Below are 57,671 nucleotides of genomic sequence, written 5' to 3' on the forward strand. Positions count from 1 at the left end.
GTTTCAGTTTACCAATTTTGGCCTAAAAGACGTAAAAATCAAAAAAGGTGAAAAAATTGGACAAGGCATTTTTTTACCTTTTCTAAAAGCCGATCAAGATCAAAGTCTTGGGGAACGAATGGGTGGCTTTGGCTCATCTGATCAAGAATAGGAGGAGTAGCTTGTCAAAAAAAACAAAAACACAGTTTGAATGCCAACATTGTGGCTATATTTCGCCGCGTTACTTAGGAAAATGTCCAAATTGTAATAGTTGGAACTCACTCGTAGAAGAAAAAATCGAAAAAAAAGCGGATCGTCGTAGTCGGACGACCTTAACTGGACAAAAGATGCAGCCGATGAAGTTAAATGAGGTGGTTCCACGTAAAGAGCCTCGGGTGAAGACCAAGATGGAGGAACTAAACCGAGTGCTAGGTGGCGGAGTCGTGCCAGGATCCATGGTTTTACTAGGTGGCGATCCTGGAATTGGAAAGTCGACCTTACTCTTACAAGTTTCTCAACAATTGGCGGCCACTGGTGGCAAAGTGTTGTATGTTTCAGGAGAAGAAAGTGTCGAACAAATTAAAATGCGGGCAGAACGTCTTAGTGCAGCCGACGATTTCTATTTATATGGCGAAACAGACATGCACGATATTCGTCAAGCAATTGAGAGCATTGAGCCAAGTTATGTCATTATTGATTCGATTCAAACGATGACGCAACCCGATATTACGAGTGTCGCTGGAAGTGTCAGTCAAGTCCGAGAAACGACAGCAGAACTCTTAAAGATTGCCAAAACGAATGGCATCGCGATTTTTATTGTCGGACATGTCACTAAAGAAGGTTCGATTGCAGGGCCAAGAATGTTGGAACATATGGTGGATACCGTTCTTTATTTTGAGGGGGAACAACATCAAAATTTCCGTATTTTACGCGCAGTGAAGAATCGTTTTGGTTCAACCAATGAAATTGGGATTTTTGAAATGCGTGAAGGTGGATTGTACGAAGTGTCAAATCCATCGCAAGTCTTTTTAGAGGAACGCTTAGCTGGTGCGACTGGCTCGGCGATTGTGGTTGCGATGGAAGGAACTCGTCCGATTTTAGTTGAAATTCAAGCCTTAGTGACGCCAACGATGTTTGGTAATGCGAAGCGGACAACGACGGGGTTAGATTTCAATCGGGTTTCTTTAATTATGGCTGTTTTAGAAAAACGGGCAGGCTTATTATTACAAAACCAAGATGCGTATTTAAAAGCAGCGGGCGGAGTCAAATTAAATGAACCGGCGATTGACTTGGCAATTGCGATGAGTATCGCTTCCAGTTACAAGGAAAAAGGTACCTTAGCAACGGAGTGTTTTATCGGTGAAATTGGCTTAACTGGTGAAATTCGTCGAGTCACCTCCATTGAACAACGAGTCAAAGAAGTTCAAAAATTAGGCTTTAAAAAGGTTTATTTACCTAAAAATAATTTAACCAGTTGGAAACCACCAAAAGACATTGAAGTCGTTGGTGTCGCAACCTTGGAAGAAGCTTTGCGAAAAGTATTTCAATAATTGCTTATGATAGGAGTGGGGAAGAGAAGGAAGCAGTTTCACTAGTATTACCTTCTCTTTTCTGCTATCTTTGTAAAAAAAACAATAGGAGGTTTGAAGATGCAAAAACGTGTCATTCGCGCATTGCTTATTTTAGCAGGTGCTAGTTTAGGAATTTCATTGTTACCTGCCGCTTGGATTGCGTTAGGTTATGGAAAAAATGAATGGCTAAATAATACAGTAACGAATAGTCTCATCGGTGCACTTATTTCTTTTTTATTTTCATTATTAGTCGTAAACTCTATTACAGCCAGCATTAATAAAATGGAAAAAAAGCTCAGTGAGTTAAGTTTAACCTATTTACTTTTCGGGGCCATTGGTTCAATTATTGGCCTGATTTTAGGTGTGACGTTATCTATTCCTTTTTTTGCTTGGAAAGTGCCCTTTATTAATGGGGTCATTCCGGTTGTTTTAATGTTGCTTTTTGGTTATTTAGGTTTCCAAGTGGGGACGACCCGAATGGAAGAATGGCGAAAAATTTTTACTGCAAAAAATAAAAAGAATGAACAAGAAGCCAGTCAACAAATGTTAGACCGAAAAGTCGATGATCATTTTCATCAATATAAAATTTTGGATACCAGTGTCATTATTGATGGCCGTATTTATGATATTGCGAAGACGGGTTTTTTAGAAGGAACGATTTTGATTCCAAATTTCGTGCTTTATGAACTCCAATACATTGCGGATTCAGGGGATAATTTAAAACGTGTACGTGGTCGACGCGGACTTGATATTTTAAATGCCTTGCAAAAAGAAGAAGGCATCGCGGTTGAAATGTATGAAGGTGATTTTGAAGAAATTGCGGAAGTCGATAGTAAATTATTGAAGCTAGCGAAATTGCTAGATGGTGTGGTCGTGACCAATGATTACAATTTAAATAAGGTGGCGGAGTTTCAAAATGTCCCAGTACTCAATATCAACGCCTTAGCCAATGCGGTCAAACCTGTAGTCATTCCGGGAGAAACGATGGAAGTTGTGGTTGTCAAGGCGGGAACGGAACGCCAACAAGGGGTCGCTTATTTGGATGATGGAACGATGATTGTTGTTGAAGACGGGCAACATTACATGAATGAACAAATCCATGTAGTGGTGACGAGTGCGTTACAAACAGCAGCCGGTCGCATGATCTTTGCTCGCCCGGCTCATTCAAGACGTGGAATCACCGAGCAAGAAGCGACGAAATAGTGTGCGTTTCATAAACGCAAACAAACAATGTACGAAAAAGTCCCTGAAGCAGACGAAAAAATTCAGGGGCTTTTCTTTCGTGAGCCTTTACTAATGCAGCGATAAAATGTACAATTCAAGTCAGGTAGTGAACTTTTTTCCAGCTCACACAAATTGTTAGACAAAGGATGAAGAAGATGAAAAAAATTCGTGTACGCTATGCGCCAAGTCCAACGGGTCATCTACATATCGGTAACGCTCGGACAGCTCTATTTAACTATTTATTTGCTCGTCACCATGGTGGAGACTTTATTATTCGTATTGAGGATACTGATTTAAAACGTAACATTGAAGAAGGCGAAAAAAGCCAATTAGAAAACCTCGCATGGTTAGGGATTGACTGGGATGAATCACCTGATAAACCTGGGAAATATGCCCCTTATCGTCAATCGGAACGTAAGGAAATTTACCAACCACTAGTAGATCAACTATTAGCGAGTAATCTAGCTTACAAATGTTACTGTACTGAAGAAGAATTAGAAACCGAACGAGAAGCGCAACGTAGCCGAGGAGAGATTCCACGATATAGTGGGAACTGTAGCCATTTATCAGTGGAAGAACAAGCAGAAAAAGAGGCAGCAGGTATTCAACCAGTTGTACGCTTCCGCGTGCCAAGAAATACAGAATATCGTTTTCATGATTTAGTCAAAGGTGACATTGTCTTTGAATCCGATAATGTGGGTGGCGATTTTGTCATTTTGAAACGTGATGGCATGCCAACCTATAACTTTGCTGTGACTGTTGATGATCATGAAATGCAAATTACGCATGTTTTACGTGGCGATGACCATATTGCGAATACACCAAAACAAATGATGATTTATGAAGCGTTTGGTTGGGACTACCCACAATTTGGCCATATGACCTTAATTATCAATTCAGAGACAGGGAAGAAATTAAGTAAACGTGATGGCGGTATTTTACAATTTATTGAACAATATCGTGAACTTGGTTATTTACCAGAAGCGATGTTTAACTTTATTACCTTACTTGGTTGGTCACCTGTAGGCGAAGAGGAAATTTTTTCTCCAGAACAATTGATTGAAATGTTTGACGCCGATCGTTTAAGTAAGTCACCAGCTGCCTTTGATGCCAAAAAGCTCGAATGGATCAATAATCATTACATTAAGCAAATGGCGTTAGAGGAATTAACGGAAATGTCGATTCCTTACTTGGTAGCTGATGGTCGTTTAGAAGCAGAATTAACCCCAGAGCGCCTTGCTTGGGTTCAACGAATTGTCGCATTGTATCAACCACAAATGAGCTTTGCTGCAGAAATTGTTGAATTATCGAATTTATTCTTTACGGCACATCCCGTCTTAGATGAAGCAGCAAAAGAAGTACTAGCCGGAGAAACAGTTCCGACTGTTTTAGCAGCCTTTAAGACCCAATTAGAAACCATGGAAGTTGTAGATGCCCCTTCTGTAAAAGCTGCAATCAAGGCAGTTCAAAAAGAAACAGGCGTGAAAGGGAAAAATCTCTTTATGCCAATTCGTGTGGCTGTATCTGGTCAAACACACGGACCAGAGTTGCCAGATACGGTTGAATTGCTAGGTCGTCAAAAAGCATTGGAACATTTAAAGCAAGTCTTATAAGTAAACACCAAGAACAGATGAAGTATCTCGTCCTTTTTTTCAGGAAGATTGCGGTTGCTGGAAGCAATTAAAAAGGTGAGAGAAATGCCCCTGGGAGTGGCTTTGTCAAAGCAAAGACGGGAAATTGCACGTTACGCAAATCAAGGCAGAGGTCATTCTGCGAAAAAAAGTGGAACCACGCAAGCAAGCGTCTTTTAAATAAGGGAACTTATTTGAAAGGCGCTTTTTATTTGGAAAAAGAGAAAGGAAGTGGCGAAGATGATACGCATTTACAATACCTTTAGTCGTCAAAAAGAAGCATTTCATCCGATTGAAGCAGGAAAGGTCCGGATGTATGTCTGTGGGCCAACCGTTTATAATTATATTCATATTGGCAATGGCCGGAGCACAGTGGCCTTTGATACGATTCGTCGCTATTTAGAATATCGTGGGTATGAAGTTGACTATGTTTCAAATTTTACAGATGTGGATGATAAAATTATTCGCGTCGCCAAAGAGTTAGGAAAAACAGCCCCAGAGGTAGCAGAAAAATTTATTGCGGCGTTCAATGAAGATACAGCTGCCTTGCAAGTGAAACCGGCATGTGCACAACCGAGAGTGATGGATCATATTCCTGAAATTATCGCATTTATTCAAGTCTTAATCGAAAAAGGCTATGCTTATGCAGTCGCTGGCGATGTGTACTACCGGACTCGCAAATTTAAGGATTATGGGAAGTTAAGCGCACAATCGATTGATGAATTGGAGATTGGAGCGAGCCAGCGAACAGGCCAAGAGCAAGAAGTAAAAGAAGATCCCCTTGATTTTGCTTTATGGAAAGGGACAAACGATGGTGGCATTACTTGGGATTCTCCATGGGGCGCCGGTCGCCCGGGCTGGCATATCGAATGTTCTGTGATGGTCAATCAACATTTTGGTGATACGATTGATATCCATGGTGGTGGACAAGATTTGGAGTTTCCACATCACGAAAATGAAATTGCACAAAGTGAAGCAAAAACAGGAAAAACCTTTGCAAACTATTGGATGCACAATGGTTTTGTCACGATCGGTGAAATCGATGAAAAAATGAGCAAATCGTTGGGAAACTTTGTGACCGTTCATGAAATGGTACAAGCACATGATCCGCAAGTTCTACGCTTCTTTTTAGCCTCAACCCATTATCGCCGGCCCTTGCGTTTTAGCGAGACGACTTTCCAAGAGGCGGAAACCAATTTGGGACGTTTGCGGATTGCAGATGAGAACGCCACTTTTCGCTTAAAGGATGCGCAAGCTTCCTTAGCAGAGGATGCCGAACGTTTAGCAGATTGGCAAACACTCGTTACGGCTTTTATTCGTGAAATGGATGATGATTTTAACGCAGCAAATGGTATCACGGTCATTTATGAAATGGCAAAAAAAATCAATGTCTACAGCCAAGAAAAAATAGTTTCAAAAGCAGTTTTAGAGCAGATGCTAGCAGACTATCGAGAATTGCTTAGTATTTTTGGGATCTATTTCCAACAATCGCTCGTCGATACAGAAATTGAAGCCTTAATCGCTGAACGCAATCAAGCCAGAAAAGAGAAGAACTTTGCACGCAGTGATGAAATTCGTGATTTATTTAAAGAACAGGGGATTGTGTTAGAAGATACCCCACAAGGAACCCGATGGAGAAGAGAAAAATGAGAGATTATCGCCAATTAAATGGTCTAGCCCTAGCTTATGTAGGAGATGCAGTTTATGAGACATATATTCGTCAACATTTAGTCGCAACCGGTCAAACGCGACCAAGCCAACTGCATCGTTTAGCGACATATTATGTTTCGGCGAAAGCGCAAGCGATGCTCATTGAAAAAATGTTAGACGAAAAGATATTAAATGAAGAAGAAGAAAGTTTTTACCGCCGAGGACGAAATAGTAAAAGTCAAACGAGCGCCAAAAATACGGAAATAAAAACTTACCGCATGTCAACGGGTTTTGAAGCAGTGATGGGGTACTTGCACCTTACGCAGCAAGAAGACCGAGTCCAGACATTGGTTCAATGGTGCATCCAACAAGTAGAAGAAAAGAAAGAAGGGACCAGAGACGATGAATAATCGCAAAAAACAGCTGACTCCTAAAAAATCACGGTCATTTGAGAAGCAGGGGACTTTTAAGAAAAAAGAAAAACGATCGGAGCGTCAACGAGAATCTACCGCAGAAGAAGTCGCTGAAAATTTTGTTTTTGGCCATCATGGCGTGATTGAGGCGTTAAAAGGTGGACGTGGCAATAAGTTGTTTCTTTTAGAAGATGCTCGTGGAGAGAAGATTGAACAACTCAAAGATTTGGCTCAAACCTTTTCCGTGCCCGTCAAGTGGGTACCAAAACAAAAATTAGACACGATGACACAAAGTGCCGTCCATCAAGGCGTCGTCTTAGCAATTACCCCTTATGAATACGCGACTTTAAAAACATTGCTTGAAAAGAAAACGGAACAATCGTTTTATCTTATTTTAGATGGTCTAGAAGATCCTCATAATTTTGGTTCGATTTTACGAACGGCAGATGCCAGTGGGGTTGATGGGGTGATTATTCCGAAACATCGTTCAGTGGGGATCACGCCTGTCGTTGTTAAAACGTCGACAGGGGCTGTTGAACACATACCCGTTGCAAGAGTCACAAATCTAAGCCAAGCCATTGCAGAGCTAAAAGAAGCAGGTTTTTGGGTCTTTGGGACGGATATGCAAGGCACTTCCTACGATAAGTGGAATACGCAAGGTGCGGTGGCATTAATCATTGGAAATGAAGGACGCGGCATGAGTGAAGGTTTGAAAAAAGAAGTCGATGAAATGCTAACGATCCCGATGACTGGACACGTACAAAGCTTAAATGCTTCAGTTGCGGCAAGTCTATTAATGTATGAAGTTTTCCGTCAAAGAGGCTTCGGTGAACAATGAAAAAACAACTGCTGCTTGTCGATGGCTATAATATGATTGGCTTTTGGCCGGAATTAGTTCGCTTAAAAAATCAAGATCGTTTAGAAGATGCCAGGGATTTGCTACTCAAGCGCTTATCGAGTTATGCGAAATACGAAGGCGTTGAAGTGATTGTTGTCTTTGATGCCCAACTTGTTCCAGGAGTCACACAAAGCTATCGTCAGCACCATTTAGAAGTCATTTTTACAGAAGAAGGGACCACAGCAGACACCTATATTGAAAAAGTGGCAGGAGAACGCAATACACTCTTAACACAAGTGACAGTTGCGACCAGTGACTTAGCAGAGCAATGGGTCATCTTTTCGCAAGGAGCCTTGCGTACTTCTGCCAGAGAGCTCCACAAGCTACTTGAAAAAAATGATAAAAATATTGAAAATCATCAAAAAGAGTTGAAATTTACGAATTTTCGCCGCAATTCGCCTTGGGATACCGAGCAATTAGCGCAACTCAGTCAAAAATTAACGGAACTCAGTCAAAAAAAAGAACCTTAAAAAAACACCTTCAAAATGGCAGTGGGGTACGCGAAGTATCCGTACGATTTTGAGGGTGTTTTTGGCGAGAGCAATGATACGCGATACCACCATAACCAAAAAGTGACCGACTAAATGAGAAAAATTACACAAGAAACATGTTACCCTCTGTTTAAAATCAAACGAAAAGAGGCGTTCATCTTGCAAACAACCTTAATTTTAGCCGCGAAAAAAGGCGATGAGTGTGCATTGGAACAATTGTATCGTCAGTATCGACCACTGATTTATAGTTTACGCAAAAAATACTTCTTGCGTGATCTAGACGAACAGGACTGGTTTCAAGAAGGTTTTATTATTTTCTATGATTGCATTCAAGCCTATGAAATCAATTATGGTGTTTCCTTAGGTGCCTTGTTTAAGCGTTCCTTTGAAAATCGGATTCGGAGTTTAATTCGTCGGGAGTTCGCCTATAAGCGAAAAAGTAATGTTGGTGCGGTTTCTTTTGAACAAACAATTGCTGAAGGATTAGAAGATTTATGTCGCTATACCAGTCATACGGAAGACCCTTTGCAACAACTCTTATTAGAGGAGACATTGCTTGAAAGCCAAAGCCAACTTTCCCCACTAGAAATGAAAGCGTTGTATTTAGGCGTGTTAAAAATTGAGGGCGCTGTTTTTGAGGAAGACCCTTCAATGGTGAGTGCTTACAACCGTTCACGTCGAAAAATGACCAATTATTTTTATAATCAGACATAAAATGAAAAAAATATCATGAAATTCTAATTGTAATAGAAAAGATTTTGTGATAAACTTGTAATTTTCTAGAAAACGTGTTACAATAACACCTGTGAGGTGAAGGTAATGCCAACAACTTTAGCAACGATTAAGCAAGACTTAGAAGGTCGAATCGGAAGTCAGATTATGCTTGTGGCCCAAACGGGACGTAAGCGTCAGACCGAAAGACGTGGAATATTAACAGAAACTTATCCTTCGGTTTTCGTAGTGGATTTAGATCCAGAAGAAAACTCGTTTGAAAGAGTCTCTTACAGTTACTCAGACGTGTTAACAAAAACTGTCGAAATTGAGTTTGTCGGAGACGTTATTTAAGGATAAATAAAAAGCAGGAACGAAGGAGGCATCCTTCATTCTTGCTTTTTTATTTAGGTTGTTCTTTTAATAAATCACGAATTTCTTTGAGGTAATCTTCCGCAGTTGGTTCAGGTTCTTCTTCAATGACTGGTTTTTGAGTCAAACTTTTCGCATGGTTGATTGACTTCACGACAAGGAATAAAACAAATCCCGTAATTAAGAAAGTAATAATCGCACTAATAATGGCGCTGAAATCAAACGTGACACCGTTAACTTGCACTTTGAAAATTCGCAATGCATCGTCCATGCTTTCACCTTTTTTCATAAACAGTGAAATGAACAATTCGATGAGGGGGGTAATGAGATGATCAACAAGATTGGTAACAATCGCAGTAAATGCCCCACCGATGACTACTCCGATGGCGAGATCTAACGCATCGCCTTTTACAATAAATTCTTTAAATTCTTGACGAAACTTTTTCATTTGAACACTCCTTCCATTCTAATCTACCCTAATTATAACGAGTTATGAAAAAAAGCAAAAGAGAAAGCACTTGAATCGATGAACGGAGCGAAAAAAACATGGGGAGCAAGCTGTCAACGAAGGAATGGCTGACGGCAAGACAACCCTTTTAGAGGATGATTGAATGCTCTTTTTTTCGAATCGCAACGATCAAACCTTTGTTTTCAGAATGACATCTTACCAGACAGCTTCAAATTATCCTATGTTATAATACAAAGCAGTAGTATTTTATTTAAAATTAAAGGAGTCTTGTTCATGACGATAGCAATTCAACCGGGAATTTCACTAACCGTGATTCCAACCGAAAAATTTAAAACGATTCGTCTTTTTGTCCGATTTTCGACCAATCATACGCAGAAAAAGGCAACGAGTCGCACACTTTTAACGAGTTTACTTGAAACGAATAGTTTAAATTATCCAACGCAGACAGATTTAAGTGGAAAGCTCGCTGATTTATACGGTGCTAGTTTTGGCTTAAATGTAGGAAAACGAGGGGCTTTGCACCAGGTGAATCTTTCCATGACTGTTGTCAATGGAAAATACATCCAGCATGAGGAAGTTTTTGCTGAAGGCATTCAATTTTTAAAAGAAATTCTTTTTTATCCAAACATTCGGGATGGAAAATTTGATGAAGAAACTTTCCAACTAGAAAAGAATAACTTGATTGCCTACTTAGAAAGCATGGAAGAAGACAAACAAACCTTGGCTTCTTTAAAGTTACAAGAACTTTATTTTAAAGAAGGATCGGCACAGCAGACGCCAAGTTTTGGCGAGGTTTCGACTTTACGGACACTAAAATCCGAGGATTTAGTGGAAGCGTATCGAGAAATGATGGAGGAAGATCAAATTGATCTTTTTGTGGTTGGTGATATTTGTCAAGAAGTTGTTGAACAAGAAATCGCGAAATTACCTTTTGCTACGACCGAACGTCAGAAACCAGCGATTTTTTATCATCAACCCTTGACCCATGTTGTAAAAGAAGAGACGCGTTTGGAAGACGTGTTACAGGCAAAATTAAATTTAGCCTATGCGACCAATATTTATTATGATGATGACAAGCGCTATCCGTTGATGGTTTTCAATGGTTTGTTTGGTGGATTCCCTCATTCAAAATTGTTTATGAACGTTCGAGAAAAGGCGAGTCTGGCCTATTATGCTTCGAGTAGTGTCGATACGTTTCGAGGCATGCTGACCGTACAGACGGGAATTGATGGGAAGAATTATCAAGCGACCAAAACATTAATTGAAGAACAATTGGTTGCTTTATGCCGAGGAGAAATCAGTACTGAGGAATTAGAAAAAACCAAGGCGATGTTAAAAAACCAATTTTTATTATCTTTGGATCAACCGCAAGCGTTAATAGAAACCAAATACCTCGCTCACTGGCTGCCAAAAACGAAACAAAGTCGCGAGGCCTTTCTAGAGAAAATAATGAAAGTGACAAAAGAAGAAGTGCAAGCTGTTGCGCAACAGGTGATTTTAGAAGCCGTCTTCTTTTTAGATGGGGAACAAATACATGAATAAAAAAAGATATGAAGAAATTAATGAAACACTTTACGAAGAAGTATTACCGAATGGCTTAAAAGTTTACTTGCTGCCTAAAAAAGATTTCCATAAAACATATGGTTTATTTAGTACAAATTATGGCTCTATCGATCAGACCTTTGGTTACGCAGGCGAGGCGAAGCGTACGGTCCCTGATGGCATCGCGCATTTTTTAGAACACAAACTATTCGAAAAAGAAGCGGGCGATATTTTTCAAAAGTTTGGTGAACAAGGTGCGTCTGCGAATGCCTTTACGAGTTTTACGCGGACAAGTTATTTGTTTTCCGCTACCGATCGAATTCAAGAAAATCTGTTAACGTTACTTGATTTTGTTCAAGAGCCGTATTTTACCCCTGAGACGGTTGAAAAAGAAAAAGGGATTATTGGACAAGAAATTCAAATGTATCAAGATGATCCTAGTTGGCGTCAATTTTTTGGTATTTTGAATAACTTGTATCCAAAACATCCTTTACATATTGATATTGCAGGGACTGTCGAAAGTATCGATCAAATCACAGCGGACGATTTGTATCATTGCTACCAGACTTTTTACCACCCGAGTAATATGACTTTATTTGTCGTAGGTGACATGGATCCAGAACAAATGATGACTTGGATCAAAGACAATCAAGCAACGAAAAAATTTGAAGCCATCCGTGAGATTGAACGTGAATTTCCACATGAAACACTCGCAGAAATTGTCCCCTACGCAGCAATCCAAATGCCTGTGACCCGTCCAAAAGCAGTGTTAGGTCTACGAGGATTTCAAGGCAATTTACCCAAAACGCCAAAAGAACAATTGGTTTTTCGGACAGGGATACAATTCTTGTTACAGATGCTTTTAGGAAACACCAGTCAAAACTACTTAACTTTATACCAAGAAGGCGTGATTGATGATACTTTTGGCTTCGAGTTTGTGTTTGACCGTGGCTTCCACTTTGCGGATTTTTCGACTGATACAACGAATCCAACCCGCTTTATTGAGCGAATCAAAGCGATTCTCTTGAATTTTGAACAGGATTCTGAAGTCTCGCAAGCCAACTTTACGTTATTAAAGAAAAAAATGTTGGGTAAATATTTCCAATCGTTGAATTCCTTGGAATACATTGCCAATCAATTTACGCAAGATTTATTTGATGAGTACACGTTATTTGACTTGCCGCACCTTATTCAAACGCTGACTTTAGAAGATTGTTTCGCTGCAGGTCGCTTATTCATCCAAGAAGAGGCATTTAGTCGTTTTGATTTAGAGCCGCTCAAAAAAGAAAATTAAATTTTTGTGTTGGTTCAAGAAAAGCTCTTTATTAATGAGGGTTTTATGGTATTCTAAATAAAGTTAAATTTACGTAATAGACTGGAGAAGATAGACGAGTGGGCAACGAAATATTAATTGGCGATTACCTTCGACAAGCTCGATTAAACAAAAATATAAATCTAGATGAATTGCAACAAAAAACAAAAATTCAAAAACGTTATTTAGAAGCCATCGAAAAAGGTTCTTTTGATTTATTACCAGGTGATTATTATGTTCGAACCTTTATTCGTCAATATGCAACGGTTGTTGGGGTAGATGGCAATCGTCTAGTAGCCATTTATGATGGGGAGTCTTCTTTTGGTGCGCCATTACCCAAAAGAGAAAAACCTGTGAGTGTCGAAGGAAGTCGTGTGACAAGTACTGTAAAGAAGAAAAATTGGCTCGATTATTTACCGACCATTTTGATGGGCTTAATTGCAACGATGATTTTGGTCATCGTTGGTTATTTTACCTTACAAAATAAACCAGAAAATCCGATGATTGATGTGGCGTCGTCGATTGACGTGCATCAAAAATCAGAGACGCAACCAAGTACGACAAGTCAAGAAACATCAGCGACAACGACTTCCACAAGTGAAGCAACGAGTGCTTCAAGCCAAGAAGAAAAACCAATGGTCATGAAAACGACGCATTTAAATGCGCAAGATACAATCGTGGAAGTGACGGAAGCAAAAGAGCCATTAAAACTGGACTTTACAGCACTAGATGGCCGTTGTTGGGTCGGTGTCATGGTAAATGGTGCTTACTTATTGCAACAAACCTTAGAACCTGGAGACAAACAAAGCATCGCTTTACCAAAAGGAACGGAAGAAGTCGCAATTGTTTTAGGTGCGAGTGCCAATGTGGACCTGACGCTCAATGAAGAGTTGCTGCCATTTAAAGAAGGAGACATGCCTCTTTTACAGAAGAATATCACCTTAAAATTGGCTGCTGCAACAACAAACGAATGATACCTTTGATGGTGAGAAAAAGAGAGGAGAACGAAAATTGAATTTACCAAATCAATTAACGCTCTTGCGAATCTTAATGATTCCAATTTTTGTACTTATTTTAGTTTTACCCCTAGACTGGGGAACCTTGGCGATGGCTGATGTCCAACTGCCCGTGACACACTTAGTTGCAGCGCTACTTTTTGCGGTTGCAAGCGTGACGGATTGGTTGGACGGTTACATTGCGCGTGCGCAAAATCTCGTCACCAATTTTGGGAAGTTCGCGGATCCTTTAGCAGATAAAATGTTAGTGATGACAGCATTTGTTTTACTCGTAGATCTTGGAAAAGTACCGGGATGGCTCGTTGCGATTATTATTTGTCGTGAGCTAGCAGTGACGGGTCTGCGACTGTTGCTAGTCGAAGACGGTGAAGTGATGGCTGCGGCTTGGCCTGGAAAAGTGAAAACAGCAACCCAGATGTTAGCCATTATTTTGTTGTTTTTGCAGAACGTACCGTTTTCGTTGATCAGCTTACCGGTCGATCAAATCATGCTGTATGTCTGTCTCATTGCTACGGTGTATTCAGGTGTTGACTACTTTGTAAAAAACACCGCTGTTTTTAAAGGTTCAATGTAAATGATTGAAACAGGAAAAGTACGTCGTCGTATTTTTCCTGTTTTTGGCTTTCTAAAAAAAACAATCAGAAAAAGTAGTACTTTAAGATGAGGAGCGAACAGGATGAAGGCAGAAATTATTGCAGTAGGAACAGAAATTTTACTTGGTCAAATCGTCAATACAAATGCAGCATTTTTAGCTCGGGAGCTGGCTGATTTAGGGTTTGATGTTTACCATCAAAGTGTCGTCGGAGATAACGGCGGACGCCTAGCCGATGCCTTGCGACAAGGAGAGACGCGGAGTGATTTAATTGTTTTATGTGGCGGCTTGGGTCCAACACCGGATGACTTAACGAAGCAAGTCACAGCAGCTCATGTCGGCGCTACGCTAATTCAAGATGAAGCTGGGTATCAAAAGTTACAGTATTTTTTTTCAAAACGCCCCACACCCATGACCGAAAATAATTTATTACAAGTACAAACTTTTCAGCAAGGACAGACCTTACAAAATCCAACCGGTTTAGCCGTTGGTATTTTTTATACGGATCCAAGGACGCAAGTACATTATTTATTGTTACCTGGACCGCCGAAAGAATTGGCGCCCATGTTTCAACAAGTGGCGCGCCCCCTCCTACAAGCGCTCTTTCCGCCGAAAGAACGGCTTTACTCACGCGTATTGCGTTTTTATGGGATTGGCGAGTCCCGTTTAGTTACCGAACTTGCCGATTTGATTGAAGAACAAACCAATCCAACGATTGCCCCTTACGCAAAACCAAGCGAGGTTACTTTACGTTTAAGCGCGAAAGCAAGTGACGAAAGAAAAAGTCAGGAACTACTCGATCAACTAGAAGAAACCATCCAAGAACGAGTGGGCGCTTTCTTTTATGGCTATGGGGAAGAAAACGATTTGGCAACCGTGGTTGTGGAGCAGTTAAAAGCCCAAGGGAAGACATTGACTGCTGCCGAGAGTTTAACAGCTGGTCAATTTCAAAGTCAATTAGGTAAAATTCCTGGTGTATCCGCCGTTTTTCCTGGTGGTTTTGTCACCTACTCGCTGCAAACAAAACGTGATTTTTTACAAATTGATTCTTCTTTACTTGAAACGTATGGCACCGTCAGCCAAGAATGTGTGGAAGCGATGGCACGTCAAAGCTTAAAACTGGCGCAGACGGATTATAGTCTGGCCTTTACTGGTGTTGCTGGACCAGAGAGGCTCGAAGGTCAAGAAGTCGGAACGGTTTGGATTGCTCTAGCAACGAAGGGCGCGGGGGTTCAAAGTCAGTCTTATCACTTTGCAAATCATCGAGAAGCGATTCGTTATCATGCCGTTATGGCGGGTTTTGGGCTCCTTTATCAAAATTTAAAGAAATGATGCGAATGTTTGTTCGGTTTTTCTTGCTTTTTAAAAGTAAAACAGCTATGATGGAGGTAGAAAATAAAAGCTTTTGATCAGAGATTAAAGGAACCGTTCGTCACTTCACCGGACGGACATAAGGAGGATTCATTACGTGGCAGACGATCGTAAAGCAGCCTTAGATGCTGCACTTAAAAAAATAGAAAAAAACTTTGGGAAAGGCTCTATTATGAGACTAGGGGAAAAAGCAGACCAACGCATTTCCACGGTACCGAGTGGTTCGCTCGCACTAGACGTTGCTTTAGGCGTGGGCGGGTATCCTCGTGGTCGGATTGTGGAAGTCTACGGACCTGAGAGCTCGGGTAAGACAACGGTTGCACTTCATGCAGTGGCTGAAGTCCAAAAAAATGGCGGAACTGCTGCTTTCATTGATGCCGAGCATGCTCTTGATCCACAATATGCCGAAAAGTTAGGCGTGAATATTGATGAGTTACTGTTATCACAGCCAGATACAGGAGAGCAAGGGCTAGAAATTGCTGACGCACTTGTTTCTAGTGGTGCCGTGGACATTTTAGTTATCGACTCGGTTGCAGCCTTAGTACCACGAGCAGAGATTGATGGAGAAATGGGGGACGCCCATGTCGGCTTACAAGCTCGTCTTATGTCGCAAGCCTTAAGAAAACTTTCAGGAACGATTAACAAAACGAAAACCATTGCTTTGTTCATCAACCAAATTCGCGAAAAAGTAGGCGTGATGTTTGGTAACCCTGAGATTACTCCTGGTGGTCGCGCGTTGAAATTCTATGCGACGATTCGTTTAGAAGTACGCCGTGCAGAACAATTAAAATCAGGGACGGATATTATTGGTAACCGAACAAAAATTAAGATTGTTAAAAATAAAGTGGCGCCGCCATTTAAAATTGCTGAAGTGGATATCATGTATGGCGAAGGGATTTCCCAAGTGGGGGAACTCTTAGACATGGCAGCTGAAAAGGATATTATTGATAAAAGCGGTGCTTGGTATTCATATAAAGGCGATCGTATTGGGCAAGGACGTGAGAATGTGAAAAATCACATGCTAGCCCATCCAGAAATGATTGCAGAGGTCTTGACTCGCGTTCGGGATGCCTATGGAATTGGTACCGGTGAAACCCTAGAAGCAGAAGAATCGGTAGAAGAAATCGAGTTAGAGAAGAAAAAATAGTCATTTTGATGGCTGCCGGGCTGTTTGTTTACGAAGAACAGGTGGTAAACCTCATTGAGTACTCGCAAGTATATCAAACCAAAAGACTGGACTTTTGTTCCAGTCTTTTTTTTATCACTCAAAGTGAAGGATCATTGCTTTTCAAAAGAAGGTTGCTGCCAGCAAATCAAAAGAAAACCTTTTCAAAGTGTACAATCCTTAACGAAAAAAAGAGGAGAAACGAGACGTATCCAAGAAGAATCAGCTTTTTTAAGTTGACACTTCCTAGGATAAACATTAGAATAAAATTGTGTATTCGATACACAGATGCAAGTAGGCATCTTGATAATTGATTGATTTTGGTTTTTATCAAAAAACTACAAGAAGTTTAAAAATAAAAAAGATAGTATGGAGGTGATTCATCAATGATAATCAACATTCTCCTCGCTATCATCGGTTTAGTTGTCGGTCTTGGCTTAGGGTTAATGTACGCGAACAAAGAAAAAGCGCGTCGGGAACAAGAGTTATTAGTTGCGAATAAGACAGCAGAAGCAATTGTCGTGACCGCCGAACGAGATGCAGAAACCTTAAAAAAAGAAGCGTTACTAGAAGCTAAAGAAGAAAATCAGAAGTACCGTTCAGAAATTGAAAGCGAGTTGAAAGAAAGCAGACTAGAATTAAAATCACAAGAAAATCGCTTATTACAAAAAGAACAATTACTTGATCGTAAAGATGATTCTTTAGATAAACGTGAACAATCACTTGGTAGTAAAGAAACAAAATTGAGTGACCAGCAACAATTAATTGAAGAGCGAGAAAAGCAAGTCGAAGCACTCATTGAAGAACAAAAAGGCGAACTGGCCAAAATCGCCGCGTTATCAAAAGAAGAAGCAAAAGAAATAATTATGCAAGAAACAGAAAAAGAACTTAGCCATGAACTCACATTAATGGTGAAAGAATCCGAGCAAAAAGCAAAAGAAGAAGCTGATCGAAAAGCGAAAAACTTACTTTCGCTCGCGATTCAACGTAGTGCCGCCGATCAAGTTTCAGAGACGACGGTATCAGTCGTTACCTTACCAAACGATGAGATGAAAGGGCGCATTATCGGACGAGAAGGAAGAAACATCCGGACATTAGAAACCTTAACCGGAATTGACCTCATTATTGACGATACACCAGAAGCAGTCGTTTTATCTGGTTTTGACCCTATTCGTCGTGAAATTGCTCGAATGACGTTAGAAAAATTGATTCAAGATGGTCGAATCCATCCTGCGCGGATTGAAGAGATGGTTGAAAAATCACGAAAAGAAATGGACGAACGCATTCGTGAATATGGTGAACAAGCAGCCTTTGAAGTTGGCGCGCATACGCTACATCCAGATTTAATTAAAATCATTGGTCGTTTACGTTTCCGAACAAGTTATGGCCAAAACGTATTAAAACATTCAATCGAAGTGGCGAAATTAACAGGTGTCTTAGCTGCAGAGTTAGGTGAAGACGTTGCGCTCGCGAAACGAGCAGGTTTATTGCACGATATTGGAAAAGCGCTTGACCATGAAGTGGAAGGATCACATGTTCAAATCGGTGCAGAGCTAGCTGCGAAGTACAAGGAAAATAAAACAGTCATTAATGCGATCGCTTCTCACCACGGAGATACAGAAGCAACTTCTATCATCTCTGTTTTAGTTGCGGCTGCGGATGCATTGTCTGCTGCTAGACCAGGTGCTCGGAGTGAATCCTTGGAAAACTATATCAAACGACTTCAAAACTTAGAGAGTATCTCGAATAGTTTTGCTGGTGTCGATTACAGTTTTGCAGTTCAAGCCGGTCGAGAAGTACGAGTAATGGTGAAACCAACTGAAATTACTGATTTGGATGCGGTTCGCTTAGTTCGCGATATCCGTAAAAAAATCGAAGATGAACTTGATTATCCTGGAAATATTAAAGTAACAGTAATTCGTGAAACACGAGCAACGGATTACGCGAAATAAACCAGTCAAAAAGAGCTGCGACATTTTTGTCGTAGCTCTTTTTTTAACGCATGCTTATACTTTTTTTCGTCGAGCAAAATCGACAAATCGAAATTTGTCTAAGCGATGGATGGATTCGGTATATTCAAAGCAACGAGTATCAGCTAAAGAAACTAGGCTTCGAATGACGACGACGTGCGTATCGTTTGGTAGCAAATCCATTTGTTCTCGAACCTCTGGTGTCACAGGTTCGACCACGATTTCCTTTTGTGCATAGGCAATTTCAAGTCCAAGTATCTCCTCAAAGTAACGGTAGATGGACTGTTCGGCTTCCTTTTTCGGCAACTCAGGTATAATGCTAGTCAATAGAAAATCGGTATCCAAAATCACCACTTCGCCATCAATCTCTCGTTGGCGAACCAAGTGCCATACTTCCGCCTCAAGTGGCCACTCCGTTTGTTCATGTAACTTTTGAGAAACTTGTGTTTTCTCAAGTGTAACGACAGTCGTTTTGTTTGCAATTTTTTGCGTATCTTGGAGTTCTTTAAAGCTAGTCAAGCCGGAAATAGGCAAGTCAAAGCGATTAATGTCTAAAACAATGGAGCCTTTCCCTTGTTTTTTTTGGATATAACCGGCATTTTTTAATAAATTTAAGGCTTTACGAATCGTCTCTCGTGAAACGCCATAAATTTCGATTAATTGTTTTTCGCTAGGCAATAAAGTATGAGGTGGGTATTTTTTGGTCAAAATCTTTTGTTCAAGGTCTAAAAAAATTTCTTTAAATTTATTCATTTGAGGTCCCCTTCCTGGCATGTTGATTATATCAGAGGGAGAAAAGAGAATGCAAATGACTATAGCGCTAAGAGTTCGTCGATTGTCAGCTCATCTAAGCGCTGAACGAGTTGATCGGCTCCCAAGAGCGGTTCGCTAGACTGCACACCAATTGCATACATTCCCGCGGCCTTGATGCTCGTGATACCGGCTTGTGCGTCTTCAAAGCCAATTGCTTCTTCAGGCGCAATTTGTAATAATTCTGCTGCCTTTAAGAAAATTTCAGGGTCAGGTTTTCCTTTTTTCAATGTGGATGGGTCGACAATCACTTGAAAATCATTTATGACTTGAAGTTTTTCTAAAATAAAGGGTGCATTTTTCGAAGCGGAGGCGATGGCGCAAGGAATATTATGCGCGTGCGCTTTTGCTAAAAAAGGTTGGACTCCAGCGAATAAATCATTTGGTCCAAGGGATTGCAACCGAGCAACGTAGTTCGTGTTTTTTTTGTGTGCTAGGGCTACTTTTTCTTCGGTGGTAAAGGCTTTCTCCATCCCACCATAAGCTAAAATTCGTTCCAAAGAATCCATTCGACTAATGCCTTTTAATTGCTCATTAAAAGTTAAATCAATTTCAATACCAATCGAGTGGGCAATTTCTTTCCAGGCTTGATAATGAAAAATCGCAGTATCCGTAATGACGCCATCTAAATCAAAAATAAATCCCTTTTTCATCGAATCGCTTCCCCTTCATAGGTGATGGTTGTTGTAACGTTTTGTTGGAGGCTGATTTCTTGTTGGAAAACGCGACAAGAACAATCTTGACTACTTGTGATGCTTAACATTGTTGAAGTAACATGCACATGAAAATCAATTTTTCGCCAAGTAAATGAAAAAGTCAGCTCTTCCCAAAGTTTCGGTAAGTGGGGGCGAAAGATAGGCTTTTCTTGCCGTAAGTCTAAGCCAGCAAAAGTACTGAAAGTCGTTGCCAAAGTCGCAGCCATTACGCCGGCATGAATGCCTTCCGCTGTTGTTCCACCTTGGATGTCACGATAGTCTGAATAGAGGGCTTCTTGATAGAGCTGCCAAGCCAGTTCTTCTTTTCCAACTATGGCCGCTAGCTGGGCATGAACGATGCGTGAAAGAGTTGAGCCGTGAGTGGTTCGTGCCAAGTAGTAGTTAAGATTTTTCTCGACGTAGTTTTCTGGCATAGGGTAATTCAAATCATACAAAATTTGATCGACTTGCTCTTTGGCAAAATTATAGAAAATCATCAGCGTATCTGCCTGTTTTGCAACTTGATAATCGTCTGCATTTAGTCCCTCAGCATTTAAAATTCGATCCATTCGATAAATATTGCCATATTTTTCCCGGTAAGCAGCCCAATCTAATTCTTTTAAAGAAAAATAACCCGCATGCTGTGCAATGATCCCCTCGTCATTTATTTCTAAATACAATTGGTGTTTCATTTGGCCAATGTCTTGAAGGAAGGTTTCTGGGACTTTTATTTTAGTCAAAATCGTTTGAAAACTTTGGGAATCGAAAGTTGTTTGCAAATTCGCAATTGCTTCAAAGAGCCAAACGACCATCATATTGGTATAAGCGTTATCTTTGAGGCCGCCCGTTGTCTGATTCGGGTCGTTTTCATGGAACTCGTCTGGCCCCATGACACCTTCAATCGAATAGCGTCCATCTGCTGGGCGATAAGTTGCCGCGCTTTGCCAAAAATGAGCAATTTCAAGGAGCATTTCCAAGCCGTAGTCATTCATAAATGCTAAATCTTGGGTTTGTTGCCAATATTGCCAAACATTGTAAGCAATCGCTAAAGAGACGTGACGTTGCAACTGACTGTGGTCCGCTTTCCATTGGCCGCTTACCGGATTGAGATGGATTTTTTGTGATTGTTCGGAACCATCGAGACCAGATTGCCAAGGAAACATGGCACCTGCATAGCCTGCTGCTCGGGCATTGCGCTTGGCTTGTGGTAGCCGGCGATAACGATAAAGGAGCAATTCTCTGGCTGTTTCAGGAAAATGAGCCAGATAAAAGGGAAGAATGAAGAGTTCGTCCCAAAAAATATGACCACGATAAGCTTCTCCATGGAGTCCACGTGCCGTGACACTGGCGTCGAGTCCTCGATTGCCATTAGGGGAGGCAGAGACAAGCAAGTGATAGGTATGCAGGTTTAACAGTTTCTGCGACATGAGGTCTCCTTGAATACGAATGCCTGCTTGATGCCATAATTTTTTCCATTCTTTCACAGAAGCCTGATAGGCCGTCTCGAATGAAGGGTAGTCTGTTTTCCAAGTAAAAGGTGGTATGGTGGTTTCCTCTCGATATTGAGTAATCTCCACAACTTTTTCAAAGGAGTAACTCTGGTTTTGTTCAACTGTAAGTGGCAGCCGTTGTTGGATGGCAGTCGCTGTTTGGTTGATTTTTAAGTTGTCGAGCGAAAGCGTCGGACTTCGTAACACACCTTGTTGTTGAATGGTAATTTTTGATGCCTTGGTTCGCGTCGTTAAGGCAAAAGCGTTTTGCTTTGTATCAAGCATTAAGAGATCTAAGTGTCGATTCGTTAATGCCCGGTAACGTGCCACATTGTAGTTGTATACTTCACTTGTCATTTCAGAAAGAACTTGAATATCACCCGAAAAATTTAAGGGAGTAATCGTATAACGTAGATGAACTTGATTGACCTCCTTCATACTGACAAAACGCTGCGTATGAAGTGCTAGTTGCTTGCCTGACTTGAGTTGGACAGTCGCCCAACTTTGAAAAAGACCGGTTCGTAAATCAAGTGTGCGTGTCAGCTCAACTACTTGTTTTTTCGTCATCGTGATTTTTTCACCGTCGACGAAAAGCGTCATTGTTTGTAAGTTGGGTAAATTGACCAAGTCTTCATTGGTTACGATTTCGCCACTAATTTTTGATTCCGCTGTATTGTACAGGCTTGCGCTATACGTTCCAGGATAATGGTCGTCTCCAATTTCCATTTCTGGCGTCGTTCCTCGGACACCTAAAAAACCATTTCCAACGGTTAATAACGATTCAATCGCATATTCATCTTTTCCCGGGAGATAGCCTTCATAGGTGAGTTTCCAAGGAATTTCTTGACTTTTTTTCTCCCAGTCGGCTGCTGTACCAATGATAAAGGGGCGATTGAGTGTTTCCGTTAAATATTGGTCAAGTAAAAAAATGTTTTCCTCTTTTTCAAAAGTGATTTTTTCAGTCAAACATCCTCCAGCTAATTGTTGGCTTTCAAGCCAAGCAACGAGCGAATCAATCGCATCAATCTCGAATGCCTTTTTTGTCCCGTCTGTTAAGCGAATCTGCCAATGAGTCTGTGTAGGGGTGAGTAGCATCAGCGTCATTTTATCCTCTCCTTTAACTTGTCTATACATGTATAGTAAGTGAAAAAACATAAAAAGACAAGTAAAGTTATCCCTTGAAATAAAACGCTTGCAAAAAATTAAGAAAGCGTTTATGATGAAAATGTAGCAAACATGTATATACAATTAAGGAGGAGAAGAACATGGGAAAATACCAAGCAGATGTGGAACGGTTATTAGCATATGTTGGTGGTAAGGATAACATTGCAGCAGTCACCCATTGTGCCACGCGTATGCGCTTTGTTTTAAACGATCCATCAAAGGCTGATGAAAAGGCCATCGAGGATTTGGCGAGCGTAAAGGGGATGTTTACCAATGCGGGTCAATTTCAAGTGATTATCGGCAATGATGTTTCAACTTTTTACAATGAATTCACAGCATTTTCAGGTATCGAAGGTGTCTCGAAAGAACAAGGGAAAGTTTTAGCTAAACAAAATCAAAATCCCTTACAACGAGCAATCGCTGTTTTAGCAGAAATTTTTACTCCGATTATTCCAGCCATTATTGTAGGAGGACTTATTCTAGGTTTTCGAAATATTTTAGGTGAAATTGATTTTGGTGGAGCAACGATTGTATCTCGTTCCGTCTTTTGGCATGGGGTTAATGAATTTCTATGGTTGCCAGGAGAAGCCATTTTCCACTTTCTCCCTGTAGGGATTACTTGGAGTATCACGCGTAAGATGGGGACAACGCAAATTTTAGGGATTGTTTTAGGTCTGACCCTTGTTTCACCACAATTACTGAATGCGTATGCGGTGGGTGGTACCGCTGCTGGCGATATTCCATTTTGGGATTTTGGTTTGTTCCAACTCGACAAAATCGGTTACCAAGCACAGGTTATCCCGGCAATGCTGGCCGGTTTCTTACTTGCTTATTTAGAAATTTATTTTAGAAAGCGGATACCAGAAGCGGTTTCGATGATTTTTGTACCACTCTTTTCTTTATTACCGACCATTATTGTTGCTCACGCAGTTTTAGGACCGATTGGTTGGTGGTTAGGCGATCTCATTTCAACTGTTGTAAACGCAGGATTAACGTCTTCTGTAAGTTGGTTATTTAGTTTTATTTTTGGAATGTTGTATTCGCCACTTGTGATTACTGGTTTGCACCATATGACGAATGCCATTGATATTCAATTAAGTGCTACTTATGGGACAACGAACCTCTGGCCAATGATTGCTTTATCGAATATTGCTCAAGGTTCCGCAGTACTTGCTGTGATTTTGTTACACCGTGGCAATACAAAAGAAGAGCAAGTTTCCATCCCTTCGATGATTTCAGCGTATTTAGGCGTTACCGAGCCAGCAATGTTTGGGATTAACTTAAAGTACGTTTATCCGTTTGTGGCCGCAATGATTGGCTCTGGTTTTGCGAGTATGTTTAGTAACTTAATGGGGGTGCGCGCCAATTCAATTGGTGTCGGTGGCTTACCAGGAATTTTAGCAATTAATCCAAAAGAAGGCGGCGGTTGGATTGCCTTTATTGTTGCAATGGCGATTGCCGTAGCGATTCCGTTTATCCTAACGATTATTTTCCAAAAGCAAGGGATTTTTAATAAAAATGATTTAGGTGAAATGGCAGTTGCAACGACTGCTGGCGTGGTTGTTCCTGAGAAGACTGTCGAAGAAATGGCCATAAGTACAGAAAAAGAAATTCGTAAAGAACTGTTATTTGCACCAAGTAATGGCAGTGTTGTGCCGATTGAGGAGGTCGCAGATCCAGTCTTCTCACAAAAAATAATGGGTGATGGTTTTGCACTTCGACCAACGACAGGGGCCGTCTATGCTCCGGTTAAGGGAAAAGTGTTGAGTATTTTTGAAACGAAACATGCCATTGGACTACTGACTCCGAGTGGTGCTGAAATTTTAGTTCATATGGGTCTAGATACCGTTGATTTAAAAGGTGGCCCTTTTAATGTTCAGGTAACAGTCGGTCAAGAAGTTACCCCCGAAACCTTGCTTGCAGAAATGGATTTAGCAAAAGTCCTCGCTGCTGGAAAGGCAACGGATATCATTGTGGCCATGACAAATAGCGAAAAAATGGACCATCTAATTTTGACTAAGGCAGGGGATGTTCAAGCGCAGCAGCCAATTGGCGAGGTTTTTGTATATCAAAATTAAGGCATGAGTGAAATGGCTATCCCACCCAAGGAGCCCTCGATACACAGACTGGTGTATTCGTCGAGGGCACAAAGGAGATTCCAATAGATTTGTATAGAAAAAAGGGCGATGTGCAGTGAGGCAAGCCCTTTTTTTCTGTTCTCTTTTCGACCATATTAAGAATTCCCATAATTGAAGGAACTATACAGTTTTTTTCTACTATGATAGAATGAACCAAATGATTTGAAGTGATAGGTGATGAAATGGAGATTATAGAAAAGGCACCAGCGAAAATCAACTTAGGTCTAGATGTTTTATACAAACGGGAAAGTGATGGCTATCATCAACTCGAAATGGTGATGTCTAGTGTCGATTTAGCCGATCGCTTAACATTGGAAGAAATTCCAGAAGATAAAATTTTAATCGAAACCAATAAAGCTTTTCTTCCCATTGATAAACGTAATAATGTTTATCAAGCGGCTGCAATTTTAAAGGAACGGTATGGTATTACTCAAGGATTGAAAATCGTCATTGAGAAAAAAATTCCTGTGGCAGCGGGCTTAGGTGGCGGTAGTTCGGATTGTGCTGCTGCTTTACGTGGGATGAATCGCTTGTGGAACCTGAACCTTTCAATGGAGGAATTGATCACCATTGGGGTTGAAATAGGAACGGATGTCCCCTATTGTCTCCACGGAACGACCGCCTTTATTACTGGTAAAGGAGAAATTGTTCAGCCGTTAGTGCCAATGCCCCAATGTTGGGTGGTTTTGGTTAAACCAAGAATTAGTGTGTCTACGCGCAAAATTTTCCAACAAGTAAAAGAGGTGGAGGCTTTAACCCATCCCGATATGACTCGTTTATCGCAAGCGATTCTTGCGCAAGATTATGAAGAGATGTTACGTTATATGGGCAATAGTTTAGAAGGCGTAACCATCCCTAAATATCCGGTCGTTCAACAAATCAAAGATCGCATGATGAAGTATGGTGCAGATATCGCTTTGATGAGTGGGAGCGGGCCAACGGTCTTTGCCCTATGCAAACAGCATTCGCGCGCGCAACGAATTTATAACGGCTTAAAAGGTTTTTGTGACGAAGTATATTTAGTCCGAACACTCAAATAATCTTCCCGTGAAGAAAAGAAAGAATGCGAAGCAAGAAAAAGCATTCTTTTTTTCTTGACGAATTTTTCTTTTTTTGGTAAATTAGTTTTCACGTGGTAATCGGAATCATTCCGATTTACGAATAAGAAAGAAAACGAGGACCAAAATGAAAAAGAAAATCATTTGGTTGAGTCTTGGGTTAAGCCTCTTCTTTTTGGCGAGTTGTGGACAAGTCAAACAAAAAGAAGCCGGAAAAATTCAAGTACTTGCCACTTTTTATCCGATGTACGAATTTACAAAAGCGGTCGTTGGCGACGTAGGTGACGTGGAGTGGTTAATTCCGGCGGGTACAGAACCGCATGATTATGAGCCCAGTGCGAAAGATCTTGCAAAGATGAGTGAAGCCGATGCAATTGTTTATAATAGTGATGTTTTTGAAACCTGGATGTCAAATGTGACGCCTCAATTGGATTTAGAACAAACAACAGTTATCGAGGCGAGCCAAGCGATTGAATTGCTACCGGTTGACGAGGAAGATGGGCATGGTCATGTAGACTCAGACCATCAACACAGTCAAGACCCGCATGTTTGGTTGGATCCAGTATTAGCCATGGCACAAGTGGAGCAAATTCAAACCGCACTTAGCGCACGTTACCCGGAACATGCAGCGACCTTTCTTGCACAAAGTCAAGCATATATAGATCAGTTACAAGCACTGGATCAAGCGTATCAAGCAGCTTTTCAAACAGCCAAAAACCGATCCTTTGTCACACAACACGGTGCATTTGCTTACTTGGCGAAACGCTATCACTTAACGCAAGAAGCGATTGCAGGACTTTCAGCAGAAGAAGAACCTTCTCCCCGCCGTTTAGCGGAACTAAAAGCGTATGTCATAGACAATCAGATTCAAGTGATTTACTTTGAAGAAAATGCGTCAGGTAAAGTGGCACAGACACTCGCAAAAGAAACTGGAGTGGAACTGGCTGAACTCTCAGTGATTGAAAGTTTAACGAAAGAGCAGCTGACCGCTGATGTGAGCTATCTTTCTTTGATGGAAGAAAACCTCATTGCATTGCAACGAAGTATTCGTTAGGAGGAAAATCATGCGTTACATTGACGTCAAACAATTGACATTTTATTATGACGAAGAACCCGTATTGATGGATGTGAACTACCACGTCGACGAAGGTGAATTTGTCATTTTAACAGGGGAAAATGGGGCGGCCAAGTCAACTTTGGTTCGTTCAACACTCGGTTTATTAAAACCAGCTAAGGGTGAAATTACTTTAGCCAAAAAAAATGGACAAGGCGAGCGCTTGAGCATTGGCTATATACCACAACAAATTGCTTCTTTTAATGCAGGATTTCCAAGTACAGTCTTGGAACTTGTACGCTCCGGGCGCTATCCTCGTGATCGTTGGTTTAAAAAATTAACACATCGTGACCAAGAACATGTGAAAAAGGCGCTTGAATCGGTGGGGATGTGGGAAATGCGTCATAAGCGGATTGGTGAATTGTCTGGTGGTCAAAAACAACGGATTAGCCTAGCGCGAATGTTTGCTTCAGACCCAGATTTGCTCGTCTTAGATGAACCAACGACGGGGATGGATGAACAATCTCGACGTGAATTTTATCGATTACTACGCCACAGTGCACATCAACACCACAAGGCAATTTTGATGATTACACACGATCATGAAGATATAAAAGAGTTTGCCGATCGACAAATTCGTCTTGTACGAAAGGAGGATACCCCATGGCGTTGCTTTCATATGAGTTCATGAGAAGAGCCTTTATGGCAGCCATTTTAATTGCCGGTATTGCACCCATTCTCGGTGTCTTCTTAGTCATTCGTCGCCAATCTTTAATGGCGGATACCCTTTCGCACGTCTCATTGGCAGGCGTGGCTTTAGGTTTTTTCTTACAGTTAAATCCAACGGTTACGACGATGTTGATTGTTATCGTTGCGGCAATTATTTTAGAATATTTACGGAGTGTTTATAAAAGTTATTCTGAAATTTCGATTGCCATCTTAATGTCAGGTGGCTTGGCCCTTGCTTTAATTTTAATGAAATTAAGTGAAGGATCTTCAGCGATGAGCATGCAAGCCTATTTATTTGGTTCCATCGTGACCATTACTCAAGGTCAGGTATATTTGCTTGCAGGATTATTTTTCGTGACCTTATTGGCTTTGCTTTTATTTAAACGTCCTATGTATGTCCTAACCTTTGATGAAGAAACTGCTCACGTGGATGGCTTGCCAGTCCGCACGATGTCGATTGTATTTAATGTTTTAACTGGTGTAGCGATTGCGGTGATGATTCCAATTGCAGGCGCGTTGTTAATTTCAGCAATCATGGTTTTACCAGCTGCGATTAGTATGCGTTTAGGTAAAAGTTTTCATTTGGTGTTATTGCTAAGTGTTGCGACGGGGTTGATTGGGATGTTAAGTGGGTTAACGACCTCCTTTTATCTAGATACGCCTCCGGGTGCAACCATTACGTTAATTTTTATTCTTTTATTTTTATTGACGAATCTTTTTAGACGTGGCCTTTCTTTTTATCGACGAAAAAAAAGAGCCTAAAGGAAGAATCAACTTGAAAAACGAAGGTTTTCAAGTTGATTCTTCTTGTTGTTCAGTAATTACGAACAATATTTTTAAAAAGTAGGGAAAATACTCGAAAAAAAGAAAGAAAAACGATATAATAGACAAGAAGAAAACATAGAGGAGTTGAATTTTGTGAAAATTCGTCGTAGTGAACGATTAATTGATATGACCCATTACTTATTGGACAATCCCCATAAATTAATTTCGTTAACTTATTTTGCCAACCGTTACGCATCGGCTAAGTCGTCTATTAGTGAAGATTTAGCGATTGTTAAAAAGACGTTTCAATCAAGAGGAACGGGAGAATTAAATACGATTCCAGGTGCTGCAGGAGGCGTGATTTTTACACCAATGATGTTAGAGGCAGATGCGAGAGCCTATATTGCCGAATTAGCTGAACGCTTATCGGAGCAAGACCGCCTATTACCAGGAGGCTATGTGTATTTGTCAGATTTACTTGGAGATCCCAGTTTGTTGCGTCAAATTGGCCGAATTATTGCTTCAAAATACATCGGAAAAGAAATTGACGCCGTTATGACCGTTGCAACAAAAGGTGTACCCATCGCACAGGCAGTTTCGTATTACTTAAACGTGCCGTTTGTGATCGTGCGTCGTGATTCAAAAATCACGGAAGGATCAACGGTTAGTGTGAATTATGTTTCAGGGTCGTCTGAACGCATTGAAAAGATGGAATTATCGAAACGTAGCTTAAAACGTGGTTCACGCGTCTTAGTGGTCGACGATTTCATGAAAGGCGGCGGTACCATTAACGGAATGCAAAGTCTAATTGAAGAATTTGAGGCGGAATTGGTTGGAGTGACCGTTTTAGCAGAAGGAAACTTTAAAGGGAAGCGCGCAATCGCTGATTATAACTCCTTGCTTTTTGTGGAATCTGTTGATACCCAAACGAAAACGATCAAAGTCGTACCAGGAAATTACTTTGACGATGTAGCTAAAGCATAATATAATGAAAAGAAGTTGTGTGCCAAGTGCCGCAACTTCTTTTTTAAATGAAGGAGTCAAAAATCCGCATTAGAAAACCTGCAGACTTTTTAATGAAAGGGTTTTACTGACGGGCTTCAAGCATTTTGGATGGGGGAATTTGTATGGAGAAAACTTTTGTTATGATTAAGCCAGATGGTGTACGTCGTCAGTTAGTTGGAAAAATTCTTCAACGATTTGAAGAAAAAGGATTACAATTGCTTGATTTGAAAATGACAACGCTTTCGAAAGCGCAACTAGAAAGGCATTATGAGCATCTGGTGGCGCGTTCCTTTTTCCCAGAGTTGCTCGAATACATGATGTCTGGTCCCGTTGTGCAATTTGTTTTAGTGGGTCCAGATGCCGTTCAAGTCGTGCGTCAGATGGTTGGGGCGACCAATCCATTGGAGGCAGACAGTGGTTCCATTCGTGGTTGCTATGGTTTGAGCCATACGGAAAATGTGATTCATGCCTCGGATTCACTTGCGGCAGGCAGGCTTGAAATTGCTCGTTTTTTCTAAATAAATAGAGTAGCCGGAAAAATTACAATTGAATCTATGATTGAAAATGAATGAAACATAGGCTACACTAAAAAAAGCAAATAGAGGAAATGGAGTGGTTCTCGTGGAAACACGTTACGCAATTATTTTGGCTGCTGGCAAAGGAACACGGATGAAGTCAAAGTTATATAAAGTCTTACATCCTGTTTGTGGACAACCAATGGTCGAACACATTTTACAGAAAGTGACAGCGACACATCCAGCGGAGACGGTGGCCATCGTTGGGCATGGCGCAGATAAAGTCAAAGAACAACTAGGTGAACGTTGCGTCTATGCCTTGCAAGAAGCACAATTAGGCACGGGGCATGCGGTCATGCAAGCGGCGAAATTCTTAGAAGGAAAAAAAGGCACAACGCTTGTCATTAGTGGCGATACACCCTTATTGACGAGCCAAACGCTCAATCACTTGTTTGAGTATCACCAAGGGAAAAATGCTTCTGCAACAATTTTAACCGCTCAAGCAGAAGATCCAACCGGTTATGGTCGAATTATTCGTGACCATGTTGGCATTGTCGATCGGATTGTCGAACAAAAAGATGCAACTATTGAAGAAGCACGAGTGAAAGAAATCAATACAGGAACCTACTGTTTTGATAATGAATTGCTTTTTTCGGCTTTGGCCAATTTAAATACGGACAATGCGCAAGGTGAATACTATTTAACTGATATTATTGAGATTTTAAAGAGCCAAGGGCATAGTGTAGCGGCTTATCAAACCGATGATTTTAATGAATCGTTAGGAGTGAACGATCGCGTTGCTTTAGCTTATGCGAATCAAATCATGCGTGAGCGAATCAATCATCAACACATGTTAAATGGTGTTTCCTTGATTGACCCAGCAACGACATTTATTGATTCTGCGGTCGTTATTGGTAGTGACACGGTGATTGAAGGCAATGTGACGATTAAGGGGAATACCGTGATTGGTGAAGATTGTGTCATTACAAACGGCTCTCAGATTGTCGATAGTCAACTTGGAGACCAAGTGGTTATTAAGGCTTCAGTGGTTGAAGCGAGTGTGGTTCATCAAGCGGCAGATGTTGGTCCTTATGCACATCTACGTCCGCAAACTGAAATTGGTGAAAAAGCCCATATTGGGAACTATGTAGAAATTAAAAATGCTACAATTGGTGCGGAAACGAAAGTCGGTCATTTAACTTATATTGGGGATGCAACGCTAGGAAAAGACATTAATGTCGGCTGTGGCGTGGTCTTTGTGAACTATGACGGCAAGGATAAATTCCGTACGACAGTTGGCGACCGCAGTTTTATTGGTTCCAATGCCAACCTGGTGGCACCTTTGAAAATCGCGGAACACACTTTTATTGCGGCAGGTTCGACGATTACCAAAGATGTTCCTGAGTATGCGATGGGAATTGCCCGAGCGAATCAAGTCAACAAAAAAGAATTTGCTAAGAAATTACCATATTTCCAGTAATATTACTTGATTTATTAGAATAAAATGACTACTATTTATGTTGAAGATGATTCAAAACACATAAGTAGTAGTCATTTTTTTTAGTGGAAGGGAAAAGAAAGTGGAGGTTCTCATGTCAAATCATTATTTCGATCCAAGATTAAAGATTTTCGCGTTAAACTCAAATCGTCCGTTAGCAGAAAAAATTGCGGCAGCAGTTGGCGTCGAATTAGGAGAGTGCACCGTTAAACAATTTAGCGATGGCGAAATTCAAGTGAATATTGAAGAAAGTATTCGTGGAGCACACGTGTATATTATTCAATCAACCAGTAGCCCAGTCAATGATAATTTAATGGAATTATTAATTATGATTGATGCATTAAAGCGGGCAAGTGCCAAAACAATTAACGTCGTAATGCCTTATTATGGTTACGCGCGTCAAGACCGTAAAGCACGTTCACGTGAGCCAATCACAGCCAAATTAGTGGCAAATATGATTGAAAAAGCCGGAGCAGATCGTATGGTCACACTCGATTTACATGCGGCTCAAATCCAAGGATTCTTTGACATTCCAGTCGATCATTTAATGGGAGCCCCGTTAATTGCTAACTATTTCTTAGAAAATGGCATCGCAGGCGATGATGTTGTCGTTGTTTCGCCAGACCACGGTGGTGTTACTCGTGCGCGTAAATTAGCGCAATTTCTAAAAACACCGATTGCCATTATCGATAAGCGTCGTCCGAAAGCGAACGTTGCAGAAGTAATGAATATTATCGGACATGTGGAAGGAAAAACATGCGTCTTGATTGATGATATGATCGATACAGCTGGAACCATTACCTTAGCGGCAAATGCTTTAAAAGAAGCTGGTGCAAAAGCAGTCTATGCTTCATGTACGCATCCTGTATTATCTGGACCTGCCCTACAACGTATCCAAGATTCAGCAATTGAACGTTTAGTTGTGACAGACTCAATCAACTTACCTGAAGATCGTCGAATTGAAAAAATCTACGAAATTAGTGTTGGGAACTTGATGGGTGAGGCAATTAAACGGATTCATGAGAACAAACCTGTGAGTCCATTATTTGAAACAATTGCTAAAATTGAACAATAAATAAAAAAAGGCTGCGACAATTGTCGTAGCCTTTTTTACTTGCATGTCGTTTTTTTGGTGCGTGACTAAGGGTATGACGATCAAGGATTGTTCCATTTATAAGCGAGCGTACTTCCTCCGTATACGCTTAAATTTTTGATACAAGGTTCCTCTTGTTGAGAAAAATGATCGAACAAGGGGCATGTTTCGCACAAATAAAAAGGCCGACGAACGCCTCTTCGCAAGAGAGGGCGCTCGTCGGCCTTTTTGGGAGGGATTTAATCGAGTTCCAATTGACCTGTTGCCAATTGATAATAGGTCCCCTTTTTGGCTAGGAGTGTGTCGTGGTCTCCTCGTTCAATAATTTCTCCTTGATCTAAAACGATGATGACGTCGGAGTTTTGGATTGTGGACAGGCGATGCGCAATGACAAAGACCGTCCGTCCCTTCATCAAAGCATCCATGCCGTCTTGAACAATCCGTTCTGTTCGAGTATCGATACTTGAAGTTGCCTCATCTAAAACCATGACTGGCGGGTCAACGATGGCAGCGCGAGCAATGGAAAGTAATTGGCGTTGTCCTTGTGACAGGCCTTCACCATCGCCAGTAATAACCGTCTCATAACCTTGAGGCAGGTGAGAAATAAAGTAATGGGCATTCGCTAATTTCGCAGCGTTCTCGACTTCTTCGTCCGTTGCATCAAGTTTGCTGTAACGAATGTTCTCCCGAATTGTTCCGGTAAAAAGGTGGGTTTCTTGTAAAACGATGCCAAGCGAGCGACGCAAAGATTCTTTTTTTATGTCTTGGATATTAATTCCATCATACAAGATTTCACCGTCACTAATGTCATAGAAACGATTAATCAGGTTAATAATCGTTGTTTTCCCTGCTCCAGTCGCACCAACAAAAGCAATCTTTTGTCCGGGTTTTGCAAAAAGAGAGATTTCTTTTAGAATGCGTTTTTCTGGCGTATAAGAAAAATCGACTTGATTGAAGCGGACATCGCCTGTTAAAGGCACGTATTGGAAGGTCCCATCCGTTTGAGGTTTTTTCCAAGCCCATTGATTGGTCTGTTCTTGACATTCTTCCAAACGACCATCGAGATATGTCACATTCACAAGCGTCACGGTGCCATGATCAACCTCAGAGGGCTCATCCATCAAAGTAAAAATCCGTTCCGAACCAGCAAGTGCCATAATAATAAAATTGATCTGTTGCGAGATTTGGCTGACCGGCATATTTAATGACCGACTAAGTTGTAAGAAGGCAGCGATTCCCCCGATGGTTAAAGCTCCCACACCATTAATACTCAGAAGGCCACCAACAATTGCAATGAGTACGTATTGAATATTTAATAAATTCATCATCACAGGCATTAAGATATTTGCATAGCGGTTGGCCTTGGTGGTATTTTCAGCTAAAGTATCATTTAGAGCAGTAAATTCTTCAATCGCTACTTGCTCGTGATTAAAGACCTTTATGACCTTTTGTCCATGCATCATCTCTTCGATAAAACCATTCACGGCCCCCAATGATTCTTGTTGACCTTTAAAATAGCGTCCACTTAAGCCAGTTAATGTGCGAATGGTGAGGCCCATTAAGCTGACCGAAACGAGGACAAAGAGCGTAAGCGGCAAGCTAACGGAGAGCATCGCAACAAAGACACTGGTTAAAGTGACAATGGCTTGCAGCAGTTGTGGTGCACTTTGTGAAAGCATCTGGCGCAAAGTGTCAATGTCATTTGTATAATGGCTCATGACATCGCCTTTTGTGTGGGTATCAAAATACGCTAAAGGTAAAGTTTCCATGTGCGCAAAAAGTTCATCACGAATTTTCTTTTGCGCTCCTTGGGAAATCGTCACCATTAATTGGTTAAATATAATTGAAGTCAAAACACCAAGTAAATAAATCAAGGCCATGGTTAAAACGGCTTTGAACAGACCAGAAAAGTCAGGAGCACCTGCACTTGCGAGCATCGGTGTGACATGGTCATCAATGACAATTTGTAAAAATAAAGAACCTTGAACCGTTGCAAAAGCGGTGATAAATATACAAATGGCGACAATCAGCAATTGCCAAGGATAATCTTTAATCAGGTAGCTGAGCAAACGAGTCAATGTTTTTAATTGCTTTGTTTTTTTGTTGGATGTTTTATTCATTGGCAATCCCAAATCCTTTCTGTTGTGATTGGTAAACTTCTTGGTAGATTTGATTCGTCGCAAGCATTTCTGCTGGCGTCCCGACGCCGTTAATTTTTCCTTCATCCATGACGATGACAAGGTCTGCTTTTTCGACAGAAGAGATTCTTTGAGCAACAATAATTTTGGTTGTATTGGGAATCGTTTCGTAAAAAGCTTTTTGAATTAAAGCATCTGTTTTCGTATCCACAGCACTTGTTGAATCATCGAGAATTAAAATTTTGGGTTGTTTCAATAATGCACGAGCGATGGTTAGTCGTTGTTTTTGACCACCAGAGACGTTTGTTCCGCCTTGTTCGATATAAGTATCATAACCATCTGGAAAACGTTGAATAAAATCATCGGCTTGCGCGAGACGACAGGCTTCAATCAATTCTTGATCACTAGCTGTCTCATTTCCCCAACGCAAATTTTCTTTAATTGTTCCCGAGAACAAGACATTGTTTTGTAAAACCACGGCAACGCCATCCCGTAATGTTTTTAAAGAGTAGTCTTTCACGTTTTTGCCGCCAACAATCACTTGGCCATTGGTTGTATCGTAAAGACGTGGAATCAGTTGAATCAGACTTGTCTTTCCGCTTCCTGTTCCGCCGATAATACCAACAGTTTGACCGGATTGAATTTGGAAATCGGCTTGTTTTAAAATGAGTTTCTTTTCATCGTTGGTATAGCTAAAATCGACTTGCGAAAAGGTTACGGACCCATCCGCCAAAGTCAGTACGGGTTCTTCGGGGTCAGTCAGATCACTTTTTTCATCGAGAACTTCAATGATGCGTTCTGCTGAGGGGCGTGAAATAATCAAAATAACGAAGACCATCGACATCATATTTAAAGCAACGAGAATTTGCATGACATACATAAACATACTCATGAGTTCGCCGGTTGTTAATGAACCTGCAACAATTAAGTGCGCACCAATCCAGGAAATCAAAAGTAAACAAGTATAGATGGAAATTTGCATCACTGGTTGGTTGAAAGCGACAATACGTTCTGCCTTTGAAAATGCGCGGTAAATTGTTCCAGAAACTTGTGTAAATTTATCGACTTCATGTGCTTCTGTCACAAAAGATTTGACAATTCGAATGCCTTGTAAGTTTTCTTGTACCACTTGGTTTAAACGGTCATAGATTTTAAAAACATGTTTAAAAGCTGGGTGAGCAAATTTAATGATTAAAAATAAACCAAGCGCCAAAAAAGGGACAATCAATAGAAAAGTCATCGCTAATTGATTATTTAAACGAAAAGCCATAATGATTGAAAAGGAAAAAAGTAAGGGGCTACGAACCAGTATGCGAATCGTCATTTGAAAGGCGTTTTGAATGTTCGTCACGTCGGTTGTCAGACGAGTGACGAGGCTGGGAGTTGAAAAGCGATCGATATTGGAAAATGAGAATTCTTGAATGTTTTCAAAGATTTTTTGCCGGACGTTTTTGGCAAAACCAGCAGACGCAGTGGCGGCGTAGCGCGCGGAAAGCATACCGAAAACGAGTGCTAAAACTGCACAGACTAGCAATGCAGCGCCAATCCAAAGAATATCCTCTTTGCTTCGCCCACTGATCCCTCGATCGACGATCATGGCCATGAGGAGAGGGATGACTACGTCAAGAATGACTTCGAGTGTGACAAAAAAGGGGGTGAGTAACGTCTCTTTTTTGTACTCTCCAACATATTTGAGTAAACTTTTTATCATAAATAAGAGCTCCTTTAATTCGATTGATTGTCGCTAACAACGATATTTTCTCCTTCGCTGCTAGCTAGACCTATCCTTTATTGTCGTAAAAATGAGTAAGAATGTCAATGAAATGACTTGGTTTTACTTGGAATAAGGTTAAAAAAACGAGAAAGCATTTTTCTGGTCATTTGAAAAAACTATGCTATGATGATTCTGTAACAAAAAATAAAATAGAATCTGATCACAAAGGGGAGCCAATGCGCTGAGAATGAGTCTGACTCTAAACCCTTCGAACCTGTTTCGGTTATGCGAACGTAGGAATTGTGTCGAGTTGAAGTATAGAACCTATGCTTCTCCTTTGTGAATTGTGATGATTCGAAAAGGAGGAGTTTTTTTATGCACGGAAAAACAAGAGTAATGGTGGAAGGAACGATTATTGCTGCATTGGCAATTGTCTTATCCTTTTTACCAACCAATATCGGTTCCAGTTTTACCATTTCTTTAGGGCAGATTCCCTTAACCCTTTACGCGCTTCGTCGAGGGTTAAAACCCGGACTCATGGCAGGTTTTATTTGGGGAATCCTTCATTTTCCAATTGGAAACGTTGCTTTTTTAAGCGTGCCACAAGTGTTAATCGAGTATTTATTGGCTTTTTTATTTGCTGGGTTTGCAGGGATTTATGCGCCAAAACTTTATCAAGCAATGCGTGAAGGACGTCAAGGGCTAGCGATTCGGCTGATTGTTTCCGCGAGTTTGCTCGGTGTTTTTACTCGTTTTTTCTGGCACTTTGTTGCAGGGTGGGTATTTTGGGGCGAATACGCGATGTGGGGCATGTCGCCAGCTCTTTTCTCTCTTGTCATGAATGGGGTCAGCGCTTTGGCTACTGGGCTTGCAACGAGCATTGCCTTAGTATTGTTGTATCAAGTGATGCCAAATTTATTTTCGGTTGATGAGGCCTTGCCTTTGCAATCAAAAAATTAAAACATCCCATCAAATACGTGTGGGGTTCACTTATTTGGTGGAAAGAAGAAAATCGTTAGCATAAAAGAAAAGGACTTGCGTGTGGATTCGCAAGTCCTTTTGTCTATCAATGATTGATACGGCCTTTGTTTAGAAAGACGTGTCTGTTTTGGTCGAGATGCCAAGAAATTCATCTTCCGCATCGAGCGTCCAAGTTTTCAAGTCTTGATGGTAGATTAAATAACCCAGTTGCTGTTCTTTGATGCGAGTGAGTACTTTTGAGGTGAACGGCGGGACTTCTTCAACCAAAAAAAGTGGAATTCGAAACTCTTGATTGATTAATACCGCTTTTTCAAAAGAAAAGAAAAGCCCTTCTTTCATCGCCTCTTTCAGTGCTTTTAACAACTCACTGTTGATATCGTTCACCAGTTGCGGCTTACGGAAGAAAGTGCGACGTTCATTTAGTTTTTCTAAAGTGAGTTGCGTTAATTTGACAGCTAAAATGCGGTAAAATTCATCAAGATAACGGTAATAGGTGCGATTTAAGCCGCCATCTAAGTCAAAATAAACAAAATTATTTTGAAGCTTATAAAAAAAAGCAGAATAAAGATGGGTCTTCATATGGCCAAAGTAGAGCAATTCTGAAATCTCTAGCGGCGTTAGTTCCTTTAACATGGCTAAATCGGTAAAATCAATCCATTTATTTTCAAGAACTACGCGGTTTTGAGCAAGTGTTTGAAAAAACTGATCAATGGCTGCTTGACCGCGAATCATTTTCATAGATGTATGACTTTCGAACTCACCTAAGTCGGTACTAGGATTTAATAGCAAAATGTTTTTTGGCTGGTGAACAATCCCTCGCTGAAAATCCCCAGCGGTAATTCCCTGCGTCAAGACAGTATTACTCGTTGTGTCAAGATGGATATAAATCGATGAAGTCATGCTCCCCCTCCTTTTTCTAATCTATCGTTCTGTTATGTTCTATTTTACCGTATCCTCTCGAAAAAAGCTTATTTCTTTTCTATTAAGAACAGGTTACAAGAATCGCATCGGAAGCGCTTTAATGTTAATATAAGCAAAGTGTTGTCGTTTTTCCAGCCTGCTTTTTCCATTTTGTGGTATGATAAAAAAAACGAGAGGATTCAACCGATGAAAAAGAAGCGAAAATTTAAAGAAATCGTCATCAATTTATGCTTAATTTTGGTGTTATTGCTTGGGGTAGCTTTGATTTTTAACCGTCAAATTAAGAATCTTTTAATGGCTCGAACGAGTGAAACCTATCAAGTTGCGAAAGTCAGTCGTCGTGAAATTGAAAAAAACTTAGAAGAAGAAGTGACGTTTGATTTTGAACAAGTACAATCGGCTAATTTAGAAGCAGTCTTAAAGGCACAATTAAGCGGAAAAGTGTTACCAGTTATTGGTGGCGTCGCAGTGCCAAGCGCCGAAATTCAAATTCCAATCTTTAAAGGATTAGGCAATGAGGCGTTGCTTTTTGGTGCAGGCACGTTTGATCCCGAGCAAAAAATGGGTGAGGGCAATTACGCTTTAGCAAGCCATCGAATTGAAGAAACAACGATTTTATTTACGCGCCTAGACGAAGTTCAATTGGGAGATGTCGTTTATTTAACCGACTTAGAAACAATTTATACTTATGAAGTCTATGAATCAAAACGCATTGAACCAACAGAAGTTGAAGTGTTGGATGTGGTAGAAGATAAAAAAATTGTGACCCTAATTACGTGTGGGGAAGCAGCCGGCGTGACACGGTGGCTCGTCCAAGGAGAACTCACAGAAGTGACGCCAGCGAAAACAGCGACGCCAGAAATGTTGGCAGCTTTTTCAATGGAACAACAAACGTTTTAGTGGTTTAATTTTTATTTGAAAAATGAGGTGAAGACAATGTCAAAAGCGTTTTCTTATGAAATTCTAGAAGAAATCGGCGTACTATCAGAAAATAGTCGTGGCTGGCGTAAGGAATTGAATTTAGTCAGTTGGAATGGGAATCCCGCGAAATTTGATTTACGTGATTGGGGTCCCGAACATGAAAAGATGGGTAAAGGTGTGACATTAAGCAACGAGGAATTTGAAGCTTTAAAAAAAATCATGCTGTCAATGTAAGGAGTGATTCGGATGAAAAGTATGACTGGTTTTGGAAAAGCCATTCGAATGACCGCGAACGAACAAATTGAAGTAGAAGTCAAAAGTGTAAACCATCGATTTTTAGATATTCAAGTCCGAACAACGCGCCAATTGCATGCATTTGAAAACCAAATTCGACAAATGGTCAAACGGCGGCTTCATCGAGGACGAATCGAAGTTTATGTGACGCTCACCCAAAGTACCAGTCAAAGCAAAACGATTCAAATCGATTGGGATTTAATTGAACAAGTGGTGCAATCGGTGGAAACAGAAACCAAGCATCGTTTTCAAACAGCGGTTCCGTTAGGTAGTTTAGTTGAACGTTTGCTTGAAAAAGAAGCGTTTTTCCAAATTCAAGAAGTTCCACTGGCAATCGAAACGGTCGAAGGAGCTTTGCTTGAAGCACTGGCTGAAGCGACAGAAAAAAATGAAGCGAGTCGCCAAGTGGAAGGCGCGGGGATTTTGGCGGTCTTGCTTGAAAATCAAGCGCTCTTGCAGACCCACGTCGCAGACCTATTTGCTTGTACAGCGCTTTTTGAAACAGAGTATCGTAGTCGATTTGAAAAGAAATTAGAAGCCTATTTAGGAAGTACCATCGACCAAGAACGCTTGTTAACAGAATTAGTCCTTTTGTTAGAGCGTAGTGATATTCGTGAAGAGTTAGATCGGATGCAGATTCATCTTGCTTCTTTTAATGAATTAGTGATGCGGACGCAACCGGTTGGCCGTGAGCTGGATTTTTTAATTCAGGAGATGAATCGTGAAGTGAATACGATTGGTTCCAAATCAACAGCGATTGAAATCAAGCATCATGTGGTTCAAATGAAGACCATCATTGAGAAAATTCGCGAACAAGTCCAAAATATTGAATAAATCCATGAGAAATCCGCTTGAAAAGTGGATTTTTTATGGGATTTTTGGTATATTATAAGAATTACTGTACGTCAAAAGAAAAAGGTACAAGCAAAAAGAGAAGAATATCTTTAGAAACGAAAGGACATGGACATGACAGAGCGTGGATTATTAATAGTATTATCTGGTCCTTCAGGTGTAGGGAAGGGAACCGTTCGTAAAGCAATTTTTGATAGCGAAGAGAATGATTTTGAATACTCAATTTCAATGACTACTCGAAAAAAACGAATCGGAGAAGTAGAAGGCGTTGACTACTACTTCCGAGAGCGAGAAGAGTTCGAACAACTAATTGCATCAGGAGAAATGTTGGAGTATGCAGAATATGTAGGTAATTACTATGGTACGCCCCTTTCTTATGTTCAAAAAACGTTAAATGAAGGAAAAGATGTCTTCTTGGAAATTGAAGTACAAGGTGCAAGACAAGTCAAAAAACAAGTCCCAGATGGCGTGTTTATCTTTTTAACGCCACCGGATCTCGTTGAGTTACGTTCAAGAATAACTGGTCGCGGCACAGATGCACCGGAAGTGATTGATGAACGAATGCGGATTGCACGAGAAGAAATCGAGATGATGGCCTTGTATGACTATGCAGTTGTTAATGATGAAGTGCCTTTAGCCGTCAAACGGATTAAAGAAATAATTGCCAGTGAGCATTTCCGCGTGGAGCGGGTCATTGGAAAATATAGAAAAATGTTAGAGGAGTTGTAAAAAACTATGATGTTAAAACCATCGATTGATACGTTACTTGAACGTGTGAATTCCAAATATTCCTTAGTTATTTTAGCGAGTAAACGGGCACATGAGTTAGAAGCTGGTGCAGAAGCAACCCTTGATACTTTTGAATCAGTGAAAAGAGTCGGTCAAGCACTAGAAGAAATTGAAGCAGAAACAGTGATTAATGATCCGCATCCAGAGATTAAGCGAGCACGTTTAAAATTAGAAGAAGAAGAGCGCCAATCTCGTAAAGAGCAAGAGCAAAAAGAACTAGAATCACGTCTTCGCCAAGATTAATAAAGAAAAAAGTGAAAAAAAGTCTGGAGAGGAAATTCCAGACTTTTTCTTTTGCGCTTTCCAGACAAAAAGAACGAAATTTAGTAAAATGAGAAAGAGGTGATAATGTCATGTCGCAATATGCAGAAGTGATTGTTGACGTTCCAACGATGCAAACGGATCAACCGTATACGTATTTGGTTCCTGAAGCGTGGCAAGCAGTCATTGAATTAGGAATGCGCGTGGAAGTGCCTTTTGGTGAGGGCAATCGCCATATCCAAGGATTTGTTACGGGTCTTTCCAAACAAGGACCGCAGACGACCATTCCCTTAAAAGAAATTGTTCGAGTGATCGATTTGGCTCCCGTTGTGAACACGGAACTGCTGCAGTTGGCAGACTATATGAAAGAGGTGACTTTTTCATTTAAAATCACTTGTTTACAAACGATGTTGCCCGCAGCGATGAAGGCAGCCTATCAAAAGAAATTTCGTTTACTTGATCTTGAACACGAAGTCCGTGAAAAGTATTTTCACCAACAAACAGAAATCGATTGGGAAGTTGTGGAAGCGGCAGGTGCCTTAACCTTGTTTAAAAAATTGCGAGAGCAAAAAGTCGTTGAATTACGCTATTTGGTAAAAGAAAAAGTGGCTAAAAAAATGGTACGCTATGTGAAAAGCCACATTACCCTAGAGAACTATTCAGAAATAAAAGCCTGTTTGCGAGCCAATGCTTTACGTCAACACCAATTGTTAGAAACATTAAAAACCAGACCAAAAGAAACGGTCGCTTTTTATCGTGAGCAAGGATTGTCCACTACTCATTTGAACCAAGGAGAAAAACAGGGCTGGTTGACTTTTGAGGACGTGGAAAGTTATCGTGATCCATTTGAAAATCAATCGTTTCCGGCGACACAACCTTGGAAGCTAAATACAGAACAAGAAGCGGCAGTGACGCGTATTTTAGCTGCACAAGCACGAAAGCAAGCGACGACGTTCTTATTAGAAGGCATTACCGGTAGTGGAAAAACAGAAGTTTACCTGCAAGTCATTGCGGAAGTCCTCACGAAAGGGCAAACAGCGATGATGTTGGTTCCAGAAATTGCGTTAACGCCTCAGATGGTGCAACGTTTTAAAAGTCGTTTTGGTGATGCGGTCGCAGTCTTACATAGCGGATTATCACAAGGGGAAAAATACGACGAGTGGCGCAAAATCGAGCGTGGTGAAGCACAAGTAGTCGTTGGTGCGCGTTCTGCCGTCTTTGCGCCTTTAAAGCAGATTGGCGTCATCATCATTGATGAAGAGCATGAAGCCACGTATAAACAAGACGAGACCCCGCGTTACCATGCGCGCGACCTCGCCATTTGGCGGAGTCAGTATCATCACTGTCCGGTGGTTTTAGGCAGTGCAACGCCTTCGTTGGAATCACGGGCTCGTGCGCAAAAAAAACGTTATGAATTGTTAGTCTTAACGAAACGAGCACACGAAACAGCCCAATTACCGCCAGTAACGATTGTCGATCTAAAAGAAGAATTTGCTAAAAAAAACACCAGTACGTTTTCAACCCTATTGCAAGAAAAAATAACCGATCGCTTGATGAAAAAAGAACAAATCGTCTTATTATTGAATCGCCGTGGGTATTCTTCTTTTATGATGTGTCGCGATTGTGGGTATGTCTTGCCTTGTCCCAATTGTGATATTTCGCTGACCTTGCATATGGATATCAAGAAAATGTGTTGTCACTATTGCGGGCATCAAGAAAACATTCCACGACGTTGTCCAGATTGTCAAAAAGACAAGATTCGTTACTACGGAACAGGGACGCAAAAAGTAGAAGAAGAATTGCAGGCGCGTTTTCCGAACGCACGTATTTTGCGGATGGACGTCGATACAACCAGAAGAAAAGGGGCACATGAACGTTTGTTAAAGGCCTTTGAAGCACAAGAAGCCGATATTCTACTAGGAACACAAATGATTGCCAAGGGACTTGATTTTCCGAATATTACGTTAGTTGGTGTCTTAAATGCAGACACGGCGTTGAATTTACCAGATTTTCGTTCAAGCGAGCGCACCTTTCAATTACTCACACAAGTAAGCGGGCGCGCAGGACGAGGAGAAAAACCCGGAGAAGTCATCGTCCAAACCTTTAATCCGGAACATCATAGTATCGTTTTGGCACAGTCCCAAGATTATGAAGCTTTTTATCGGCAAGAAATGGTTTTTCGTCACCAAAGTGGCTATCCGCCTTTTTTCTTTACGGTTAAAATTTCAGCCAGTCACCCTTCTGAAGAAGTTGCGGCGAAAAAAATGTATCAAATTGCAGAACAATTAAAGCAAGGCTTAAGTGAGGAATGTCGGATTTTAGGTCCGATTCCTAGCGGGGTGTCGCGGATTAAAAACCGCTATCACTACCAAGTCCTTTTAAAATATAAACAAGAACCACAATTGCAGGCGATTTTACGCCAGATTTTAGAAACCAGTCAAAAAGACCAACGAAACAATCTGTCGGTGGCGATTGATTATGAACCGTTAAATTTTATCTAGAGAAAAGGAGCAAACGACCATGCGTTATCCAATCATCATTCATCCTAATAACAAATTACGCCACTCGTCAGTGAAGGTCACGGAAATTACGGATGAGTTATTAAAATTGTTGGATGATTTAAGAGAAACAATGATTGCCCATGATGGCATCGGGATTGCAGCACCCCAAGTTGGAAAAAATATTCAAGTGGCGCTGGTGGAAGTAGACGAGGGAGATTTGTTTGAATTGATTAATCCTGAAATTATTTCAGCCAAAGGCGAAGACATTGATGTCGAGGGGTGTCTTAGTATCCCGCACACCTTTGGTACCGTTAAACGAGCCGATGAAATTGTCGTTCGCTACTATGATCGTGAAGGCGATGAAATGGAAGTAGAGGCGTATGGTTATTTGGCACGAGCCTTCCAACATGAAATCGACCACTTAAATGGCCGATTATTTATTGACCAAATGATTGAACAAATTCCAGAAGCAGCATTAGAAAAATATATGGAGGAACGTAATCATGACTAAAATTGTTTTTATGGGCACCCCCCAATTTTCTGTTCCCATTTTAGAAGCTTTGGTAGCAGAAAAATATGAAGTTGTCGCTGTTGTCACTCAACCAGATCGTCCCGTGGGGCGAAAACGTGTGATTACTCCGACACCCGTGAAGGAAGCAGCGATTCGTCTCGGTCTCCCCGTTTTACAACCTGAAAAAATAACGAACTCACCTGAAATGGCAACCATTATTGATTTAGAGCCAGACATCATCGTCACGGTGGCTTTTGGGCAATTTTTACCTGAAAAACTCTTACAGGCACCGAAAAAGGGCGCAATCAATGTCCATGCTTCGTTGTTGCCAAAATATCGTGGGGGCGCTCCGGTTCATTATGCGCTCATTCAAGGAGAAAAAGAGACTGGCGTTACCATTATGGAAATGATTAAAAAAATGGATGCAGGTGGCATTTATTCGCAAAAAGCCATCCCGATTACCAAACAAGATGATGTCGGCCTTTTATTTGATAAACTTAGTCTACTTGGACGTGACTTACTCATCGAAAGCTTACCAAAAATTCTTTCAGGCGAGCTCACGCCGACACCGCAAGATGAAAGTCAAGTTTCGTTCTCACCAAATATTACACGAGAAGAAGAAATCATTGATTGGCAAAAAACGGCAGAAATGATTGATTGCCAAGTCCGAGGGATGCGTCCATGGCCAATTGCGTATACAAGCTATGCAGGAGAGCGCTGGAAGATTCTCGCTGTGACACCTTTAGCAGAAAGCACGGATCAAGAACCTGGTACCATTATTCTTAAAGAGAAGGCAACCTTAAAAATTGCTTGCGGACAAGGCACGGTCTTGTCTATCGACCAATTGCAACCTGCTGGTAAAGGAGTCCAAACGATTGCCGCTTTCTTAAATGGGAGTGGACAAAAAGTTGCAGTGAATCAAAGGGTGGGAAAAAATGACTAGTAAGCAGACGAAACGAACCGTTCGCTATGTCGCACTGGAAGCACTAGAACGTGTCACAAAAGGGGGCGCGTATTCGAATTTACTTTTAAGAGAGCTGATGAATAAAGGGCGTTTAAATGAAAAAGATGGGCGTTTATTAACGGAACTAGTCTATGGTACGATTGCCCGTCAACAATTGTTGGACTATTATTTAACCCCTTTTACGCAAAAGGCAAAAAAGGTCGAAGGTTGGGTACAAAATTTGTTACGTTTATCTTTATACCAAATGTTGTATTTGGATAAGGTTCCTAGCCATGCAATTGTCAATGAAGCAGTGGAAATTGCCAAAACACGTGGTAATATAGGAGTAAGTAAATTCGTAAATGGAGTTTTAAGAAATGTTCAACGTCAAGGAGTTCCTGATGTATCTGACATTCAAGATCCCGTGGAACGCCTGAGTACAGAAATTAGTATGCCCTCTTGGTTGGTTGAGAAGTTTATCGAACAAATTGGTTTAGAAGAAACACGTCAATTAGGCCTTTCTTTATTTGAGCCCAGCCACATGAGCGGGCGAGTTAATACCCAAGCACTGTCTTTAGAAGCGGCGTTAGCGACTTTAAGAATGGAAGGTTTTGAAGTGGAAGCCAGCCAAGTGAGTCCATCGGGAGTTGTCGGACAAAAAGGCTTTTTAGCGGGGAGTCGTTTATTTGCTGACGGTTGGTTAACGATTCAGGATGAAAGTTCCATGCTCGTTGCTCCAGCTCTGCAAGTGGCGCCTCATCATAAAGTATTAGATGCTTGTGCGGCACCTGGTGGCAAGACGACCCACTTGGCGACTTACTTAAAAGCAGCCGAAGGTGGACAAGTCACTGCCTTGGATATCCACGCCCATAAAGTCCGCCTAATTGAAGAAAATGCGGCGCGATTGCACGTTTCAGATGTGGTACAAACGAAAGTGCTCGATGCTCGCTTGGTAAAAGAAACGTTTGCAGCGGAAAGTTTTGATCGCATCTTAGTGGATGCGCCTTGCTCCGGTTTAGGTTTAATGCGACGCAAACCCGACATTAAATATAGTAAACAAGCACGTGATTTTGACAATTTACCGGAGATTCAACATGCCATCTTAGACAGCGTGGCACCCACTTTAAAACCTGGCGGCTTGCTTGTCTATAGTACCTGTACGATTTTGCCAGAAGAAAATCAACAAGTTGTTGCAGCTTTTTTAGAACGTCATCCAGAATTTGAATTGCTGCCATTAACTGTGGCGCCTGTCTTAGAAAAAAGCCTGCAAGCTGGGATGCTCACTTTATATCCCCAAACATTTAGGACAGATGGCTTCTTTATCAGTTGTTTACGTAAAAAGTAATGAGGTGAAGAAAGAATGGAAGTGTATTTCCAAAGTGATCAGGGAAAAAGAAGAAATAGTAACCAAGATTATACGGCCACTTTTATTAATCAAAAAGGCAAGCTGTTAGCTTTGTTAGCTGATGGCATGGGCGGACACCAAGCGGGTGATATTGCAAGTCGTCAAGCGGTTCAAGCGATTGGTGACCAGTGGGAGAACAGTGACATTGAAAGTAGTGAAAAAGCCATTCAATGGTTTATTCAACAAATCCAAGAGGCCAATCAAGCGATTTTTGAAAAAGGACAGTCTGACCAAACCTTAAGTGGCATGGGAACGACTTTTGAAGCGGTGACCGTTTTAGAGAATCAAGTCGCATTGGCGCATGTTGGAGATAGCCGAATTTACCTAGCAAGAGGCAAGCAATTGTTGCCACTAACAGAAGATCATTCGCTAGTGAATGAGTTATTAAAATCAGGAGAAATTACGAAAGAAATGGCCGTCAACCATCCGAGAAAAAATATTATTACGCGTTCTTTAGGGATGCCAGGGAATTTGGAAATTGATGTTTCAATCCATGATGTCGCAGCTGGTGACCGCTTATTGATTTGTTCGGATGGCCTAACGAATATGGTGCCAGAAGAAAGAATTAGTCAAATTTTAGCACAAGCGACTTCTTTACAAGCGGCGAGTCAACGGTTGATTGATGAAGCGAATCTGCAAGGCGGCCTTGATAACATTACCGTCTTATTAATGGATTTGGGAGGGGAAGTCAATGATTGAACTAGGTAGAAAATTAAATGGTCGTTATTTGATTCTAGGGACAATTGGTAGCGGCGGAATGGCAAATGTTTTTTTGGCAAAAGATTTGATTTTAGACCGAGAAGTGGCCGTGAAAGTATTGCGTTTTGACTTCCAAAATGACCAAACAGCAATTCGTCGTTTTCAACGTGAAGCGATGGCTGCGACGGAACTGGTTCATCCAAATATCGTTTCCGTCTATGATGTTGGTGAAGAAGATGGCATGCAGTATTTAGTGATGGAGTATGTTAAGGGAATGGATTTGAAACGTTACATCCAGACTCACTACCCAATTCCTTATCGGACAATTGTTGACATTATGGAGCAAATTTTATCGGCCATTGCGCTCGCGCATCACCATCGGATCATTCATCGGGACTTGAAGCCGCAAAATATTTTAATGGATGAGCATGGCACGGTGAAAATAGCAGATTTTGGGATTGCGATTGCCTTATCTGAAACATCGATTACCCAAACCAACTCCATGCTAGGCTCCGTCCACTACCTCTCGCCCGAACAGGCAAGAGGAAGTATGGCAACCAACCAATCGGATATCTATGCCCTTGGGATTATTTTTTATGAGATGTTAACCGGGCAAGTACCCTTTGATGGCGAATCTGCCGTTACGATTGCTTTAAAACATTTCCAAGAAGAAGTTCCCTCTTTAAGGCTGTATGATCAAAACATTCCTCAGTCTTTAGAAAATGTCGTTTTAAAGGCGACGGCTAAAGAAGTTGCCGACCGCTATCAAAGCGCCGATGACATGTTACGAGATTTAGAAACCGTCTTATCTCCAGATCGTTTAAATGAGCCTCGTTGGCAAGAAAAAGCACTTTTAGCTGAGACGATGGTGGTCACTCCAATTACACCAGACAGTCCAATGCCAGAAGCCTTTAAGGAAATGCCAACTCCGCAAGAAGAAGCACCAGAAACCCCGGTAGAACCGCCGAAGAAAAAGAAAAAATGGTGGCTCTGGCTACTCTTGCTCGTAGGGATGGCTTTCCTGGTCGGAGGATTCTTTTATATGAATAGTGGCAAGTCAATCACCGTTCCCGATGTAGTCGATCAAACGGAAGCACAAGCGAGAGAGCGGCTTGAAGAAGCGGGCTTAAGGGTGGCTGACGATGTGAAAGAAATGCCAAGCGATGTTATCGAAGCCGGTCGTGTGATTAAAACCAATCCGGCAACTGCGGCGAAAGTCAAAAAAAATCGTGAAGTTATCCTGTATCTGAGTACGGGAGAAAATCAAATTAAAATGGTCGACTATAGCGGCATGCGCCTCGTTGATGCCAAGCGTGAATTACGCAATTTAGATTTTCAAGAAAAAAACATCACCTCAAAAGAAGAATACGACGATAAGATTGCCGAAGGAGAAATCATCACGCATACGCCTGAACCTGGCGAGAAAGTGAATCCGAAAGAAACAAAAGTTGAATTAATCGTAAGCAAAGGACCAAAACCAATCGTCATGATTAGTTTATTAGGGAATTCAAAATCCGATGCGGAAGCAAATCTGGCAAGTGTCGGACTAGGAGAAAACACCGTAGATTATCAAGAAGCCTTTAGCTCACAGCCGGAAGGAACGGTTGTTGGACAAGACCCGGAAGTTGGCGAGGAAGTGTTCCCCGAAAAAACACGAATTACCTTAACGATTAGTAAAGGGGAAGAGAAAGTAAAAATCCCTAAAATTGTCGGGAAATCACTGAGTGAAGCCGAGAAACTTCTGAGTGAAGCAGGATTAGAAGCCGTCACAACGGAAGAGTTCCATGACCGAGTCGAAAAAAATCAAGTCATTGAAGTCAATCCCCAAGAAGGGGAAGAAGTCGTGAAGGGAACGAGAGTCAATGTGTTGGTCTCTAAAGGAAAAGAACCTGAAGAATCAAAAGAACCAGAACCGGTGACCAAAACATTCACAGTGAATGTCCAGGCGACTTTTAATGCCAATGCTGGACCAGAACAGACGGTCACCATTTGGTTAAGTGATGAAAAAGGAACCCGCCGACAAGTTGAGCAAATTCCTTTAAATGCGAGCAACAGCCCGCAAACTGTTGCCGTTTCTGTGACGGTTCTCGAAGGGGAATCCGCAACGATATATGTTCAAAGAGACAATGGTGAGGAGATTAGTCAAAGTGTCAGTGGCGCAACGACTGTTCAAGTACCGTTTTAACCAATTCTCAACGAGAGAGACTTAACCCTCGTGGTTAGGTTTGAAATTGAGTGACCGCCAAAAGTGAGACTTAAAAAGCGAACTTTTGGCGGTCATTGTTTTTTGTTTGCTTTCCTTTTTTTAAGGTTAAGCCCCTTCTCCTTTTCATCTGAGCAAAAATTCAGTATAATGAAGGTCAATATTAGTCAAGGAGGGTAAAAATGAAGAATCCACGAAACACATCGGATATCATTGAGGCGTATTTAAAAAAGATTCTTGAAGAACATTCAATGATTGAGATTAGACGAACCGAGATGGCTGATTTATTTAATTGTGTCCCTTCACAAATTAACTATGTGATTAATACGCGTTTTACCATTCAACGGGGCTATACGGTTGAAAGTAAACGAGGCGGTGGTGGTTACATTCGGATTGAAAAAGTTCAAATTTCCAATCACCATCAATTCTTAGAGCAAGTAGCGCAGCTGTTTGATCAAGAGTTAAGTGAGCGACATGCACAAGGCATTATCCAAAAATTATATGAAGAAAAACTACTCACCCAACGAGAAGCACATTTGTTATTAACAGCGACCAGTAAGGCGATTCTAGGCGGAACAACCGACGAAAATCGCATACGAGCAGCGATTTTACATGGTATTTTAGAAAGATTAAGTTATGAATAAAAAGGAGTGAATGTCATGGATGAATTATTTACCCCTCGAGCAAAAGCCGTCTTGGCGATTGCTCAGGAAGAAGCCAAATATTTTAAACACCAATCGGTCGGCTCAGAGCATCTATTACTAGCTTTAGTGATTGAGCAAGAAGGCATTGGTGGGAAAACTTTACGTGAAATGAATGTCACAGAAAATGACATTCGAGAAGAAATTGAACATATAACGGGTTACGGCATGATGAAAGATTATCCTCTCGGTGGTTTTTTACCCTATTCTCCGCGTTCCCGTCAGATATTTGCCTATGCCGGCGATGAAGCCAAACGCTTAGGAGTGGGACAGATTGGTACGGAACATCTTTTATTAGGGATGCTGCGTGATGAAGAAATTTTATCAGCCCGTATTTTACTCAATTTAGGTTTTAGTTTAGCGAAGACCCGTCAATTATTAAAAAAGAAAATGGGACTGACGGAAGTAAGAGGGGCGGCTAGCAACATCGCTCGTCGCCAACAATCTCAAAAACAAGGACGACAAGGGGGGCCTCAAAACGAAGGCACGCCGGTGTTAGATTCTTTAGCTAGAGATTTAACAAAGTTGGCACGCGAAAACCGTTTGGATCCAGTTGTTGGGCGCAGCAATGAAGTCAAACGGCTGATTCAAATTTTAAGCCGTCGTACAAAAAACAATCCGGTCCTAGTCGGTGAACCTGGAGTTGGGAAAACGGCCATCGTGGAAGGTCTCGCTCAAAAGATTATATCGGGTGAGGTCCCACGGGATATGCAACAAAAACGTCTAATGATGCTAGATATGGGTGGACTAGTCGCAGGCACCAAGTATCGTGGCGAATTTGAAGATCGCATGAAGAAGATTATCGATGAAATTTATCGTGACGGACAAGTGATTCTTTTTATCGATGAATTGCATACGCTCATTGGTGCAGGAGGAGCAGAAGGCGCGATTGATGCTGCGAATATTTTAAAACCCGCTTTGGCGCGTGGGGAACTACAAACCATTGGTGCGACAACGTTAGACGAATACCAAAAGTATGTTGAAAAAGATTCAGCCTTGGAACGTCGTTTTGCTCGAGTACAAGTTGATCAACCGACACCAGAAGAAGCGGAACAAATCTTACGTGGTTTACGTCCGCGGTACGAGGAACATCATAGGGTGGAAATTCTCGATGAAGCGCTCAAAGCCGCCGTTCAACTATCCGTGCGTTACATCAACTCTCGCCAATTGCCCGATAAGGCGATTGATCTAATGGATGAGGCAGCAGCCAAAGTTCGTTTAGATCAGGCAGATGAAGTGGCGGATACGGTGCGCATTCAAGAGGAACTCTTGGCTTTAGCGCAAGAAAAAGATGCGGCAATTCGTGATCAAAGTTTTGAAGCGGCCGCTGAGATTCGTCTCCGTGAGAAAGCCTTGGCCCAAGAGTTGGCGACTGCGACGTTTCGTGAAATGAAAGCAAGTGAAGGCTACACGGACGCAGTCACCGAAGAAGATGTGGCCGCAGTCGTGTCTCAATGGACCGGTGTCCCCTTACAACAAATGGAGAAAAAAGAAACAGAACGGTTACTTGTTTTAGAAGAAGTACTCCATGAACGCGTGGTTGGTCAAGATGAAGCCGTTAAGGCGATTTCTCGAGCCATTCGACGGGCCAGAAGTGGCTTAAAAGACCCGAATCGTCCGATAGGCTCCTTTATGTTTTTAGGTCCAACTGGGGTTGGGAAGACGGAATTAGCAAAAGCTTTAGCCGAAGCCATGTTCGGTAGCGAAGATTCGCTGATTCGAGTGGATATGTCTGAGTTTATGGAAAAATATAGTACTAGTCGTTTAATCGGTTCCCCTCCAGGCTACGTTGGTTATGAAGAAGGCGGGCAACTGACGGAAAAAGTACGTTCGAAGCCGTATTCAGTCATCTTATTGGATGAAGTGGAAAAAGCACATCCGGATATTTTCAATCTCTTACTCCAAGTCTTGGATGATGGTCATTTAACGGATGCCAAAGGACGGAAAGTTGATTTTCGGAATACGATTTTAATTATGACGTCAAATATCGGAGCCACTCAGCTCAGAGAAGAAAAAAATGTGGGCTTTAATGTCGTCGATGCATCAAAAGACCATGCAGCGATGCAAAAACGAATTTTAGAAGAACTGAAGAAAGCCTATCGACCAGAATTCTTGAACCGAATTGATGAAACGATTGTCTTTCGTTCGCTAGAACAAAATGAGATTCACCAAATCGTTAAAATTATGAGCCGTTCGATTATTAAACGTTTAGCAGAACAAGACGTCCAATTAAAAATCACACCCGCTGCAATTGATGTGATCGGTAAAGCTGGTTTTGATCCTGAATATGGTGCACGACCTATTCGCCGAGCACTACAAAAAGAAGTCGAAGATCGTCTCAGCGAAGCCTTACTAATGGGACAAGTCCACCTAGGAGATCAGGTGACCATTGGTGCCTCCAAAGGACAAATTACCTTAAATGTTCGTGAGAAAAAAGAAAAAGTCATTTTACAAGAAGTATAAATAGAAGGAGTCTGAGAGGGGAGGAATGAACATTCCAAGCTTCACAGGCTCTTTTTCTTTTACTTAAACAAATGTGAGAAAATGATTTAATTCGTTGTTCCTCTTGTCACATGTTTTGTATGTATTGTAGGTAAAAAGACGGTTTATGCAAGCAATTAGCAGAATGAAAAAGAAAAAAGTTGGAATAACTCTCACAAAACTATGTGAAAAATTCGTGAAAAAACTAGCAAAAGTTCTTGGAAAGGATGGGGGCATATGATACGATAGGTTCGTTGCGAGGAGGAAAACAAAATGATTGAATTAATTACAACCGTTGAATCGATCGAACAAGCCAAAGCATTGCTACCAATTGTCGATACGATTTATTTTGGAGAAGAAACTTTAGCCTTACGTTTGCCCCATTCCTTTACAAGAGAGGAACAGCGGGAATTAGTTGAACTGGCTCATCAAGCAGGAAAACAAGCGATGGTCGCAGTCAACGGCATCATGCATCCTGAAAAAATGAAAGAAGTACCGGAATATTTAGCATTCTTAAAAGAAATTGGCGTGGATCGGATTTCAGTGGGAGAACCGGGCACGATTTTTGTGATGAAGAAAAATGAAGCGTTACAAATTCCTTTTGTTTACGCAGGAGAAACATTGGTAACTAGCGCACGTCAAATTAATTTTTGGGCGAAAAAGGGTGCGGTTGGCGCGATTTTAGCACGTGAAGTTCCTTATGGCGAGTTAGCTCTGATTGCACCACAATTAACAATACCAGCCGAAGTTTTAGTCTATGGTGGTACGTGTATTCATCATTCGAAACGACCACTTTTACAAAACTATTACAATTTTACGGAACAGACAGCTAAAAAAGATCGAGAGGCTGAACTCTTCTTGTCCGAACCGAAAAAAGAAGAAACCCATTACTCGATTTTCGAAGATAGCCATGGCACGCACGTCTATGCAAACAATGACTTAAATTTAATGGCTGAGTTAAAAGAATTAGCGGATACAGGCTTTCACACATGGAAACTAGATGGCATCTTAAGTCCTGGAGAAAATTTTGTGGCGATTGCCCGTTTATTCGATGAAGCCCGTCAATTGATTGTGACAGGTAGCTGGACGCCTGAAAAAGCGGCGACACTCAGCGAAGCAGTGGTGGCACTCCATCCGTCAAAACGTGGCTTGGACACAGGCTTTTACCACATCGATCCAAAGAAAATCAAATAAGGAGACAAAAGAATGAGCAAGCAACAACCTTTAAAACGCCCAGAAGTTTTAGCTCCTGCGGGCACATTAGAAAAATTAAAAGTCGCAATTCATTATGGGGCAGATGCCGTTTATATCGGTGGGAATGCCTATGGGTTACGAAGTCGTGCAGGTAATTTCACCTACGAACAAATGGCAGAAGGCGTCGCTTTTGCCAAAGCACACAATGCAAAGGTCTACGTCGCTGCGAATATGGTCACACACGAAGGCAACCAAGAAGGTGCCGGTGAATTTTTCCGCGAATTGCGCGATGTCGGTATTTCAGCCGTGATTGTCTCTGATCCGGCTTTAATTGAGATTTGTATCACAGAAGCACCAGGCTTGCCCGTGCATTTATCTACTCAAGCTTCAGCCACCAACTTTGAAACCTTAGAATTTTGGAAAGAAGAAGGGTTAGAACGTGTCGTTTTAGGACGGGAAGTGTCGATGGACGAAGTGGCAGAAATTCGCCGCAATACGGATGTGGAGATTGAAGCCTTTATCCATGGGGCGATGTGCATTTCTTACTCCGGTCGTTGTACCTTATCGAACCATATGTCGATGCGCGATGCCAACCGTGGAGGATGTTCGCAGTCTTGTCGCTGGAAATACGATTTGTACGATTTGCCTTTTGGCGAAGAACGAAGAAGTTTAACGAAAAATGGTGCGGTAGCAGAAGAGTTTTCCATGAGCGCAGTCGATATGTCCATGATTGAAAATATTCCTGATTTGATTGAAAATGGTGTGGATTCATTTAAAATTGAAGGTCGCATGAAATCGATTCATTACGTTTCAACGGTTTCAAATGTTTATAAAGCAGCAGTGGATAGTTATATGGCCGATCCGGAAAACTATGTCTGCAAACAAGAATGGATTGATGAATTGTGGAAAGTTGCGCAAAGAGAATTAGCGACAGGTTTTTACTACAATACGCCAACTGAAAATGAACAACTCTTTGGCGCGCGTCGTAAAATTCCAGAGTATAAATTTATCGGTGAAGTGCTAAGTTATGATGAGGGAAGCAAAATTGCAACAATCCGCCAACGGAATCTCTTTGAAGTCGGCGATGAAATTGAATTTTATGGACCGGGCTTCCACCACTTTGAACAAACGATTACGGTCATGCACAATGAAGAGGGCGAGTCGATTGATCGGGCGCCAAATGCAATGATGATCGTTGAAATGCCTGTGATCGAAAAAGTTTCTCCAGGAGATATGATTCGGAAACGTAAATAAGTGGTACAATAAGAGAAAATAAAAGAGTGATGACTTGAAAGTCATGGCTCTTTTTTATTCTTAGGAGGGAAAAAATGCTCACGTTTAAATGGCGGCAAGAAGTGTTAAAAGAAGATTGGCCGTTTTTGTTAACGGCCGATCCATCAAGAGCCTCGATTGAAGCGTACTTATTTCAAAGTGTTCTTTTGGAAGTTCGAGAAGAAAAGGAATTGGTTGGTTTACTTGTCTTAAAGACGCTATCTGATAAAAAAGCCGAAATTATGAACGTTTCTGTTCATTCGCAGAAACAAAACCATGGAATCGGGAGTCGCTTGTTACAAAAAGTCATTTTTGATATGAAAAATTTTGCTTACGAACAATTGCTCGTTCAAACCGGGACCACGAGTTTTGGGCCCTTGTATTTTTATCAAAAAAATGGCTTTCGCGTGACAGCAGTCGTTCCGGATTATTTCACGCAGCATTACGCCGATGAGTTGCGAGAAAATGGGTTAGTGCTGCAAGATGGCTTAGTCTTAACACGCAATCTCTAATCGTTGACAGGGAAATTCTCCCATGTTAGCGTTAAATAAGTGAAAAATATCAATGATGAGGAGACGACTCTTTTGAAAACATATGATTATATTGTAATAGGTGGCGGTAGTGGAGGCATTGGCTCGGCAAACCGGGCAGGGATGCACGGTGCGAAAGTGCTATTAATTGAAGGCAAGGCCTTTGGCGGTACGTGTGTCAATGTGGGGTGTGTCCCTAAAAAAGTGATGTGGCAAGCAAGCGAATTACTTGAAGGCTTGCATCGCGATGCGGCTGGTTATGGGATTTCTCCACAGGCAGTGACGTTTGATTTTAAAAAACTTGTGGATAACCGTGAAGAATACATCCATTTTTTACACGGTGCTTATGAAAGAGGCCTTGCAGGGAACGGGGTTGATACGATAAAAGGTTATGCACAATTTGTGGATAACCGGACAGTCGAGATCAACGGAGAACAATACACTGCTCCACATATTTTAATCGCAACAGGTGGTCGCCCAGTACCTTTAGCAATTCCAGGCGGCGAGTATGCGGAAAATTCAGACCAATTTTTTGCCTTGGAAAAATTACCAAAAAAGCCAATCGTGATTGGTGGCGGCTACATTGCAGCTGAAATTGCAGGGGTCATGCACGGTCTAGGAAGTCAAGTATCATGGGCTTTTCGCAACACGCATCCATTAAGAGATTTTGAAGAAATGCTTTCTTATCACCTCATTGAGCTTTACCAACAAGCGGGTATCGATACCTATGCGCAACATAAACCCGTAGCTATTGAGAAAAAAGGAACAAGCTATCACGTTCATTTTGAAAACGGAGCAAGCTTGACTGGCGACTATGTATTTTTTGCAGGTGGCCGCGTACCAAATGTGGATAATATTGGTTTGGAGCGCACAGATGTCAAGTTATCCCCAGAAGGTTTTGTAATTGTGGATAAGTTCCAAGAGACGACTGCAGCAGGTATTTATGCAGTTGGGGATATTATCGGTAAGGTTGACTTAACACCAGTTGCCATTGCAGCAGGCCGTCGTTTATCGGAGCGCTTATTTAATGGTCAGAGCGATCTTTTCCTAGATTATGACTTGATTCCGACCGTCGTTTTCACCCACCCGCCGATTGCAACCATTGGCTTAAGCGAACGAGCAGCGATTGAAAAGTATGGGCAAGCGCAAGTCAAAACGTACAACTCAGAATTTACACCGATGTATTTTGCCCTCGATACGTATCGTCAAAAATGTAAAATGCGTTTAGTCTGTGTCGGACCCGAAGAAAAAATTGTTGGTCTACATGGAATTGGCCGTGGCGTGGATGAGATGTTACAAGGTTTTGCTGTTGCGATTAAGATGGGTGCAACGAAAGCTGATTTTGATCAGACGGTTGCGATTCATCCAACAGGTTCGGAAGAATTTGTCACCATGCGTTAAACGGTTTTGCGATGGCTTGTGACACAAGCTTGATTCAAAATACAAAAAAAGAAGCGTTGGGGCTGCGAATCAATTCACAGTCCCAACGCTTTAATTTTCACGATGTAAAATGGTTTTTGTAATAGTTAACAAACTGTCTTTCACGCCTGCGGGTCGGTTAGGCAAAGAATTGATTTCTTTCAACGCTTTTTCAGTATAGTTTGTTGCGAGCTCTTGCGCCTTTTGAATGCCTTGAGACGCCTGAACAAGATCAAAGACGTTGCGCGCTTCTGCTTGCGTCATTTGTTCTTTTTTGGCGAGTAGCGGTCGGAGGGCACTCGGATTTTCTTCTAAAGCATAGAGGAGCGGCAAAGAATAAATGCCTTGTCGGACATCTTCTAAAACCGGTTTCCCTAGTGTTTCGCTTGCTTGGGAATAATCTAAAATATCATCTAAGATTTGAAAAGCCATCCCAATTTGGTGTCCGATGGCTGCTGCCTTCTTAGCAAAAAGTTGGGAACAGCCACTTTCAAGGGCGCCAATCGAACAGCTAAGAGCGAAAAGTTCCGCTGTTTTGCCAGAAATGTTT

Annotated in this window: 52 protein-coding genes, 1 riboswitch and 1 other annotated feature (2 of these 54 cut by a window edge); of the genes, 44 read left to right on the forward strand and 8 right to left on the reverse strand. The window is 41.4% G+C overall.

Annotated features, from left to right (window positions below):
* From ACYSNO_RS09055 to ACYSNO_RS09100, 10 genes are all read left to right on the forward strand, one after another.
* On the forward strand, positions 1-151 hold the end of the coding sequence (locus ACYSNO_RS09055; RefSeq protein WP_461730756.1) for a dCTP deaminase/dUTPase family protein. Its footprint begins 356 nt before the window's first position; only the last 151 of its 507 coding nucleotides appear in the window; its start codon lies beyond the left edge, outside the window; the stop codon is at positions 149-151.
* Between the two features lie 10 nt (positions 152-161).
* Positions 162-1,529, forward strand: a complete 1,368-nt coding sequence (gene radA, locus ACYSNO_RS09060; RefSeq protein WP_461730757.1) for a DNA repair protein RadA — start codon at positions 162-164, stop codon at positions 1,527-1,529.
* A 99-nt stretch (positions 1,530-1,628) separates the two neighbouring features.
* Positions 1,629-2,753, forward strand: a complete 1,125-nt coding sequence (locus ACYSNO_RS09065; protein ID WP_461730758.1) for a PIN domain-containing protein — start codon at positions 1,629-1,631, stop codon at positions 2,751-2,753.
* A 176-nt stretch (positions 2,754-2,929) separates the two neighbouring features.
* Positions 2,930-4,387, forward strand: coding sequence for a glutamate--tRNA ligase (gene gltX, locus ACYSNO_RS09070; protein WP_461730759.1), 1,458 nt, complete (start codon positions 2,930-2,932; stop codon positions 4,385-4,387).
* Positions 4,388-4,585: a binding site (T-box leader), on the forward strand.
* Between the two features lie 60 nt (positions 4,586-4,645).
* Entirely contained in the window at positions 4,646-6,055 is a 1,410-nt protein-coding gene (cysS, locus tag ACYSNO_RS09075; protein WP_461730760.1) for a cysteine--tRNA ligase, read from the forward strand.
* Complete coding sequence (locus ACYSNO_RS09080) at positions 6,052-6,465, forward strand: Mini-ribonuclease 3 (RefSeq protein WP_461730761.1); 414 nt, start codon at positions 6,052-6,054, stop codon at positions 6,463-6,465. The genes cysS and ACYSNO_RS09080 overlap by 4 nt, the downstream gene beginning before the upstream one ends.
* Positions 6,458-7,306: a 23S rRNA (guanosine(2251)-2'-O)-methyltransferase RlmB gene (rlmB, locus tag ACYSNO_RS09085; protein WP_461730762.1), complete on the forward strand. Its 849-nt coding sequence runs from the start codon at positions 6,458-6,460 to the stop codon at positions 7,304-7,306. The genes ACYSNO_RS09080 and rlmB overlap by 8 nt, the downstream gene beginning before the upstream one ends.
* A complete protein-coding gene (locus ACYSNO_RS09090; RefSeq protein WP_461730763.1) occupies positions 7,303-7,836 on the forward strand; it encodes an NYN domain-containing protein in 534 nt (177 codons plus the stop codon). The genes rlmB and ACYSNO_RS09090 overlap by 4 nt, the downstream gene beginning before the upstream one ends.
* Positions 7,837-7,950: 114 nt before the next feature.
* Complete coding sequence (locus ACYSNO_RS09095) at positions 7,951-8,571, forward strand: sigma-70 family RNA polymerase sigma factor (RefSeq protein WP_461730764.1); 621 nt, start codon at positions 7,951-7,953, stop codon at positions 8,569-8,571.
* Positions 8,572-8,676: 105 nt separating this feature from the next.
* Complete coding sequence (locus ACYSNO_RS09100; RefSeq protein ID WP_461730765.1) at positions 8,677-8,922, forward strand: Veg family protein; 246 nt, start codon at positions 8,677-8,679, stop codon at positions 8,920-8,922.
* 49 nt (positions 8,923-8,971) lie between these two features.
* On the opposite strand, the gene mscL is transcribed toward ACYSNO_RS09100, so the two are convergent.
* Positions 8,972-9,388, reverse strand: a complete 417-nt coding sequence (gene mscL, locus ACYSNO_RS09105; protein WP_461730766.1) for a large conductance mechanosensitive channel protein MscL — start codon at positions 9,386-9,388, stop codon at positions 8,972-8,974.
* 294 nt (positions 9,389-9,682) lie between these two features.
* On the opposite strand from mscL, the gene yfmF reads away from it, so the two are divergent.
* The 7 genes from yfmF (at position 9,683) to rny (ending at position 18,359) form a co-directional block, all read left to right on the forward strand.
* Positions 9,683-10,951: an EF-P 5-aminopentanol modification-associated protein YfmF gene (gene yfmF, locus ACYSNO_RS09110; RefSeq protein WP_461730767.1), complete on the forward strand. Its 1,269-nt coding sequence runs from the start codon at positions 9,683-9,685 to the stop codon at positions 10,949-10,951.
* The gene (yfmH, locus tag ACYSNO_RS09115) at positions 10,944-12,245 is read left to right on the forward strand and encodes an EF-P 5-aminopentanol modification-associated protein YfmH (RefSeq protein WP_461730768.1); all 1,302 of its coding nucleotides are present in this window, start codon (positions 10,944-10,946) and stop codon (positions 12,243-12,245) included. Before yfmF ends, yfmH begins: the two co-directional genes overlap by 8 nt.
* 98 nt (positions 12,246-12,343) lie before the next feature.
* Positions 12,344-13,237: a helix-turn-helix domain-containing protein gene (locus ACYSNO_RS09120; protein ID WP_461730769.1), complete on the forward strand. Its 894-nt coding sequence runs from the start codon at positions 12,344-12,346 to the stop codon at positions 13,235-13,237.
* 37 nt (positions 13,238-13,274) lie between these two features.
* Entirely contained in the window at positions 13,275-13,853 is a 579-nt protein-coding gene (gene pgsA / locus ACYSNO_RS09125; protein WP_461730770.1) for a CDP-diacylglycerol--glycerol-3-phosphate 3-phosphatidyltransferase, read from the forward strand.
* A 102-nt stretch (positions 13,854-13,955) separates the two neighbouring features.
* The gene (locus ACYSNO_RS09130) at positions 13,956-15,203 is read left to right on the forward strand and encodes a competence/damage-inducible protein A (protein WP_461730771.1); all 1,248 of its coding nucleotides are present in this window, start codon (positions 13,956-13,958) and stop codon (positions 15,201-15,203) included.
* A 136-nt stretch (positions 15,204-15,339) separates the two neighbouring features.
* Positions 15,340-16,389, forward strand: a complete 1,050-nt coding sequence (gene recA, locus ACYSNO_RS09135) for a recombinase RecA (protein ID WP_461730772.1) — start codon at positions 15,340-15,342, stop codon at positions 16,387-16,389.
* 404 nt (positions 16,390-16,793) lie between these two features.
* Positions 16,794-18,359, forward strand: a complete 1,566-nt coding sequence (rny, locus tag ACYSNO_RS09140) for a ribonuclease Y (protein ID WP_461730773.1) — start codon at positions 16,794-16,796, stop codon at positions 18,357-18,359.
* A gap of 54 nt (positions 18,360-18,413) precedes the next feature.
* Here the strand turns inward: rny and treR are convergent, their stop codons facing one another.
* Genes treR through ACYSNO_RS09155 form a run of 3 tightly spaced genes read right to left on the reverse strand, consistent with a single transcriptional unit; the run spans position 18,414 to position 22,506 of the window.
* A complete protein-coding gene (gene treR, locus ACYSNO_RS09145) occupies positions 18,414-19,130 on the reverse strand; it encodes a trehalose operon repressor (protein ID WP_461730774.1) in 717 nt (238 codons plus the stop codon).
* Positions 19,131-19,189: 59 nt separating this feature from the next.
* Positions 19,190-19,840: a beta-phosphoglucomutase gene (gene pgmB / locus ACYSNO_RS09150; RefSeq protein ID WP_461730775.1), complete on the reverse strand. Its 651-nt coding sequence runs from the start codon at positions 19,838-19,840 to the stop codon at positions 19,190-19,192.
* Positions 19,837-22,506 (reverse strand): glycoside hydrolase family 65 protein, encoded by a 2,670-nt coding sequence (locus ACYSNO_RS09155; RefSeq protein WP_461730810.1) that lies wholly within the window; start codon positions 22,504-22,506, stop codon positions 19,837-19,839. Before ACYSNO_RS09155 ends, pgmB begins: the two co-directional genes overlap by 4 nt.
* A 131-nt stretch (positions 22,507-22,637) precedes the next feature.
* On the opposite strand from ACYSNO_RS09155, the gene treP reads away from it, so the two are divergent.
* The 9 genes from treP (at position 22,638) to ACYSNO_RS09200 (ending at position 32,373) form a co-directional block, all read left to right on the forward strand.
* Positions 22,638-24,614 carry a PTS system trehalose-specific EIIBC component gene (treP, locus tag ACYSNO_RS09160; RefSeq protein ID WP_461730776.1) on the forward strand — a complete coding sequence of 659 codons (1,977 nt, stop codon included), beginning with the start codon at positions 22,638-22,640 and terminating at the stop codon, positions 24,612-24,614.
* Between the two features lie 242 nt (positions 24,615-24,856).
* The gene (gene ispE / locus ACYSNO_RS09165; protein ID WP_461730777.1) at positions 24,857-25,714 is read left to right on the forward strand and encodes a 4-(cytidine 5'-diphospho)-2-C-methyl-D-erythritol kinase; all 858 of its coding nucleotides are present in this window, start codon (positions 24,857-24,859) and stop codon (positions 25,712-25,714) included.
* Positions 25,715-25,859: 145 nt separating this feature from the next.
* The gene (locus ACYSNO_RS09170; RefSeq protein ID WP_461730778.1) at positions 25,860-26,786 is read left to right on the forward strand and encodes a metal ABC transporter substrate-binding protein; all 927 of its coding nucleotides are present in this window, start codon (positions 25,860-25,862) and stop codon (positions 26,784-26,786) included.
* A 10-nt stretch (positions 26,787-26,796) separates the two neighbouring features.
* The gene (locus ACYSNO_RS09175) at positions 26,797-27,477 is read left to right on the forward strand and encodes a metal ABC transporter ATP-binding protein (RefSeq protein ID WP_461730779.1); all 681 of its coding nucleotides are present in this window, start codon (positions 26,797-26,799) and stop codon (positions 27,475-27,477) included.
* A complete protein-coding gene (locus ACYSNO_RS09180; RefSeq protein ID WP_461730780.1) occupies positions 27,450-28,277 on the forward strand; it encodes a metal ABC transporter permease in 828 nt (275 codons plus the stop codon). Before ACYSNO_RS09175 ends, ACYSNO_RS09180 begins: the two co-directional genes overlap by 28 nt.
* A gap of 156 nt (positions 28,278-28,433) precedes the next feature.
* Complete coding sequence (purR, locus tag ACYSNO_RS09185; protein WP_461730781.1) at positions 28,434-29,264, forward strand: pur operon repressor; 831 nt, start codon at positions 28,434-28,436, stop codon at positions 29,262-29,264.
* Positions 29,265-29,407: 143 nt separating this feature from the next.
* The gene (gene ndk / locus ACYSNO_RS09190; protein WP_461730782.1) at positions 29,408-29,803 is read left to right on the forward strand and encodes a nucleoside-diphosphate kinase; all 396 of its coding nucleotides are present in this window, start codon (positions 29,408-29,410) and stop codon (positions 29,801-29,803) included.
* A 103-nt stretch (positions 29,804-29,906) separates the two neighbouring features.
* A complete protein-coding gene (glmU, locus tag ACYSNO_RS09195) occupies positions 29,907-31,280 on the forward strand; it encodes a bifunctional UDP-N-acetylglucosamine diphosphorylase/glucosamine-1-phosphate N-acetyltransferase GlmU (protein WP_461730783.1) in 1,374 nt (457 codons plus the stop codon).
* A 112-nt stretch (positions 31,281-31,392) separates the two neighbouring features.
* A complete protein-coding gene (locus ACYSNO_RS09200; RefSeq protein ID WP_461730784.1) occupies positions 31,393-32,373 on the forward strand; it encodes a ribose-phosphate diphosphokinase in 981 nt (326 codons plus the stop codon).
* Between the two features lie 257 nt (positions 32,374-32,630).
* On the opposite strand, the gene ACYSNO_RS09205 is transcribed toward ACYSNO_RS09200, so the two are convergent.
* Complete coding sequence (locus ACYSNO_RS09205) at positions 32,631-34,511, reverse strand: ABC transporter ATP-binding protein (protein ID WP_461730785.1); 1,881 nt, start codon at positions 34,509-34,511, stop codon at positions 32,631-32,633.
* Entirely contained in the window at positions 34,504-36,240 is a 1,737-nt protein-coding gene (locus ACYSNO_RS09210) for an ABC transporter ATP-binding protein (RefSeq protein ID WP_461730786.1), read from the reverse strand. The genes ACYSNO_RS09205 and ACYSNO_RS09210 overlap by 8 nt, the downstream gene beginning before the upstream one ends.
* A gap of 219 nt (positions 36,241-36,459) precedes the next feature.
* Positions 36,460-36,560: riboswitch (TPP riboswitch) on the forward strand.
* Positions 36,561-36,618: 58 nt separating this feature from the next.
* Here ACYSNO_RS09210 and thiT point away from each other — a divergent pair.
* Complete coding sequence (gene thiT, locus ACYSNO_RS09215; RefSeq protein WP_461730787.1) at positions 36,619-37,203, forward strand: energy-coupled thiamine transporter ThiT; 585 nt, start codon at positions 36,619-36,621, stop codon at positions 37,201-37,203.
* Between the two features lie 129 nt (positions 37,204-37,332).
* Here the strand turns inward: thiT and ACYSNO_RS09220 are convergent, their stop codons facing one another.
* A complete protein-coding gene (locus tag ACYSNO_RS09220) occupies positions 37,333-38,124 on the reverse strand; it encodes a hypothetical protein (protein ID WP_461730788.1) in 792 nt (263 codons plus the stop codon).
* A gap of 207 nt (positions 38,125-38,331) precedes the next feature.
* Between ACYSNO_RS09220 and ACYSNO_RS09225 the strand changes: the two genes are divergently transcribed.
* From ACYSNO_RS09225 to gor, 17 genes are all read left to right on the forward strand, one after another.
* A complete protein-coding gene (locus tag ACYSNO_RS09225; protein ID WP_461730789.1) occupies positions 38,332-39,045 on the forward strand; it encodes a class A sortase in 714 nt (237 codons plus the stop codon).
* Positions 39,046-39,081: 36 nt separating this feature from the next.
* Positions 39,082-39,300, forward strand: a complete 219-nt coding sequence (locus tag ACYSNO_RS09230; protein WP_461730790.1) for a YdbC family protein — start codon at positions 39,082-39,084, stop codon at positions 39,298-39,300.
* Positions 39,301-39,312: 12 nt separating this feature from the next.
* Positions 39,313-40,194, forward strand: a complete 882-nt coding sequence (locus ACYSNO_RS09235; protein WP_461730791.1) for a YicC/YloC family endoribonuclease — start codon at positions 39,313-39,315, stop codon at positions 40,192-40,194.
* 132 nt (positions 40,195-40,326) lie between these two features.
* Complete coding sequence (gene gmk / locus ACYSNO_RS09240) at positions 40,327-40,941, forward strand: guanylate kinase (protein ID WP_461730792.1); 615 nt, start codon at positions 40,327-40,329, stop codon at positions 40,939-40,941.
* Positions 40,942-40,947: 6 nt separating this feature from the next.
* A complete protein-coding gene (gene rpoZ, locus ACYSNO_RS09245) occupies positions 40,948-41,244 on the forward strand; it encodes a DNA-directed RNA polymerase subunit omega (protein ID WP_461730793.1) in 297 nt (98 codons plus the stop codon).
* 110 nt (positions 41,245-41,354) lie between these two features.
* Positions 41,355-43,763 (forward strand): primosomal protein N', encoded by a 2,409-nt coding sequence (gene priA / locus ACYSNO_RS09250; protein ID WP_461730794.1) that lies wholly within the window; start codon positions 41,355-41,357, stop codon positions 43,761-43,763.
* A gap of 19 nt (positions 43,764-43,782) precedes the next feature.
* Positions 43,783-44,274: a peptide deformylase gene (def, locus tag ACYSNO_RS09255; RefSeq protein ID WP_461730795.1), complete on the forward strand. Its 492-nt coding sequence runs from the start codon at positions 43,783-43,785 to the stop codon at positions 44,272-44,274.
* A complete protein-coding gene (gene fmt, locus ACYSNO_RS09260) occupies positions 44,267-45,217 on the forward strand; it encodes a methionyl-tRNA formyltransferase (RefSeq protein WP_461730796.1) in 951 nt (316 codons plus the stop codon). The genes def and fmt overlap by 8 nt, the downstream gene beginning before the upstream one ends.
* A complete protein-coding gene (gene rsmB, locus ACYSNO_RS09265; RefSeq protein ID WP_461730797.1) occupies positions 45,210-46,562 on the forward strand; it encodes a 16S rRNA (cytosine(967)-C(5))-methyltransferase RsmB in 1,353 nt (450 codons plus the stop codon). Before fmt ends, rsmB begins: the two co-directional genes overlap by 8 nt.
* 15 nt (positions 46,563-46,577) lie before the next feature.
* On the forward strand, positions 46,578-47,321 hold the full coding sequence (locus ACYSNO_RS09270) for a Stp1/IreP family PP2C-type Ser/Thr phosphatase (RefSeq protein ID WP_461730798.1): 744 nt from the start codon (positions 46,578-46,580) through the stop codon (positions 47,319-47,321).
* On the forward strand, positions 47,314-49,506 hold the full coding sequence (pknB, locus tag ACYSNO_RS09275) for a Stk1 family PASTA domain-containing Ser/Thr kinase (protein WP_461730799.1): 2,193 nt from the start codon (positions 47,314-47,316) through the stop codon (positions 49,504-49,506). The genes ACYSNO_RS09270 and pknB overlap by 8 nt, the downstream gene beginning before the upstream one ends.
* Before the next feature lie 200 nt (positions 49,507-49,706).
* On the forward strand, positions 49,707-50,168 hold the full coding sequence (locus ACYSNO_RS09280) for a CtsR family transcriptional regulator (protein ID WP_461730800.1): 462 nt from the start codon (positions 49,707-49,709) through the stop codon (positions 50,166-50,168).
* 15 nt (positions 50,169-50,183) lie between these two features.
* Positions 50,184-52,688 carry an ATP-dependent Clp protease ATP-binding subunit gene (locus tag ACYSNO_RS09285; protein ID WP_461730801.1) on the forward strand — a complete coding sequence of 835 codons (2,505 nt, stop codon included), beginning with the start codon at positions 50,184-50,186 and terminating at the stop codon, positions 52,686-52,688.
* A 291-nt stretch (positions 52,689-52,979) separates the two neighbouring features.
* A complete protein-coding gene (locus ACYSNO_RS09290; RefSeq protein ID WP_461730802.1) occupies positions 52,980-53,900 on the forward strand; it encodes a peptidase U32 family protein in 921 nt (306 codons plus the stop codon).
* Between the two features lie 12 nt (positions 53,901-53,912).
* Entirely contained in the window at positions 53,913-55,154 is a 1,242-nt protein-coding gene (locus tag ACYSNO_RS09295; RefSeq protein WP_461730803.1) for a peptidase U32 family protein, read from the forward strand.
* A gap of 74 nt (positions 55,155-55,228) precedes the next feature.
* Complete coding sequence (locus tag ACYSNO_RS09300; RefSeq protein WP_461730804.1) at positions 55,229-55,684, forward strand: GNAT family N-acetyltransferase; 456 nt, start codon at positions 55,229-55,231, stop codon at positions 55,682-55,684.
* Between the two features lie 72 nt (positions 55,685-55,756).
* A complete protein-coding gene (gene gor / locus ACYSNO_RS09305) occupies positions 55,757-57,103 on the forward strand; it encodes a glutathione-disulfide reductase (RefSeq protein WP_461730805.1) in 1,347 nt (448 codons plus the stop codon).
* Positions 57,104-57,193: 90 nt separating this feature from the next.
* Here gor and ACYSNO_RS09310 read toward each other — a convergent pair whose 3' ends face one another.
* Positions 57,194-57,671, reverse strand: the 3' portion of a protein-coding gene (locus ACYSNO_RS09310; RefSeq protein WP_461730806.1) for a polyprenyl synthetase family protein. 509 nt of this gene lie beyond the right edge of the window; 478 of the gene's 987 nt are visible here — the last part of the coding sequence; the start codon falls outside the window, past its right edge — the gene reads right to left on this strand; the stop codon is at positions 57,194-57,196.

The organism is Enterococcus sp. LJL98 (assembly GCF_054871745.1).

Bases quoted from the DNA above. Each gene is read 5' to 3' on its own strand.
- ACYSNO_RS09155 (WP_461730810.1), bottom strand. From the start codon at position 22,506: ATGTATAGACAAGTTAAAGGAGAGGATAAAATGACGCTGATGCTACTC.
- ACYSNO_RS09200 (WP_461730784.1), top strand. From the start codon at position 31,393: ATGTCAAATCATTATTTCGATCCAAGATTAAAGATTTTCGCGTTAAAC.
- def (WP_461730795.1), top strand. From the start codon at position 43,783: ATGCGTTATCCAATCATCATTCATCCTAATAACAAATTACGCCACTCG.
- priA (WP_461730794.1), top strand. From the start codon at position 41,355: ATGTCGCAATATGCAGAAGTGATTGTTGACGTTCCAACGATGCAAACG.
- ACYSNO_RS09065 (WP_461730758.1), top strand. From the start codon at position 1,629: ATGCAAAAACGTGTCATTCGCGCATTGCTTATTTTAGCAGGTGCTAGT.
- ACYSNO_RS09295 (WP_461730803.1), top strand. From the start codon at position 53,913: ATGAGCAAGCAACAACCTTTAAAACGCCCAGAAGTTTTAGCTCCTGCG.
- rpoZ (WP_461730793.1), top strand. From the start codon at position 40,948: ATGATGTTAAAACCATCGATTGATACGTTACTTGAACGTGTGAATTCC.
- thiT (WP_461730787.1), top strand. From the start codon at position 36,619: ATGCACGGAAAAACAAGAGTAATGGTGGAAGGAACGATTATTGCTGCA.
- ACYSNO_RS09080 (WP_461730761.1), top strand. From the start codon at position 6,052: ATGAGAGATTATCGCCAATTAAATGGTCTAGCCCTAGCTTATGTAGGA.
- ACYSNO_RS09285 (WP_461730801.1), top strand. From the start codon at position 50,184: ATGGATGAATTATTTACCCCTCGAGCAAAAGCCGTCTTGGCGATTGCT.
- ACYSNO_RS09220 (WP_461730788.1), bottom strand. From the start codon at position 38,124: ATGACTTCATCGATTTATATCCATCTTGACACAACGAGTAATACTGTC.
- ACYSNO_RS09180 (WP_461730780.1), top strand. From the start codon at position 27,450: ATGGCGTTGCTTTCATATGAGTTCATGAGAAGAGCCTTTATGGCAGCC.
- cysS (WP_461730760.1), top strand. From the start codon at position 4,646: ATGATACGCATTTACAATACCTTTAGTCGTCAAAAAGAAGCATTTCAT.
- treR (WP_461730774.1), bottom strand. From the start codon at position 19,130: ATGAATAAATTTAAAGAAATTTTTTTAGACCTTGAACAAAAGATTTTG.
- ACYSNO_RS09130 (WP_461730771.1), top strand. From the start codon at position 13,956: ATGAAGGCAGAAATTATTGCAGTAGGAACAGAAATTTTACTTGGTCAA.
- ACYSNO_RS09175 (WP_461730779.1), top strand. From the start codon at position 26,797: ATGCGTTACATTGACGTCAAACAATTGACATTTTATTATGACGAAGAA.
- rny (WP_461730773.1), top strand. From the start codon at position 16,794: ATGATAATCAACATTCTCCTCGCTATCATCGGTTTAGTTGTCGGTCTT.
- ispE (WP_461730777.1), top strand. From the start codon at position 24,857: ATGGAGATTATAGAAAAGGCACCAGCGAAAATCAACTTAGGTCTAGAT.
- ACYSNO_RS09100 (WP_461730765.1), top strand. From the start codon at position 8,677: ATGCCAACAACTTTAGCAACGATTAAGCAAGACTTAGAAGGTCGAATC.
- ACYSNO_RS09090 (WP_461730763.1), top strand. From the start codon at position 7,303: ATGAAAAAACAACTGCTGCTTGTCGATGGCTATAATATGATTGGCTTT.
- gmk (WP_461730792.1), top strand. From the start codon at position 40,327: ATGACAGAGCGTGGATTATTAATAGTATTATCTGGTCCTTCAGGTGTA.
- yfmH (WP_461730768.1), top strand. From the start codon at position 10,944: ATGAATAAAAAAAGATATGAAGAAATTAATGAAACACTTTACGAAGAA.
- pknB (WP_461730799.1), top strand. From the start codon at position 47,314: ATGATTGAACTAGGTAGAAAATTAAATGGTCGTTATTTGATTCTAGGG.
- fmt (WP_461730796.1), top strand. From the start codon at position 44,267: ATGACTAAAATTGTTTTTATGGGCACCCCCCAATTTTCTGTTCCCATT.
- ACYSNO_RS09290 (WP_461730802.1), top strand. From the start codon at position 52,980: ATGATTGAATTAATTACAACCGTTGAATCGATCGAACAAGCCAAAGCA.
- ACYSNO_RS09270 (WP_461730798.1), top strand. From the start codon at position 46,578: ATGGAAGTGTATTTCCAAAGTGATCAGGGAAAAAGAAGAAATAGTAAC.
- treP (WP_461730776.1), top strand. From the start codon at position 22,638: ATGGGAAAATACCAAGCAGATGTGGAACGGTTATTAGCATATGTTGGT.
- ACYSNO_RS09230 (WP_461730790.1), top strand. From the start codon at position 39,082: ATGTCAAAAGCGTTTTCTTATGAAATTCTAGAAGAAATCGGCGTACTA.
- ACYSNO_RS09300 (WP_461730804.1), top strand. From the start codon at position 55,229: ATGCTCACGTTTAAATGGCGGCAAGAAGTGTTAAAAGAAGATTGGCCG.
- ndk (WP_461730782.1), top strand. From the start codon at position 29,408: ATGGAGAAAACTTTTGTTATGATTAAGCCAGATGGTGTACGTCGTCAG.
- mscL (WP_461730766.1), bottom strand. From the start codon at position 9,388: ATGAAAAAGTTTCGTCAAGAATTTAAAGAATTTATTGTAAAAGGCGAT.
- ACYSNO_RS09170 (WP_461730778.1), top strand. From the start codon at position 25,860: ATGAAAAAGAAAATCATTTGGTTGAGTCTTGGGTTAAGCCTCTTCTTT.
- ACYSNO_RS09235 (WP_461730791.1), top strand. From the start codon at position 39,313: ATGAAAAGTATGACTGGTTTTGGAAAAGCCATTCGAATGACCGCGAAC.
- yfmF (WP_461730767.1), top strand. From the start codon at position 9,683: ATGACGATAGCAATTCAACCGGGAATTTCACTAACCGTGATTCCAACC.
- ACYSNO_RS09225 (WP_461730789.1), top strand. From the start codon at position 38,332: ATGAAAAAGAAGCGAAAATTTAAAGAAATCGTCATCAATTTATGCTTA.
- ACYSNO_RS09205 (WP_461730785.1), bottom strand. From the start codon at position 34,511: ATGAATAAAACATCCAACAAAAAAACAAAGCAATTAAAAACATTGACT.
- ACYSNO_RS09095 (WP_461730764.1), top strand. From the start codon at position 7,951: ATGAGAAAAATTACACAAGAAACATGTTACCCTCTGTTTAAAATCAAA.
- gltX (WP_461730759.1), top strand. From the start codon at position 2,930: ATGAAAAAAATTCGTGTACGCTATGCGCCAAGTCCAACGGGTCATCTA.
- ACYSNO_RS09280 (WP_461730800.1), top strand. From the start codon at position 49,707: ATGAAGAATCCACGAAACACATCGGATATCATTGAGGCGTATTTAAAA.
- rlmB (WP_461730762.1), top strand. From the start codon at position 6,458: ATGAATAATCGCAAAAAACAGCTGACTCCTAAAAAATCACGGTCATTT.
- rsmB (WP_461730797.1), top strand. From the start codon at position 45,210: ATGACTAGTAAGCAGACGAAACGAACCGTTCGCTATGTCGCACTGGAA.
- pgmB (WP_461730775.1), bottom strand. From the start codon at position 19,840: ATGAAAAAGGGATTTATTTTTGATTTAGATGGCGTCATTACGGATACT.
- ACYSNO_RS09210 (WP_461730786.1), bottom strand. From the start codon at position 36,240: ATGATAAAAAGTTTACTCAAATATGTTGGAGAGTACAAAAAAGAGACG.